The sequence below is a fragment of the Vibrio hyugaensis genome (assembly GCF_002906655.1).
GTDB classification, from domain to species: domain Bacteria; phylum Pseudomonadota; class Gammaproteobacteria; order Enterobacterales; family Vibrionaceae; genus Vibrio; species Vibrio hyugaensis.
The window spans coordinates 692057-749727 of record NZ_CP025795.1 but is presented as its reverse complement, the minus strand read 5'-3'; the positions used below and the strand labels follow the sequence as shown (position 1 = coordinate 749727).

The window sequence follows — 57671 nt, the reverse complement described above, 5'->3', positions numbered from 1 at the left end:
GTCTGGGCTGACGTGCGCCATAAACTCCACACGGATCGTTCTGCTGATATCCGCTTGCATTCCTGTTGGCTGAATCGCTGCTACTTCACTGGTTTTACCGTTAATGCCCAGTGCATCGCACATGATGTCGTAGAGTGGTACTAGGGCAAAACCGAAGCCGAACATCATTGCTGTCGCTAACAGCAACTTGATAGTGAGTTTCTTATTGGATGACTTACCTTGCATCTCGCTCACCTCACCCTTCTCTTAATCGACTTTTGGCGGTGTTGTGAACGTGTGGTGTGGAGCTGGACTTGGCACTGTCCACTCTAGACCTTCCGCCCTCTCCCATGGCTTGGCTGGTGCTTTTTCACCGCCACGGATGCATTTAATTACTAGCCACAGGAAGATCAGTTGGGAGAGACCAAAGGCAAAACCACCTATCGATACGATTTGGTTTATGTCAGCAAACTGGATGGCGTAATCGGGAATACGTCGTGGCATCCCAGCTAAGCCCAAGAAATGCATCGGGAAGAACAGTACGTTAACCGAAATAATTGAACACCAGAAATGCCACAGACTCAGCTTGTGGTCATACATATTGCCTGTCCACTTAGGGAGCCAGTAATACGCCGCCGCCATAATCGAGAACACCGCTCCGGATACCAAGACATAATGGAAGTGTGCGACAACAAAGTAAGTGTCATGGTATTGGAAGTCCGCAGGCACAATTGCCAACATCAAGCCTGAGAAACCACCTATCGTAAACAGCACGATAAAGGCAATAGCAAACAGCATGGGCGTCTCAAACGTCATTGATCCCCGCCACATGGTCGCCACCCAGTTAAATACTTTCACCCCGGTTGGCACCGCAATTAACATGGTGCAGTACATAAAGAAGAGTTCCGCGAATACCGGCATCCCCGTGGTAAACATATGGTGCGCCCACACTAGGAAAGAAAGCAATGCGATACTACAGGTCGCGTAAACCATCGAATGGTAACCGAACAACTTCTTGCCACTAAACGCCGGAATGATTGCTGAGACAATACCAAACGAAGGCAATATCATGATGTACACCTCTGGGTGACCGAAGAACCAGAAAATGTGTTGGAACATCACCGGGTCACCGCCACCAGCGGCATCAAAGAAGCTGGTACCGAAGTATTTGTCGGTCAAAACCATGGTCACCGCACCGGCTAGTACGGGCATCACCGCGATCAACAAGAACGCAGTGATTAACCAAGTCCAAACAAACATTGGCAGCTTGAACCAAGTCATACCCGGTGCTCGCATGTTCACAATGGTCACGATGACATTGATGGCCCCCATGATGGAACTGATACCCATGATATGGACTGAGAAAACAAACAACGCCGTACTGTCAGGGCCGTAGGTTGTAGAAAGTGGAGCGTAGAAAGTCCATCCAAAATCAGGACCACCACCCGGTAAGAACAAAGAGCCGATCAAAATAAGGAAAGCAAAAGGCAAGATCCAAAAACTCAAGTTGTTCATTCGTGGTAACGCCATATCCGGTGCGCCAATCATCATTGGAATCATCCAGTTAGCTAAGCCTGTAAACGCAGGCATGACGGCACCAAATACCATCACCAAACCATGCACGGTCGTCATTTGGTTGAAGAACTGAGGATCAACCAATTGCAAACCCGGTTGGAATAACTCAGCGCGAATGATCATCGCCATCGCGCCGCCCGTGAGGAACATGGCAAAGCTAAACCACAAATACAGCGTACCGATGTCTTTATGACTGGTGGAATAAAGCCAACGTGCTAGCCCTCTCGGTGCATGATGGTCGTGGTCGTCTTCAATCGCAATGGTGGTGTTTGCGGTAGTTTGCGCTTCTGCAGGAGCAGACTTCACCGCTTTTTCAATTGGCTTACTCATATTTCCTCCTTAGCACTTTCTTGTGCCTTAAAGGCGTTAACATCGGATGCTTGAACGGCATCGCCGGTGTCATTTCCCCAAGCATTGCGTTGATAGGTGATAACCGCAGCGATCTCTTGATCGCTAAGTTGGTTAGCAAAAGCTTGCATTGCGGTACCCGCTCGTCCGTTCACTAGTACGTCAATGTGAGCAATGATCGGACCTTTGGCGATCTCGCTGCCTTTAATCGCAGGGAACGCGCCCGGAATGCCTTCACCATTCGCTTGGTGACACACGGCACAGCGCGCGGTGTAAATGGACTCACCTTGTCCCATCAAGTCTTCTATTGAAACGTCTTGCGTCAATGCCTCTTGCGCAGCTGCTTTCTGCAGAGCAATTTCTTGTTTCTTGTCTGTCATCCACTGATCGAAATCATCTTCCGCCATCGCGTGTACGACAACTGGCATAAACCCATGTGCTCGACCACAAAGTTCTGCGCACTGACCACGATAAACACCCGGCTCATCAATCTTGGTCCACGCTTCATTGATAAAGCCGGGTATGGTGTCTTTCTTCACCGCAAAGTCTGGCACCCACCATGAGTGAATGACATCATCAGACGTCATTAAGAAACGAACTTTTCGGTTGATAGGCAGCACAAGCGGGTTATCCACTTCAAGTAAGTAGTGCGCCCCTTTCGCTTCGATGCCATCAATTTCTTTCTGACTGGTGGCAAGAAGGCTGAAGAATTCGACGTCCTCGCCAAAGTAGCTGTAGTGCCACTTCCATTGTGAGCCGGTGATCTTAATAGTGAGGTCAGATTGGCTGGTGTCTTCCATGGCCACCAACGTTTTGGTCGCCGGAATCGCCATAGCAATGAGTATAATGACGGGGATGATGGTCCAGATAATCTCCACTTTGGTGCTTTCATGGAAATTCGCCGCAACTGCCCCTTTTGACTTGCGGTGTCGGAAGATGGAATAGAACATCACACCAAACACCACGAAGGCGATGGCACAACAAATATAGAAGATCAGCATATGTAATTCATACACTTGCTCACTGATCCCTGTAACACCTCTCGTCATGTTGTAATCGTTTTGCTCTGACCAACTGTACGAAGAAAATGTGATAAAAATCACATTCGTTAATAAGGCTAGAGTAGTCGCTAATCTTTTCAAAAGATCTCTCCTCTGCTCAGCCGCTGCGCTTGCGCGAGCTTCCTTGTTTCCCGATGCAAATATCGAACAAATTTACAAAAAATCACAAAAACTACGATTTCAATGCACTTTGTTATATTTATGTTAAAAGGCTAGTTATAGTTCAATAGTTCTTCAAGAAATAAAATGTGAATAAATTCTGTACAGAGAGAAAAATAAATTCGGTTTATCGATTGCTCTCTTTGAAATGTAATTGAGAACCATTTACATTGATAAAAAGAAAACATTGGGACACTTTCCTGATAAAAGTGTCTAAACAAGTAGGCTCCCCCTGCTAAGGAAAGATGAATATGACAACACAAATTACTCAATGGCTAGCACGAGATCCTGATCCAAAAACTCGTAAAGAGCTTCAGCACCTAGTCGATGCGAATAACGAACAAGAATTGACAGATCGATTTAGCTCACGCTTAGCATTTGGTACCGCAGGTCTACGCGGTAAAGTTGGTGCAGGTCCAAATCGCATGAACCGTTTAGTGATTCAAGAAACGGCAACGGGTCTAGGTCACTACCTGATTGAACAGGTTAAAGACGCATCGTCTCGAGGCGTTGTTATTGGCTACGACGGTCGCCCTGATTCTAAACAGTTCGCACACGATACTGCTTCCGTACTTACTGCTTTGGGCATCAAGGTTTACCTGACCTATAAAGTAGCGGCGACACCAATTGTTGCTTTTGGCGTTCGTGAATTAAATGCAGCTGCGGCTGTTGTTGTCACAGCGAGCCACAACCCACCGGAATACAACGGCTTTAAGGTGTACTGGGAAAATGGCGCACAAATCATTCCACCGCACGATTCAGGTATTGCTGCAAAAATCGATGAAGCAACAACAAAACCGCTTCCTCTGATATCTCTGGACGATGCGAAGCAAAAAAGCTTATTGGTTTGGCTCGAAGACGAGTACTACCAAACATACCGCAAAACAATGAACGACAATGCCCTGCTAACACCGGACAGCAACACAGATATCTCGATTGTTTATACAGCAATGCACGGTGTCGGTGCGGACATGGCAGAAACGTTGCTCGCAGACGCTGGCTTTAAAAAAGTGGCAAGCGTTCCAGAGCAGCGCGAACCGGACGGCACGTTCCCTACCGTAAACTTCCCGAACCCTGAAGAAGCAGGCGCAATGGACATGGTGATGGCGCTAGGTAAATCTGTCGATGCTGACATTGCTTGCGCGAACGATCCTGATGCAGACCGTTTTGCGGTGGCTGTAAAACGTCCAGATGGCGAATACCAGATGCTAACGGGTGACCAAGTGGGTTCATTGTTTGGTGATTACTTACTGCAAGCTCAACCAAACGCACTCGTTGGTAATACCATTGTGTCTTCTCGCCTATTGAGCAGCATTGCTAAAGCACACGGCGCAGAATACTACCAAACGTTAACTGGTTTTAAATGGCTAACCAATGTAGCAATGACACAAGAGACGGAAGCGAACCCATTCCTATTCGCTTACGAAGAAGCACTAGGCTACACCGTAGGTAATAAGGTATGGGATAAAGATGGTTTGTCAGCACTGGTCGCTTTCTCTCAATTGACAGGTAAATTGAAAGCGCAAGGCAAAACGCTGTGGGATAAGTTAGAAGAGCTATACCGCCAACACGGTTTCTACTTCAACGCGCAACGCAGTATTGCCCTTGACCCTAAATCACCACCTATCGGTGACAAGCTTCGTGCAAATCCACCGAAAGAGATTGCGGGTAAACGTATCGAAGTGATCGAAGATCTTAAGTCGTCACTTCGCTTTGTGACCGATGGCCCAACAGAAGCGATTAACTTACCAGCAAGTGACGTATTGGTTTACCACCTAGAAGATAAGTCACGTGTGATTGTTCGTCCTTCAGGTACTGAGCCTAAGTTGAAGTGTTACTACGAAGTGATCAGTGACTTCCCTGCAGAGATGAATTACGCGCAAGCTAACCAAGCGGCAGAGGCGAAGATGAATGCCCTGATTGAAGCGCATCAACAAAGCTTGTAATGCAATTTTGAAGCATCGGTTTTGTAAGAACGGCAAATAGCGAAAGAGGCGCATCGAGCGCCTCTTTTTCCGTTCTATTGACTACGTGTCAAACAATCTGTTTTTGCAGGAAGTGCTTATCGATGCCTGCTGCTGGGTAACCTGAATACTGTCCTACTTTTTCAAATCCCAATTTCAAGTAAAAATCGAGCGCTTGGAAGCTATAAGTATCAAGGTACAAATGCGTTACCCCATGTAGCTTTACTTGCTCTTCCAGTAGACCAATAAGCTTGCTTCCTAATCCAGAAGTACGTGCCTCTGCATCAACCCAAAGGTATTCAACAAACACAGTATTGTTGAACATTTCCCCCGTGAGTCCACCGACAACATTGCCTCCATCATCGCGAGCAAAACAGCCAATGGCATTAACCTCGCCTTCTGGTAGATGCATACGGTTATAAGCCTTAATGCCATCACGGATAAAGTCTAAATCGTTTTGCTCTGGGTTTAGTTTAAACTCAAGTTTCATTACTGCCACTCCTTGGAAATCGGCCCATCCTAATGCAAAAAAGCCAGCGAGTGCTGGCTTTTGTTCAAAAATCTGATTGTTCTGGCAAATTACATCGCGAAGCTACTTAGCATCCACACCGCAAGGATAACGAACACCAAGCCCATCAATTTGCCTTGGTACATACGGAATTTATCGTTTTCCAATAGCCCTTTACCCAATGTACCCGCCAGTGCAACCAGCAAGATGTTGAATAGCAAACCTAAAACGTTTAGCAGCAAACCAAGCGCGAGCATTTGCTCACCCGACGATGCGGTAATGTTGCTAGAGACAAACTGAGGCAAAAACATCACGAAGAACACCAAGGCTTTCGGGTTCAGCAGGTTACTCATCAAAGCACGTTGATAGTAAGTCGATGCCATTTTGTTTTTCTGGTCAAGCTCTGGTGCAGCAGAAACATCCGCTCTTAAACAGTCCCAGCCCATTTTTAGCAAGTACGCACCACCGAGTAGATGAAGCACTTTTAACGCGATTGGGCTCATCGCAATCAAGGTTGATACACCCATTGCTGCCAATAGGGTTAAGATCACACCAGATGTCGCGTTACCCAAGCTCGCAAACAAACCAACTTTCTTACCATAGCTCATGCTAGAGCTGGCAATCAGCAACATGTCAGGTCCAGGTAATAGAAGAAGTGCAACAACAGCAGTGAGATAAACAGGGAGTACAGATAAATCGATCATGGTGGAACTGGCTTTCAAAAACAGGCGGCGGATCTTATACCAATGAATAGATAACAACCAGACCAAATGTCTAACCAAGGAGTAAAATTCAGAAAATAGAAAAGGTTTAATGTTCAATTTAAAAACAATTAACCTTTTTGGTGTTTATTTTTAATACCGATAGCAATTTTGTACAAAAATACGCAGGATGGATCCGGTAGACTCCAAATGATGTGGTGCCACTATTTACGCTTGAGCAATTCGGAACGAGATGAAAGAAAAGAATAAGGAAATCGCGACTTTTAAGATTGCTCAAGAGCTGGGTGGCTTGGAGCTGCTCGACGCAAAGTACGAAAAACAGAACTTCTCTCGCCATAGCCATGAAGGCTACACCATTGGCGTGATTGAAAAAGGCGCACAACAATTCTTTCGTACTGGTGGAAATCACATTGCACCGCAAGACAGTATCATTCTTGTAAACGCCGACGAGGTGCATAATGGTCACTCAGCGTCAGAAGGAGGCTGGGAATACAAAGCCATGTATCCCGTCCCTGAGCAGTTTCAAACTCTGGGGGAAGAGCTTGGTGCACCCAATGTAGCTCAGCCCTATTTCCCCCAACCCGTTGTTTACGATCCAGAACTCGCAAACCAACTGCGATTGGTGTTCGATACTCTAGAGAAGTCCGATAACCGCTTACTAAGAGAGGCGCTTGTCTACGGTACGTTGGTAAAACTTGCCAGCAAGCACAGTACACATCGAGCCCCGCTTCAAGACGCGACCAAAGCGCAAAAGCAAGTGTATCTGGTCAAAGAGTTTCTTGAAGACTTTCCTCAAGCCGATGTCTCTTTAGAAGAACTTGCGAAATTAGCGGGATTAAGCCCTTTTCACTTGTTGCGTGAGTTTCAAAAACAGTTTGGCTTCCCACCGCACGCGTTTCAGATTCAACAGAGACTAAGAATGGCGAAAAAGCTGCTCAAGCTGGGGCAAAAGATTTCCGATGTTGCTCAAGAATGTGGCTTTCACGATCAAAGCCATTTGCATCGTCATTTTAAAAAAGCCATGGGCGTAACGCCTGGGCAGTACATCAAGCATTGTTAGCAATTTTGTACAAGGCAGCATGCTGAGGTCAGCCTACCTTAACAGCATGTTTTTCTATTCAAGTTGAAGTTATGGATACTACTTTGCCAACTCATCAAGACTCAAAATCCTCGCTCTTTTTACAAGGCACCATCGCAATGATGCCATTGAGCATCGCCGTATTACCCTGGGGGTTACTTGCGGGCTCATTTGCCGTTGATACTGGCTTACACCCTTTGGAAGGTCAGGCGCTTTCCGCCATTCTGTTTGCAGGCTCCGCACAGCTTGTTGCCATGGGGATGATTAAAGCGGGTGCTGGCTTAACTACTATGTTGCTGACTACCTTTTTCATTACCTCTCGCCATTTTCTCTACAGCGTTTCAATGCGCAGTAAGATTTCGCCTTTACCACTAAAGTGGCGTCTTTCACTTGGCTTCTTACTCACTGACGAGCTGTTTGCCATCGTCGGACACCAATCCGATAAACAATTTGATCGATGGTACGCCCTTGGCGCTGGATTAAGCTTCTACTTATTTTGGAACTTCGCAACACTTGCTGGCATCGTCGCTGGCAGTTTGATACCTGAATTGAATGAGCTCGGATTGGAATTTGCGGTTGCTGCCACCTTTATCGCGATTGTGGTGCCAACGATAAAAAGCGTTCCTGTGTTATGTAGTGTGTTGGTGGCATTAGTTAGCTCAGTGGCGATGAACTATTACCAAGTGGAAGGAAGCTTGATATTCGCGAGTATTCTCGCCATGTTGACGGGCTATTTTGTTGAACAATTTACGACGAAAACACCAAGCCTTGAGAGTACACCGGAGGAGCGACAATGATCTTTTTGTCTATCTTAGCCATGACAGCCTTGGTATTCACTAGCCGTTATCTGTTTCTAGAACCGAAATTGCCGCTTAAATTAGGGGTAAGAACTCAGAAAGTCTTGAGCTACGCAAGCCCAGCAGTGCTCACCGCAATCTGGACTCCAATTGTATTTATACCAGAGGGTGAACTGAGCGTCAGTTGGCAAAACCCATTTCTATTGGCTGCCCTATTAGCCGCTGCAATTGCATACCTCACCAAGAATGTATTGCTCACCACCATTGTGAGTATGGTGGCGTTTTTACTGCTTCGAATTTGGTTGTAAGCTCGTGACTAAGCAGCCAACCATTCAATCTCTAATAAGGTGATGTCTCCACACTTCAAACGCCCAAGGAAGACATCGCCTTGATGCACTTCTCCCACGCCCTTTGGTGTGCCTGTCATCACAATATCGCCATCTTCTAGCGTTGTGTAACTCTTGAGTTCATCAAGAATGGTCATTGGCGGGTAAAGCATCTGATTAACGTGCCCTTTTTGCACATGAACACAGTTAATCAAAAGCTCTAAATGGAGATCGTCTATAACAACGCCTTGAAGAGAACGGAAACGACTGAATACCGCAGAACCATCGAATGCTTTGGCACGTTCCCAAGGTAGCCCTTTTTCTTTGAGGGTAGATTGCAAACCACGTTTGGTCAGATCCAAACCAAGCCCTACCGCAGTGTATTGACCATTTTTGATCAAAAAACAGATTTCTGCTTCGTAATGTAAAGGCTCTTGATGGAATGAGGTGAGTTTGGTTGAGACAGAAGTCGCTGGCTTGTTAAACACGACCATCTGCTCTGGCATCGCGTTATTGAGCTCTTGAATGTGCTCAACGTAGTTGCGCCCAACGCACAGAACTTTGCCAACTTCGACTTTCTTCTCTTCAACCTGAATGACGCTCATTGCTCTTCCCTGCAAAACAAAACACATATCATAATCGAACTGATTGTATTGCTAACACTAGTTCCCAGTCTCAGATGTTAAAAACAAGACATTCAGCCCGTTTTACATAGGCTTTCATCAAGTTGAAACACAAACACTTATCCAACACCAAATACGAAAAAAGCCAGCACGAAGCTGGCTTTTATAGTAACTAGGACAGGTTACTATTATAGGTAGTAACGAGCACCAAGTGCCCATTTGTCGTCTGTATCACGACCGTCTGCATCGTTTAGGTCGAACTGGTAACCAGCGTAACCAACAAACTTAGGAGTGAAGTTGTATTCAGCTTGAACAGCCATCTCTTCACGTGCAGTTTCAGTCTTAGAGTTGTTGAATGCTTTACCTTCAACCATCTCGTAGTTAATGCTTAGGTTCAGGCTGCTTGGAAGAGCGTAAGCTAGTAGCGCTTCGTACGCATCACTTTCAACTAGACGTTGGTTACCGTCAAAGTTCATGTTCTCGTTTGAACCGTAAACTGCCGCTACGTAAAGGCCTTGGCCGTATGAACCGTAAGATGCAGATACTAAGTGAGATTCAGCAGACTCTGTACGAAGACCATCTTTGATGTCACCGCCGTTGTATGTGTAACCGATTTTCGCGCCCATGATTGCGTAAGAAAGTGCAACTTGCATGCGATCATCGTACTCAGAACCGTCAGTTTTAGCACCTTGCCAACCTAGACCGAAGTTGATTGCACCAGCTTCACCTAGCTCGATAGCGTTGCGGTAAGAAAGCATTTTATCTGCACGACCAGTACCTAGGTTACCGTGGTCATCGTAGATAAAGTCGTTCGCAAACGCGATTGGCATATCAGCAACACCAGCAACATCGTAGTAAGGAGCCCATTGAGTACCACCCACTGCACGACCGTATACATCGTGAGTTAGGCCTAGGTAACCAAGACGAGTAGTGAACGTTTCTTCACCGCCGTCTAGGTAGTTAAGAGCCCACTCACCGCGAGCATCAGCTGTAAAGCCGTTGCCTAGGTCTTGAGTTGCAGTGAAGTTGATACGTGGAGAGTTAGTACCTACTTCTGTGTCGCCTTGCTCAGAACCATTTACGTTAACTGAAACGTGACCACCGATAGAGAAAGTAGTGCCATCGTTGTTGTAAAGCTCCACCGCTACTGCTTGTGTACCGAATGTTGCTGCTGCGATCGCTGCTGCTAGGAATTTTTTGTTCATTATAAAATCCATGTATTTATTCATTAGTTTATAAGTCAGTTTTATACAAAAGTGGATTGGGGCATCTCTTCCACCAATGTTGCGTCACTTTTGCTTAACAACTGCTGCACACTGTATTTCAGAAGTTCCCAAGAACAGAGTGAAAAGATGTAATAAAAAAGAAAAATGGCAAACGTTTACCCAAAAGCAGCCTACAAACTAAGAAAACAAAACCTAAAACTTGAAACACTTTGTTACACTTATAACGAGTAACCAATCTAAAGCATTGAAAAACAGCAATTAAAATCATAACCAACAATACGTTTTGTTACATTTCAAAAAGAAAAATATGATTAGGAACTTTTTTAAAAACGCATTGTCAATTTAGTAATACAGAAATATCAAAAAAAATAAAAAGCCTCTTCATCTTACCCTCATGAATAAGAGCGCATTCATTCATTTGAAATAAAAATGCAATAGAATCATAACTTAACAGAAATCTATCTTTCATTTTCGCGGTTTACCTTAAGCGTCATCGACACAAATCGAGCAAGAAAGCTCATTGATTACAACTAGGGTAATAAGAAAATGAAAAAGGCAGCACTAACTACTGCAGTTCTTACAGCATTGGTATCATCACCATCTTTCGCAGCAACAGTTTACAAAGACGACGGCACTGAATTAAAAGTTGGCGGTCGTGTTGAATTTCGTGGTGACTTCATCGGTTCAGACGGCGCTGAAATTGATGGTTCTATGGAAGATGCGTCTCGTGCTCGTCTAAACCTAAAAGGTAAGACCGATATCGGTAACGGTCTTTCAGCTTTTGGTGTTTACGAAGCTGAGCAAAAAACAGGTAAAAGCGAATTCAAAAACCGCTACATGTATGCAGGTGTAAGCGCTGATGCAGGTGACTTCTCTGTTGGTCGTCAAGACATGGCTGCGGTAATCATCTCTGACATGACGGATATCACCGAATTCTCAGGTGTTCAGCAGGTTATTGATTCATCTTCTGACAAGCAAGACAGCGTTTTTGCTTACCGTGGCGAGTTTGACGCTCTACAAGTTCAAGCCACTTACCAAGCTAACTCTGGTGACAGCCAAGATAAATACGGCATCTCTGGTCTTTACTCTCTACCAATGGGTCTAGACCTAGGTCTTGCATACTCAGGTGGTGATGTAGATAAAGATAACTCAGAAGATCAAATTCTTGGTGGTATAGCTTACTCTCTTGAGAACCTTTACCTTGCAGGTACTTACTCTCAAGGCGCAATTGATGACTCTGAAGACTTTACCGCTTACGAAATCGCAGCAAGCTACAAGCTAGCAAGCAAGTTCACTGTCGTTGGTCTTTACACATATCAAGAGAACGATCCAAATGGCGCTGCAAAATACGACGCTGTTGATGGTTTTGAGCTAGTTGGTTACTACAAACTTAACAGCAACTTCCGTACTTATCTTTCTTACTACATGAACCAACTTGATGAGGAGAAGAGTGCGGAAGGTAAAGTGACTGAAGGTGAAGACACACTACGTCTGGGCGTACGTTACGACTTCTAATAAAAACTTGTCCTAATAGCGAGTCTTTTGGCCGGCACTTTTGTGTCGGCCGTTTTTGTTTGAATTAAAGAATACCAAACACCCTGCCCTCTTTTAATGCACCGAATCCCGAAGTTAGTGCATTTTCTCTAGCCTTTCCAAGGCAATTCCCTTTCAGCCCTTTAAAATCAATTAATTAAAAGTTGGCACACTAGCTGCATTAGTTAAAACGAGCAAATGCATGGCAGCGTTTGTGCTTCTCGTTCTTTGTACCTACTTCAGTAGGCACGTCCTTTAAATTGGTAATGTCGCCTCCCTCTGGGAGGCATTTTTTTATTGGCTACCCCAAGATTAGGACGTATGATCCGGACATTATTAAAAATCGGAAATATCCAATTGAACCATCATCCTGTTCAAGGGGCATCTTGGATGCTTACTGCGGGTTTGGCATTCGCTATCGTCAATAGCTTTGCTCAAATCGCAAGTATTCACTTTGGTGTGTCATCCACTACATTCGCACTATTCCAGTATGCTATAGCCTTCTTCGCTATTTTGCCTTACTTACGTACTTTAGGTATTCGCCAATCACTTCGTACTAATCACTTTGGGTGGCATGCGCTGCGTATTTTCCTTGCCGTTATTGGTATCCAACTTTGGTTGTGGGCACTCGCTTACCCTGTACCGATTTGGCAAGGCATTGCACTATTGATGACTTCCCCACTCTTTGCCACCATTGGTTCAGGTCTGATACTAAAAGAAAAAGTTGGTATGGCGCGCTGGGTTGCTACCGTGACAGGGTTTATTGGTGCGATGATCATCTTAGAACCTTGGTCTGACTCCTTTACATGGGCAACACTGTTACCCGTTGGCGCAGCGTTTTTCTGGGCGTCTTACTCATTGATGGTGAAAAAATTGTCAGTCAACGATCCACCGTCAACAATGGTGGTTTATCTATTGCTACTCATTACCCCGTTCAACATCATGCTCGCCGTACCGACATTCGTCATGCCGGAGGGTTGGAGTGTATGGGGTATTCTGATTGCAGCCGGTGCCTTAACCGCTTTAGCACAGTGGGCAGTAGTAAAAGCCTATGCAGTTGCTGACGCGTCTTTTGTTCAACCTTTTGATCACGCGAAGTTGCCACTTAATGTATTTGCCGGTTGGCTGGTATTCAACTGGGTTCCGCCAGGCAGATTATGGCTTGGCGCTGCCATTATTATCGGTTCAATTGCATTCATTACTCACTGGGAAGCAAAAAAAAGAAAGTAAATTGAAAGAATTTCTTTGGTTTTGAGTTCTATATTTTCAGGAAAGGAAATGAGGATAATCGTATGACACAGCCAATCAAAATTACACTTTATCGTTGGGCAGGCAGTTGGGGACCATTCAAAGTCAATATTCCATGCGGGGAATGTACCCTAACTAAAGACATTCTTGCGGATACTTTTGAAAACGAATTAGCTGAAGTTCCTGTTGAGCTGGAAGTAAAAGATTGGTTGTCTCACTGGTGGGAGCCACTAAAACTTGGCGCATGGCACGCCCCTATCCTAGTCGTTGAAGGTAAAGTAGTTAGCCAAGGGGAAGCGTTAAACCGAGGTGTTCTTGTACAGTCTGTTATCGCAGAATGGACCAAGCAAGACCAGCTTAAAGGCAATATCGTTTATGGCAAGGCAACGTGCCCTTACTGTGTTAAAGCCAAGAAGTTACTGGATGAGACTGGTATAGAATACACCTACCACGATGTAGTCAAAGACAGCGCAGCGCTTTACCGAATGATTCCTGAAGTGAAAGCCATCATTGGAGAGAAAACACCTGTAACGGTTCCTCAAATTTGGTTAGATGGTGAGTACATAGGAGGGGCGGACAACTTGGAAAAGTGGTTAGCAGCAAAAGGGTTAGATAAAGTACCTGATAACGTCGTCGAGATCCCTAGTCAAAGCGCATAACATCGCTCATAAGAAAAACGTTACGTACAAGAAAGCAAAAAGCCCTGATATCACATCAGGGCTTTTCGTATTAATTCGCTAGCTTTTTCATCACTCGAGCAAACATTGAAGGTTTCTTCTTCTTTGTTTTGCCGTAAAGCGCTTTGTGCATCGCGTCTTTTGCGATCATCTGGCCAATGTAAACGCCACCAAGTTCGTAACCCATGACCTTCTCCTAAGAAGTAATTGACTGGTTTATGTTGTAATTTTACACCGAAAACCAGCAAAAACAAGACGTAAATCACAAAGTATATGTAATTTACTTACAAGAAGTTTTATCCTAGCGAATTAGAACCGTGATTAACGTTTCGGTTGTTGGTACGTTTTACCTGCCGCTTTGTACGTATCTTTTGGTTTGATTTCAAAGAAGGTCTCAAAGAACCATGCCGCAAACTTGATCAGGTGATCGCCTTCGTTCATAACGTGTTCAACGAATTCTTTCTCTTCACCAGACTCATCCGTTTGAACGGAAATGTGGTAAATACGTTTTTCGCCTTCAACTTCAGCAAGACCAAATTGACCAGTTAATGATTCAGCAGCGAGTGCCACTTCCTCTTCTTCTGACGCTTTCAATAATTCTAGCGCTTGAGGTAGGTTTTCTTTCTGACCGATTTCTTTCAGTAGAGCTTCAAATTCGTTCTGTTGCATGGTTTCACCTAACGATTAGCGGGTGTTTTGCTCGCATGACTCTTTTGAGTCAACATTAAGCGAGCGTAATTTGCTGCGCATTTTAGAAAGGAGCTCGTAAGCTTGCAAGCATATTCAGCGTAAGCTCTCTGGCTGCACTAAATCGTTAGTAGGCGTCCTAATCTGACCCAGTGCTAAAATCACGCAGCTTAGCCCTGCAATCAACACATAGAAGACACCCAATTGATGCTGGCTGGTCACCCAATATTCTACTAAGTACCCACCAAACAAACCTGCAAGACACATTTGTATCGATCCTGACAGCGCAGAAACGGCTCCGGCTTGTTGCTTGTGTGGTGATAGCAACAAACTGATCGAAACTGGGAATGACATCCCTTGCGCGAAACTCAAGCAGGTAAATGCAATGAATAGTGACGTTACCGTAAATGGCAAGACCAACAGCATAGCCCCAGATACCGCAACGACAATAAAACTCATCAACAGAATCTGCTGTTCTTTGTAGCGTGAATTGATGAAGTTAAGCACCAAGCTCCCCATCAATAAACCAGCGGAAGGGACAATCATCAATGTGCCATAATCTGCGGCGGTCAAACCAAGCTCTTGCTGCATCAAGAATGGATATAACGACAAAGTCACCAAAGCAGAAAGGTAACTGAGCCAGTTATAACTCGCACTACCAATCACCTGCTTGTTGGTTAGTAGAGTGAGATAATTTCGCGCGACTCGTTTAGGCTCAAAACGACGTTTCGGATAAGGTAAGGTCTCCGGCAACACAATAAAGCCCAGAGTAAAAATCGCAACAAGATAAAACAGGACAAAAACAAAAACCGCTTGCCAACTTAAGTGATAGGCAATCCAGCCGCCAAATAAAGGGGCGACAATCGGCATCACTGACGCAGTCACCGAAATATAAGAGAGCGCCTTAGTCAATTGCGAACCATCATAACTGTCTCGCAATACAGAGCGACCAAGAACAGAAGCACTGCCCGCGCCTAAGCCTTGTAATAAGCGTCCTGCTTCTAACGCAGCAATATGCTCTGCAAACGCAATACAGATAACCGTACCAACCAGATACACGCTTTGACCGAGAATGAACACTGGTCTGCGCCCTATTGAATCGGATAGCGGCCCATAAAAAAGCTGAGATACGCCAAAGCCCACGAGAAATAACGTGACGAGATTTTGAATCGCGTGTTGCGGTAGATTAAGATCATGACCAATCAGTGGTAAAGATGGAAGATAAATGCTGACGCCCACTTGACCGGTCGCGATGATCATCATCGCCAATAATAATGGTGTTTTACGCAACATATCCTCCTTACATCATGACAGTTTCACGACAGACAGTGTATATTAGTTACTCAAAGGTGATAATAAACCAAAATGGAAAGGCATTATTTCCACCGAGGATAGAATAAAATGGATTGGATTCAGAGTGTAAATAGCTATATTCGTGTGGTGGAAGAAGGAAGCTTCAACGCAGCAGCCAGAAAACTCAACACCACCAGCTCAGCCATCAGCAAACGCATCCAATGGCTAGAAGATAAAATTGGCGTACAATTGCTTAAGCGAACGACGCGTTCCATTAGCCAAACGGAAGCTGGTGCGCTGTTCTACGAGCGAGCCAAAGTACAGCTAGACTCTTGGCAGTCTGTTTTAGACGAAACACGCTCGGTAAATCAATCTCCAGCAGGCTTACTTAAGATCGGTGCAACACTTGCGGTTGGTTCTAAGTTCCTTGTCCATTATCTTGATGATTTTCTAGAAAAATACCCAGACATTAAACTTCAACTCATCACCACATTGCCCGGTCAAATTCCAGAGTTGAGCTTGGACTTGTTCATCAGCAGAGAATTGGAACACCTCAATTCTCTAAGTTTTAAAGCGAGCCCACTGTTCGAGCACAAAGCACAATTCTACGCAGCGCCGAGTTACCTAGAGAAACACGGAACGCCACAAACGATTGAAGAACTGGCGAAACATAACATGTTGATCTGGGGTGAGAAACCAACCAGAGAACTCAAAACAAACCGCGGCAAGCGGATCAGCCTCTCAGGCAACTTCGCCACAACCAATCCTGAAGCGCTTTTCCATGGCGCAAAACGAGGCATGGGGATATTACTGTCCAACAATGTCATGATTAAAGAAGAACTCAAATCAGGTGCATTGGTACCTATTCTTCCAGACGTTACCGCAGATGAAGCAACGGTTTACGCTTATTATCCAAAGTTAGATTACCAGCACACGCGTACTCAACTGTTTTTGGATTACCTAAAAACACGCCTTGCTGAAGAGAAAAGAGACTAGCCTTCTTGTGCTTTAAGTACTAGAGACTCGGGCCTGTTGATCTTTCGTGGTTAAATTTTGTTCGGATGGGGGCGCCTAGCTCGAACCCTTTGGGCAGCGTTTGTTGGTCATTTCTACTGCGTTATCGACTTTTTATGTAGGCTACTACACATCAAAACCTCTGCCTTGTATAAATACCCAACAATTCGCTGCAAAAATCAGCTCGAAAGGTCAACAGGCCCTAACTACTTCCACCCACTGTTACTACCACTTTGATGAGAGCCTATTCATACCTACCTCACCTAATGGTTGAAAAATACCTTCCTGAGCATTCAGAGTTTGAAAAATCGTGGGAAGTAAACAATAGTTAACTTGATGCATATCGATTAAATAAGAGATGGTCGTGTAATAAAACTATCAAAAGCACGATACGTATTAATGACAACGTCGGGTGAAGTGTTCAATGGGTCGTGAACAAATTAGTATCCAAGTGCTTGATGAAATTCTGAAGTTGAATGGCAATGCCTTACTCAACAGAGTAACGCTAGATCTTCATCAGCAATTTCAAAGTCACTGTACATGTGTGGTGGAGATCGCGCACCTCCAACACTGCGCGGTTACTCTCTCTCATTCGAGCAGCGGAACCATTACAGACAACATGAGCTATGGACTCGCCGGGACGCCTTGTGAAAAAGTCGCACAAGACATTGGTGAGGTCATCTTCTATCAAGAAGAGGTCTATCGCCTCTATCCCGAAGATCAGATGTTTCAAGATGCAGGGATCCAAGCCTACATAGGGTTGCCGTTAAAGACGCATGCCGGCGAAGTACTGGGGATTTTGCTTTCGACTTTTCCTCGCGCGGTTGGAGAAAAAGAAGCGAAAGATATCATTGAGAATCACCGTTTTTTTTCCAACGTGATTATTCACAGTCTACGTGAAAAATGGATAAGCGAACGGTCAGACAAGCTACTAAACCAACTGAGTTATGAAGTTTCGCACGATAACCTAACGGGGTTACTTAATCGAAGTTGCCTAGCCGATACCCTTGAAACCTTAACTCAACTCGCTAGCCGCCCTTTTAGCCTTGCCTATTTAGACATTGATAATTTCAAGTCCATCAACGACATTAACGGCAATTACATTGGTGACCAGATCATCAAATTCACGGCCAATGCCATACAACAGAGCCTCACCTCACCAAACAATGCTTTCCGTGTTGCTGGAGATGAGTTTGCTTTCATTACTTACGATGAAGATCCTGTTGCGGTGTGCCAAGAAATTTTGGACAAGATAGAAGCTGGCTATATCGATAAATCAAACCGAATTTCTTTCACTGTCAGCATTGGTATTGCTCGCGCACCCGTTCATATGCTCAATAGCGACGATTTAATTCTGAATGCGAGCCTCGCCCTGAAAGATTGTAAAAAGCACCGAGATACTCGCATACAACACTACGATACTCACTTGAGTGCTTTGTACCACCGCCAAACACAATTAATAGAAGCATTACGAGGCCAATTGCGCTTAAGTATCGATGAAAACGAAGAACTCTATGTCGTCGTTCAGCCTATTGTCGATATCACCAATGACCGTTGGGATTATTTTGAAATATTGGCACGTTGGAACAGCAGCACTTATGGCAGTGTCTCTCCTGTCGAGTTTATCGAAGCTGCTGAACAATCGGGTTTGATCATTGAATTGGGAGAGCGCATTGTTGAATTAGCCTGCCGAGCGAAACAAAATCTGGAAAGAGAATTAGGATACACAGTGAAGCTGTCGGTCAATTGTTCTGCACATGAACTGGTCGATTCCAACCGCTATATAAACTACCTAACAAGAATTTTGGAGAAATATGATCATCAAGCTTCAGACTTTGTTATAGAGCTCACAGAGACAGTGCTGTTATCGCAAAGTGGCAGAGAACAGATGGTATTGAACTCACTCCGCTACCTGGGGTTCAAGGTTGCATTGGATGACTTCGGTACTGGCTATTCGAGTTTGAACTACATCCACAACTACCCGATTGATAGCATCAAGATCGACGCAACATTTGTGCGCAACATGCTAACCAATACGACATCCGAGCAAGTGGTTTTGCTGATTGCCCAGTTAGCGCAATTGCTTGAAGTCGACTTAATTGCAGAGGGAGTGGAAGACGACCGAGCATTGCAAAAACTAATTGAGATGGGGTGTCATCACATTCAAGGGTATTTTTATTCAAGGCCGCATAGTGTCGAAGAACTCGTTTCAATCATCAATGAAAAGCAAGCCAAGAGCGCATAAAAAAGACCAAACAATGTTTGGTCTTTTTTATTCAATTAAAGAACAGCTTTCTCTTTGTCTTTAAGCAGCTTATCCATTTCATTACGGTTTGCTACAAAAGAGGCCATTTCTTTCTTAGGTACTGAACTTGCCATCGGGATCTTCGCGCGCATCGCGTTCACCGGACGACCGTATTCAATCAACTCATAGTGGAGGTGTGGGCCAGTCACACGACCCGTTTTACCGGATAGACCAATACGTTGGCCACGAGAAACTTTCTGACCTTTCTTGACTAAGATCTTACTCAAGTGAAGGTAGCGAGTTTTGTATTTGCTGCCGTGCTCGATCACCACATAATTGCCCGCATATGGGTGTTTACGTGTCATGATCACCGTACCATCACCCGTCGCTTCTACAGGAGTACCAATCGGCACAGCCCAGTCAGTACCATTGTGAGGAGCTACACGCCCCGTTACTGGGTGTAGCCGGTTCGGGTTAAAGCCCGAGCTAATACGCCAATTTCGGCTAACAGGGTAGCGTTGGAAGGCACGCTGTAGGCTTTCACCTTTTGCGTTATAGAATTGACCATCAGTATGAAGGTAAGCCGTCACTTCACGGCCACGATTGTAGATCTTAATCGCTTCAATTTCGTTTTTACCCGTCGATACACCATCAATCGTCTGAGAACGACGCACGACTTCAAAACGATCGCCTGCACGCAAGTCTTTGCCGAAATTCACTTGCTCTTTAAGTAAGTTCACAACTTGGCTAATTTCAGCCGAACTTAAGCCCAAACGATGTGCAGAAGAAGAGAAGCTGCCACGAATCACACCGACGAGAGGCTCTTGGTGCCATACACCTGGGATAGAGATATCTGAGAAATCGTAGCTGCCGTCATCATTACGGTGGTAAACCACTTTGTCTGCGATGGAGAATTGCAGCTCCATCTTATCTAATTCACCTGTCGATTCATCAAGCCAAAAACGCAGCGTATTGCCTGGTTTCAGCGTATCAAGGGCAAGGAAGTTTAAATCCGTTTCCATCACTTTCATCAGCGAACTGTAGCCAAGACCCAATTGGCTGAAAATGGTGCTCAGGTTGTCACCTGCTTGGATTTGATATTCAAAATTGGGTGGCGTGACAACGACGGCTGTCTTCGCATCAAGAATTTTTTCAACAACCTGCGACTCTGGCAGGTTTAAGGCGATGGTTTTGGTAAGGGAAGACTCTTTGAGAGAGTTGGAAACACCAATCGCAACTAATACTGGCAAGGAGTACAACAGTAGCGCTTTACGACTTGTCAGATTCGGCAACCGTCTTGTTGTAATTTCATTTGTAGACACGGGAATTACTATCTCCTTTATAACAAGGCTCATAGCTTATGCATTCCCGCATAAGAAATCACTAGGTAATTACGAGATCTAGCGCAGAAAACACTTATTTTTTACAGAAGACAAAAAAATTCAGTACTGTTGCATATGTAGGTCATTACCTACACGCTTGAGCGTCTTCGATATCAATTGTTCTGGTTGTTCTGCCATCGCTTGATCCTCACCATGTTCTAAGTAAGATAGCGATATCTGTTTGTCATCTATCCATTCAAGCTGCGACATTTGAATTCGATCGCCAACAAACACGCTATTAAGTAACACCACACGACTTGGCACGGGATCAAACTTAAACAAACCAAGGTAGTAAAATGCGCCTGAACCTTGTGTCGTCACTATCACTGGAGCGGCAATCCAAGTGGTATCCTCAATGTCTCGCTTGGCAATAAATTCAGTTGGTACCAGTACAGATCCTTTTGTTCCGCCCGCATCGTACTCCCCTTTTAAGTAGCCATGCTCTTTATCCCACTCTTGTAAGAAAGTCACCGCCCCCTGTTCTGGGACTTGGACGGTCCATGGGTTTCGTGACTGAATGCCCAATACTTCTTCGACAATGGGATTGGATTGGGCCTGCGCTTGAGGAAACTTCGCCATGATTTCGTCATCAGAAAGACTAAAACGATAAATACCAGCGATAATCACTGCTGCAAGCAAAACGATCGGGATAAGTAGAATGAGGGGAATAGGTAGGATTCTTTTACGAGCCATGAAGACTTCCTTGTGTTCTTGTTCTCTAATTATGCACGGAGTATATACCAAATCAGATGTCATCACCGCATCCACCACTGAGGTGTCGAACCTCAAGTGTTTCAAAATTAAACTAAACTGTACTCAAGTGACGTCAAACCAAGATCTTATCATTGAGCCAGTATCGTGAAGTGAGATGGTTGAATGATGAGCAACCGATTGGGAAGAACGATGACAAAAATCACCCACACCTGTGAATGCGCCTGTGGTTTAGTTCAACTGCGCTGCACCGCAGAACCTATTCGCACTTCTGTCTACCATTGCTTCGAGTGCCAAAAACGCACGGGAAGTGTGTTCGGCGTTCAAGCTCGATTCAACAAAGACCAAGTCATCCTTGATGGTAACGTCACCAGTTACATTCGAATTGCTGATTCAGGCAATCAAGTTCAATACGAGTTCTGCCCTGCGTGCGGCACGACCATGCGTTTACAATTGTTGGACGCACCCGATTACGCCGTGATTCCTATGGGATTGTTTAATGACAAAGAATTCCCTGAACCGACCGTTTCTATTTATGAGCAAAGAAAACACGGTTGGGTCAGTTTTGAATGCCCCATGGAACACATAATCTAAGCTGTTATTCTCTACTCGCTCTTTATTTATTTGAATCGGCTCAATAATAGTTGAGACTTTATTGAGAATGATCAACCAAGTAGTAGCGGAAGTACTTTCGTTCCGTGCCATGAGCGCTATAATCTGCTCCTAACATTTGGTGAGGTTTTATTGTGATTTCCAGACTTCCTCGTTGGGTGGAATATGGCGCATTTTTACTTGCTCTTTTAGCAGGTTGTGTCAATGCCGTGGGTCTCCTTGGCTTTCAACATCAAGCGATAACGCATCTTTCCGGAACCGTAACTCAGCTAGGGAACAGCTTATTAACCGATGCAGACAGCACTATCCATCTGCTCTTCATCGTATTCAGCTTTTTGATTGGTTCTGCGTTTAGTGGATTCTTTATCGAAAGCAGCGCACTTAAGCTAGGCCGTCGCTACGGCGTGGCACTCTGTATTGAAGGTAGCTTGTTGCTTCTCAGCTTGGGCTTTCTGGTTCAAGGTAATGTCTATGGCCAGTACCTTGCTTCTGCTGCATGTGGATTGCAGAACGCTATGATCACCACTTTTAGTGGCGCGGTTGTGCGTACCACTCATATGACCGGCATTATTACCGATCTTGGTATCATGATTGGGGAAAGCTTACGTGGTCGCCAATTTGACCGTCGTAAAGCCAAGCTGTTTATCTTTATATTCTTTGGCTTTTTATTGGGTGGTACTGCCGGAGCCACGTTGTTTAATGCGTTTGAACTCTATGCATTAGCATTCCCTGCGATTTTGGCCTTCATCATCGCATTTGCATATTGGGGTTATCTTTTCCTCATTAGTCGCAATCAAACCACCTAACGCAATTATGACGGTTTAAGCATTTGTCTTGAACCGTCCTCTTTATACACCCTCTTCATCTTTGCTTTATCTAAAGAACTTCACTTTCAAGTAGCACTCAGAGTTTTATCCTATAAACCCCTACATAAAGTAATACTACTAACAGAAAACGTTGCATATGCCTTGAGATCCGAATCACATTTACTACGCTTTTTATTGTTCTAGTCACACTGTACCACTTAACAGTCTGCGCCGAGCAGCTCACGTGCTACAATTTTCCAACATGATCAACAAATTCATATACAAGATTCTATGTTTGGCACTTTTAACCGAAAAAACGGCTGAATAACTAGATGTATTTAATGAATAGTATTGCAATGGATGCAGTTTGCGGGTAACCTCCGCACACTGTGATTAAATACGGATGTTTAGTGAATATTTATGTCATGGGATATGGCAAGTATTGACTAGTAGTAACACGAGACAAATATGCATAACAACACCAATGCTGCTGAAGCGCCTAAGGGCAATTTCTGGATGTTCTTCATCCCATCCCTGATTGGTCTTCTACTCTTCATGGCACCTATCTCTTACGATGGTGGTCTAACAATTCCTGTTGCGGTAATGGCAAAAGTCATTCCTGCTGTTCTTGGCGATACATTAATCGCTATCGTTACCGCTATTATTGCTTTCATGGCTGTCGCTTCTGTCCTTTGCAAAATTTTCAAGCCAGCGGCAGTTTTGCGTAACGGTTTCTTAAATGGTTTGTTCAACCCATCACCTCTATGGTTGCTTGTTCGCCTAATTGGTGGTGCTGCGGTTTTGATGACATTCTTCCAAGTAGGTCCTAAAGCGATCTGGGAAGAAAACACCGGTGGTCTTGTTCTGACTGGTCTATTGCCGACGCTATTTGCTGTATTCATTTTTGCAGGTCTACTATTGCCGCTACTTTTGAACTTCGGTCTGCTTGAACTATTCGGTGCACTACTGAGTAAAGTAATGCGTCCTGTGTTTAACCTTCCAGGTCGTAGCGCAATTGACTGTATGGCGTCTTGGTTAGGTGACGGCAGTGTTGGTATCCTTTTAACCAGCAAGCAATACGAAAATAACTTCTACACCCAACGTGAAGCGGCGGTAGTCGGTACCACCTTCTCTGCGGTATCCATCACGTTCAGTTTGGTTGTACTTGCTCAAGTTCAACTAGAGCATCTATTCCTTCCTTTCTACGGTGCAATCTGTTTGGCCGGTGTTATCGCAGCGATCATTATTCCTCGCTTACCACCACTAAGCCTCAAGAAAGACCGTTACATGGATGGCAGTAAGCCCAAGAAAGACGCGGATGCAGTACCTGCCGGTCACACAACGTTCTCTTGGGGTATGGACTTAGCACTGAAACGTGCAGGCCAAGTGAAATCAGTACAGTCAGTGTTTAAAGAAGGCGTACACAACGCGATCGACATGGTATTTGGCGTACTACCTGTTGTAATGGGCCTTGGTACCGTGGCGTTGGTGATTGCAGAGTACACATCAGTATTCGAAATCCTAGGTCAGCCATTTATCCCTTACCTAGAGCTACTACAAGTTCCAGAAGCCGCTGCAGCCTCTCAAACTATCGTAGTTGGTTTTGCTGACATGTTTATACCAGCAATCCTTGCGGCTTCTATCGACAACGAAATGACGCGCTTTGTGATTGCGGCAATGTCGGTAACTCAGCTTATCTACATGTCAGAAGTCGGTGCACTACTACTAGGCAGTAAGATCCCAGTAAACATTGTAGAGCTGTTTATCATCTTCATTCTACGTACTCTGATTACACTCCCAGTCATTGCTGGTGTTGCTCATTTGATTTTCTAAAATCGCAATTTTTAATAAAGGCTCCGCATCGTCGGAGCCTTTTTTGTATTAGTAACTTCATTTTGTTATTTCCGTTCCAATTTATTACCACCTTTCTGATAACCGCCTCTTTAGAAACATCTCATTTTCAATAAAAAACTTATAAATATTACTTTAAATTCATCGATTTAAATTAGCTAAATACGTCTAGTCAGACTTGTTTCTGCAAGGCTCAATGATACTATTTGTATGTTTTTAACAGTTTGATGACGAAGTCTTGCAAAGAAGATCAATCTCACAACTTTTGAACACAATCAGGTAATTGTTAAGAAATTAAACAAATCACCTTTAGGTTTTTGACATATCAGTCGATAAGGAAAATAACAAACACAATTGTGTGTTCACATCTGCGTAATTCATCCAAGTAAAAGAGGTGAAAGCAGAGTAAACCAGCCGGGAGACTCGAGAGGGAAAACTATGAAGTTCAGACATAAGGTTGTTACCGCCTCTTCAATTTTATTGCTTGTTACAGTGGCATTGCTGTCGACACAGCAAGTTATTACTATCCGTTCACATATTCAGGATCACATTGATACCAGTGTTAATGAGATCTTATCTGGTGTGGGGAACACCGTAGAATCAGAAATGAACGCCAAGAAAGAACTCGCTCAATCCATAACCGAGATTCTAGAAATAAATCCTACCATCCATAACTACGTGCAAGAAGTGCTTGAAAAGCCAATGCCAAAGTCCAGTTTCCTGGCGATTGGTTACGCGTACGATAACAACGGCTTCTTGATCGAAAATGATGATGGTTGGGAAGCTAGCGCCGATTACGACCCTCGTGTCCGTCCTTGGTTTGTATCGGCAAAAGCACAAGGTAAATTGATCGTCACTGATCCATATGTTGACGTATCCTCGAAGAAAGTGATCATTTCTATCGGTACGCCAGTTCATGAAGCTGGCCAATTCCTTGCGGCCATGTTCTACGACATGGAGTTAACAACTCTTTCCGACTTAGTGAACCAAGTTAATCTGTTTGACGCTGGTTACTTGTTCTTAGTCACCGCTGATGGCACAACCATCGCTCACCCAGAAGCGAAATACAATGGTGAGAAGCTATCAAGCTATCTGCCTCAAGTTGACATCACATCTGGAGCTCAACACATTGAGATGGACGGCGACAAGTACATGGTCAGCCTGACTCATATCCCTAGTGAGAACTGGTATGTGGGTGCCGTAGTCGATGAGAGCATTGCTTATGCTGCGGTTGCTACATTACGTAATAGTGCCATCATCTATTCTCTGATTGCTGTGATTGCTTCTATTATTGCGCTAACCATTCTTATACGTACATTGATGCGCCCACTTGATGAGCTAAACAGCGCAATCCAAGCTGTCGCTTCAGGCAAAGGTGATTTGACTCAGCGTCTGGATACCAACACAGACCAAGAGTTCTCTGAGTTAGCGAAGGGCTTCAATACCTTTATGGAGAACTTGCAGCATCAAATCGTTGAGTCGAAGAGTATTTCTGATCAGATCCTAAGTGGTACGCAAATTACCGCAGAAGGCGCTCGTGACTCTGCTTCTGCGATTCAGACTCAGCTTCAAGAACTTGAACAATTAGCAACAGCGATGCACGAGATGTCTGTGACGGCAACAGAAGTGGCGAACAACGCGCAAGGCGCAGCAAGTGCGGCGAAAGAAGCAGACGACGCAACCGTACAAGGTTCTTCTGTCGTGAACGAATCAACCGAAACGATCAACCTGCTTTCAGACAGCATCGATCAAGCGGTTGAAGAAGTACAAGGACTTGAATCAGCAACAGCAAATATTGAAACCATCTTGAAGGTGATCAACGATATTGCTGACCAAACTAACCTACTTGCACTTAACGCTGCAATAGAAGCCGCACGTGCCGGCGAATCTGGCCGAGGCTTCGCCGTAGTAGCAGATGAAGTCCGCACATTGGCGCAGCGAACTCAAGAATCAACCACAGAAATCCGCAGCATGATTGAACAACTTCAATCTGGTGCATCATCAGTGGCAAGTGCTATGCAACAAAGCAAGAGCAGCGCAGTAGAAGCGGTGGAGAAAGCCGAATTCGCCAATGGTGCACTGCAACGTATTCGTGATGCAATTCAACGTATCTCTGATATGAACCTGCAAATTGCGTCAGCGGCAGAAGAACAGAGCCTAGTTGCAGAAGAGATCAACAACAACACAGTCAACATTAAAGATCTTTCGACCCAAGTTGCTGACTCCGCAAATCGCACCAACGATGCGATGCAAGCACAGCATGAAGATGTTCGTAAACAAGACGAGATCCTTAACCGCTTTACGGTATAACCTCTCTTTATACTCACTTAAAACAAAACAGCGAGCCTATGTGCTCGCTGTTTTTTATCGGTTACAAAACCACATGAACATAACGATCTTTAGAACGCTTGTAATAATGATCATCCACTTTCAGGTAAGTAAAATTGCCAATCTGAATATAAGTACTACGTGGCGGGATATGTCTGTAATGGTAATAGTGATGCTTTGGTCGCTTGTGCTTTACCACTATCACTTTTTTATGTTTATGTTTATGTTTATGTTTATGTTTATGTTTGTGATCATGGTGATGGCCATGCTGACCATGCTTATGTTTTGGATGCGCAACGGCTTCAGCACTGAACACGCCTAAAGAAAGTACCATTCCAGCAATCGTGAGAGAAAGTCGCTTAGACACTCTGTTCCCCTTTACTTTATAACCTAACGGTCATCATAAGGAGAGTCGACGCCATAGTTGTCAGTCTTAAGCGAGACTATTTCACCTTTTGGTCAAATATCAGCGTGATTTATCAAGCAATCGTCAGAGCCATAAGCAATGCTGATATTGCACTTACAAACACGCACAAAAAAGCCGCTTGCTCAATCAGACAAACGGCTTTAACAATTACTTTCGTTCAGCTAAATGCTCAACGTAAAACGAGCAAGGTTACACGGCCTGAGCGAACAGCAAGAAACAACCGAATAGGAAGATTACGCTCATGCCCATCGTGCCACCACCAGCTTCGTACACGTTGTTGTCTTCTACTGGTACACGACGCACTTTCATTGTCATCGACAGAGGAACAAACACCGCTAGGAACACAAGGATAATACCTGCGTAACTTAGGATCGCTAGGAAGTGTTCTGGAGCAAATACTGCGCCAAGCAGTGGCAAAATGAACGTCGTCACGAATACCACTGGCTTACTTGCTTTGAGTAGGTCAGCGTTTTGGTCGTAAAGCGCCATTGCCACACCTAAGAAAGACGTCAGTAGTGCCAAACCCGTGAACATAGAAAGAATGAACTCAAGGCCTTTGTACTGTTGGCCAAGTACAGAGATCAACTCAGATACGTTAGAGAATTGAACCAGCTCATGCGGAGGCAAGTTACCCACTACCGCGAACAACCATAATAGGTAACACACGAGAGGGATAGTTGAGCCGACAATGATCATATTGCGAAGTTGTGTCTTACTCGCCTCTTTGTTGTATGTCACCAAAGAAGGGATAACCACCATAAAGCCGAAACTGGTAAACAGAACAGAGCTTTGTTTGATAAGTGCCATCTTATCAGCGTTTACAACTTCACTTAGCCCTTCAAACGACACGTTTGGCGCAAGAGAGAATAGCGTTAGAACGAGTGCGATGATCATACCGATGAACAAACCACGGTTAAGCTTATCAACAACGCCAGTACCAGCAGACACAATCAGACCAACAAGAACAGTAAAGCCAACTTGGCTAGAAATAGTTGAAACTGGAATGCCCATTGACGCTGTGACTTTCTGTACAAGGTCACCAGCGCCAATGATATAAGCCATTAACAAGCAAACAAGTAAGGCGTAAAGAAGACCATTCGTGACAAACTGACCGCCTTTACCTAGTGTTTCACGAGCGATAGCGTTCATGCTCACGCCACCACCGACTTTACAGCTTGCTTCCAATAGAAGAAGCGCCGCATAGGTGGTACCCGCCCAGATGAACAGCATAAGAAGCGTACCCCAAAGGAGGCCGAATTGAGCAAGCACCATTGGTATAGCAAGCATACCTGCGCCAAGAGCAGTACCTGCAACGATCAGGGAGCTGCCAACAAGTTTTAAGTTCACGGTTAATACCTCTAAATTTAATCCGTTTTATTCATGACTTATCGCGAGTTTGGTTAGAAACGCGATCTACGAAAATGCCCGGCTCTTACGCAACTGAAATTCAGAGCGCAAAAAACCACGACTCAAGCAGGTTCGACTCTGCAAAAGCGTTTATGTCTAAGGAGAAGCATTTCCGGGCAGAGTTTTGATTCACGGAACGTCTCATTTTGGGTTCGAAGCAAAATCAGCACATCCTTTTCGTCAATCCCATTCTCTACTGAATGGATTTGGTTCGGGAGGATTGTAAGGCATAAATAGGACAATTGAAAAGCAAAAGCGCCATCTTATAGCCGTATATTTTAACGACTCTGATGACTTGCAAAATATATGTTGCATTTTTAACCGATGGTTAGACTTTTATCGCTATAAAGAATAAAAAGCGAGTTGAGGCTCACAATTTTGAGGGTGTACATAAAAGTGTACATTATGTGGAAGGGCATTAGAAACCCAGAACATAGCCTAGATCCGCCAATGTCGTTATTATTCGCTTCATACCGACACATTTCGGTTCACATACCTCTAAACACTGATTTACGGTTCGAAGATTTTGGTAAATGAGTGTTCTAAATGCTGGGAGTGGTTCCCCAGCATTTACATCCTCTCTAAAAATAATCCCTGTTACTCTTAACTCATGCTGTTATTTCGTTTACCTGTCGCTTAGCGAAAAAAATCAAAGTTCTTTGTCCAACGCATCAATAATATACGTCATCGCAGCTAAACCCATATCCGCAATTAGACGCTCCATAAGACTCATTTTTTCATAAGACTTATTCAGTTCAGCTTCATCAATGTCGCTACGATGTAGATACAACTCTTTGTACATCATCAAACGTTTCTGTGCCTCTCTTGTCAGCCAACCTAAATCCAATCTAGTCTCTCGACATCGAGCACGAATCTCATCAAGTAGTTGCCCTAAAATGCGTTGCATTTTGCGAATGCTAATTTCGCCATCGACCGATTTATAAAACTGATATTTTTCCATTTTATGAAACTAACTGATATCCCGGCATTTTTTGTGGAATGCCATTCTTATCCCAATCAAAGCTTGGGTAAATAAGGGCTGGTTAAACTGGTCCGTTTATTGCGTGCTTAAGGACAAAACTGTCCTATAAGGAGAGAACATGCAAGTTGACCCGCTGATAGAAGTTCTGATCAGGCGACGTAAAATGAAAGGCGTATCGCGTGAACAAATGGCAAAAGTCGCAGGGATGAGTGCGAAAACTTACCAAAGGATTGAGCGAGGAGAATCGGATCTTAAACTTTCTCAATATCGATCCATTTTACGTGCACTGAATTTGACCGATCTTGATATCGCCTTAGATGAGCGAGGAATAGATAACATTGCAGCAGAAGATGTGTTGTCTGCGGCAAGATTGTTATCTCCAGAAGCACAATCGATGCTAACCAAACTGATTTTCTTGGTGCTAGAGCAAAAAGCCAACGAGAACAAAAAGTAGATCCCTAGACTCCTAACTCAAACAAAGTTATGGTGAGCTAAACTTAAAAAATTAGCGCTTCGATACTCCTAACCTATGGAGGGCGTCTTATGAGAAGCACCTGGGTCATTACAGTAACCACTATTTGTCTGCTTGGGACAGCAAGCTTGTCTGCACAACCGCAAGTGAAACCCGCAGTAAAGCCGATCACGCAGCCAGGAAACAAACATGATTTACGCCCAGTAAATCGCCCTCATAGGCCAAGTAAACCACCTCATTATCATCGGCCGCCCTACTACCGGCCACCTTATTATCATCGGCCACCGTATGTTGCGAGACCACCACATAATCATTCGTCGTTTATCTTTGTAAGACCCGGATATTGGTATCCACCGTATCGTGGGCGTTACTACTACTATCACAGCGATTTGGTGGGCATTGCGACCTTCGCGATTTTTTCCGGCATTACCTACGCCATTGTTCAAGACTCTTACTATCGTAGAAATGGGGACAGATATGACTATGTCCGTTATCCGCCAAGTGGTAACTACACCATAGTGAATGGCAATAGCGTAACCACGTCGTCCTCGACCGCTTCAAACTACGCACCACCTTCAGGTCAGATTGTGTCCTCTTCGCCAAGTTCGAGTTCTGCACATGTAGCCCAAGTAGCTCCAGCTCCAGAACCAAGCCCATACAAACTCGGTGAGATCGTGAATTCGCTGCCACACACAAAAGAAACGGTTGTCGTTGATGGGCAAAGCTACTTTAAGTACAACAACACTTGGTTTGCACCACTCAGAGAAGAACGTAAGTTTGTCGTGGTGGAGTCGCCTTTATAGCACTGTGCACTGCCTATAAAACAAGCAAACCCGCGTATGGCGAGTTTTGTTGCAGAGATGAGTGCAAATAACCTATCAAAGAATTGAATCGGCTCTTAAGCTTTCTCAATATCGCTCCATTGACGTGCACTGAATTTGACCGCTCTTGATACCGCCTTAGATGTACGAGGAGTAGATAGCATTGGAACCGAAGGTGTGCTGTCTGCGGTCAGATTGCAGTCCCCAGAAACGCATCGTTCCTAACCAAACTGATCTTCTTGGTGTTAAATAAACAAGCGAGTAAGGGGTAAGTCAAAGCGGAGTCGCTTTCCATTGAAAATCAAAGGCTAGGCATAATAAAACATTGTAAATAGGAAGTCTTATGTAATTAAAATGAGACGACTAACTCAATAAGTACCTTCAACTGCTAATTACATTAGCATCATCTAGACAATTAGATCAAAGATGCTAACTTTTGTTATAGAGTGCTTTAGCCAACATAGCTTCCAGCCCAAAAAATAACGATAAGGAGCAAGCAACAATGCAAGACTTTATGAGTTTTCTAAACGAAAAAATTTTAAAACAGATGCCTCGTTCAGAATTGATGATAAAGCTACAGCTAAAGTACGATGAGTTTGCGGGGCTCGATGCCATCACCTTAAGTCGTTGGAGTAATGGGGTAACAAAGCCCTCTTTGTATCGACAGCTTCTAATTGCTCACTGTGTAGGTTGTTTAGATGAGTACTTCGAGCGGTGTGATGTACCCAAAGTTCCAAAGATCAACGAGGTTCAATTTAGACAGTATACGTCACAGTTTGATTCCTCCTACCACCAAATCAAGACACAATCGATTGATTCAAAAGTCAAATACCTCAAAAGTACAAACAAAACGACAAGACATCTTTATGAATACACATTTAACATTCCGTCTATAACAGAGGTCGTTGAACATTTAGACAAACAAAACATTACATTCGACGTAGAGACCTTCTATATCGAGAGCTCTGAAGATATTGAATCTTGCGTATACTTTCATGAGTACTGTGAGGGAATAATCGAGAAGTTTGGTGTAGAAGAAAAAATTAATGAATTAAATATCGATATAGATAATCTGCTCTTCTTTGGTTTAACGTATTTTAGATCCTCTGTTCATTGCGAAGTCCTGCTAGGATTAGCGTTGAATCGTTTGATTCACTCTTATTTTAATATTCCAGATACTCTGCTTGTTGCCAGAGGGGCTACCAGCATGCGCTTTTTAGAAGAGCTCGGCGCCAACTTGGTTCATTCCCGTCAACAAGTTAAAGGTCTGGGCAACATGTACATTTATCATATCAATACCCAAAAGCTTTGTAGCAACCCAAAACTTCTAAGCTTAGCGGTACAATATCATCCAGTATATGCCCATTACTTCCAAGAAGATAAGCCGCGAGAATTAAATCTTGACGAACGACTCTATGAACAACTCAAGCAACCAATAACAAAGTAAACTTTTAGAACGACTTAATTACAGGTCTATTACAGAACACAGCTAAGCTTAGTATAAAGTCACGAACTCAAGTATTCTTGGTTTGCCTCTTAGCAACATATCAATAGGCACAATTTGAACTTCCGCATCTATTCATACATTTTCATAAATACGTAATGATCTAACTTGATCACATTACGACTATTGACTCGTTATTTATCGTAATTAAATTCAAACTTCATTTTCCGTAAATTTGTCATCAGTGAGTTTCAAATATGGATAGTCATCACACTTGTTTGCTAAAAGAAATCGAAACGTTGCTTACTTTCACCTAATAGCAGATACAAACAACTCGCCAAACGACGGGTATTGATTAACCTGAACTCAGGTTGATTAATCTGCCGACCACACTGACCGAATATCTGGCCACCCCCAGTTGGTGAGCGCCACGTCTTCTAGAACGCCTTGAAAGCGCAACGTTTGCGTGTGGTGGAACATTGGGGCAATCCAGTATTCACTAACGAGTGTTGAGGCAATAGGCTCCAACGCTTTAAGATAGCCTTCTAATTCAGTGTAGCCCCGTACTTTCTCTAATTGGTCGTCCAACCAAGTCGAGTTCTCTTCGCCCAAGGTGTGATGCAATACGGTATTAGTGAAAAAATTGCTAAAAGCAGACGCATGACGGTTGTCATCCAAGTTGATGTTAGTGACCACCAACGTCTCATCCAAAATGCCATTTTTTGCCTTTTCACTCAGCTCTCGGTAGGAGTACATAACAATACAAACTTTGCTTCCTGTTCCTTCTAAACGGTTGGCAATCGCACGAGCACATCGACGCAGCGCCGTGTAGTTGTAACCTGCGATGGTGATATTTTTTGGCAGCTTACTCTCATAACCAAACGGTCTTAGCACAGGCTTCCACGTTGGCAACATGTTGTAAGCCGGCACACTTCCAAACACAATTTTTTCTTTGCGCATGACATCAGCAAGTTGCTCTGGTTGAATCAGCTCAGCAATGTAGCGACGCTGCGCTTGAGACAAGGGATGCTTGGCATGCTGGTTAAAAAGCGTAAACAAACAGCCGTCCTCTGTGCGACTGTGTTGACTCGCCGGAGCGACCTCTGCATCTTGGGTCGACATATAGTGCCCGCACATGCTGTCGGCAAGCTCATCGTCCGCTTTCTCCACCTGCTTTGGCGGTGTGTTCGCGGCTAGGGATGGGTTCTCCATTTTCTCATCATTGACAATCCAGATCGTCACCACATCGGTCAGTACTCGACAGGTGTAATAGCTGTCAAACGCTTGTAGCTTCAATCGATGAGCACTGTGTTCAATCACAGAGAATGGCCCACTACCAACAACCAAATTGTTGTTCGCGACATTAACTTGGCTAACGGGTTGAATGCCGTATTTTACGCCGGAAATAAGCCCTGCAAAGCCTAGATCCGGCTTGCTCAAAGTAAACACGACTTTGAGAGGATTTGGCGCAGTAATGTTAGCGACGTGCGCAAGTTCTTTCTGGTAATACTCCAGCGAGCTAAGTTTAGCAAAAAGGGATACGACCGTATCGGCATCAATTGGCGTACCATTATGGAATGTCAGCCCCGGGCGAAGGTAAAACGTCCATTCATAACTTTTCTCGTCGTAGCGCCAATGGTGGGCAAGCTCTGGTTTCACCACACCGTTGTAATCACTCGACACTAAACAACAATAGATTTGACGCAGGAAGAAACGCTCACTGCTACGATGAAGTTGATGAGGAACAATACGCTCAAACATACGCTTATAGGTAAGCTGGATATTGAGCCGCCCTTCTTGAACAGACGCGCCAGAGGTGGTTTTCAGCAAACGTCCAAATGCCGCTTCATCTTCATCGAGGATCGCCAGCGCTTTCTCGTATTTACCTAGTTTGATACGTTCCAGAGCAAGACTCTCTTTCAATGCACTCAACTCGATGTTCAACAACAGAGTAGAACGTTGGTTTCGGCCCGCTTTTGGAAGCCAGCTTAACCACGCTTGATCCTGCATTTGCGATAATAAGCTGCGAGCATGACGAGGAGAAGTGAACAGCAAGTCAGAGACTTCCTGTAATGTGGTTTTGACTTCACCACCAATCCCAAAGGGAGTAAGTCGTTGGTAGTAACGAAACAAGTTGAGATCAGACACCGAGCGCCCTCAATAAGTGGGTATAGCTTTATTTTACTCAACTTCAGTAATAGAAAATAAGAAAACTTCCAATCACTTTGTTCCCCTTTTATTCCCCCCAAGAGTAAAAATCGGTGAGTTAGCGCACCTTCTGGGTCTTATTAGGAATAAACCCCAGAAATTCACTCTCTTTTTCAGCTCCCCTTTTCTTTGCATACTGCCCCTGTCAGCAACAAGGAGGAAACACTATGCGATTCCAAATTCGATCAGCAAAAGACATGCCTACGATGGCAACCTATTTTCGAGAACGCGTCGCTTATTCAGACAACAAGCTTGAAGTTATGGCTCTGGTAACAATGAACGACTTCTTCAACTGGTAAACGAACCTTAAGCAGAACTTAGCTCCTGATACTACACCCCCACTTCGTTGTATCTTTAAGTTCTGCTTTTCTTTTTCATCAAGCCAATGACCTAACTTTGCAATTAAACCCCGCAATTTATTCATACTTGCCTTTCGTTTTTTACTTAGTTTCGATTCTATAGTTGCATCCTGAGCTCTGCAGGCGTAAACTTTATCGCAATTCGACGATTAACTATTAAGGCCAGCGAATGAGTGATAAATGCAACGACACTTGCGAAGTTGCTTTTCAGACAACGCAACAACAACTCGAGAAAGAACAAACTCTGGCAGCGCAAGCGAAAGCTCTGTCACACCCAGCACGTTTGCGCATTCTGCATATCCTGCACACTCTCGATACCATGGGCGGTTGTTTGAACAGTGATTTGGTTTCTGAGCTAGGTCTTGCACAATCGACGGTTTCTGAACATTTGCGTATCTTAAAGCAAGCTGGTTTTATCAGCGCAGAGCCTAACCCGCCTAAGGTGTGTTACCGCATTCAACGCGACGCATTTGATAAGTTCAATCTGGGATTTTCTAACCTTTTTAATTAATTATCCTTGCGCACTTGTAAGGTGCGCCGGGGTAAACTATACCTTTAAGTATCGCCTTTCGACGATAAACGAATAAGAGAACACTATGACAACTCAAGTTTTAGATAGTGCCGGCAACAAAATGAGCTTCCTCGACCGTTACCTTACGGTTTGGATCTTTGTCGCTATGGCTATTGGTGTGGGTATTGGCGCTGCTTTCCCACAAGTTGCAGAATGGAACGAATCTATGTCTGTAGGCAGTACTAACGTGCCGCTAGCGATCGGTTTGATTTTGATGATGTACCCACCGCTAGCAAAAGTGAACTACAACTTATTAGGCACCGTCACTAAAGACAAAAAAGCAATTACGCTGTCATTGGTGATGAACTGGATTGTCGGCCCTATTTTGATGTTCATCCTTGCATTGACTTTCCTAGGTGATCATCCGGGTTACATGGTCGGTATCATTCTGATCGGTCTTGCTCGTTGTATTGCGATGGTGCTTGTATGGAACGATATCGGTGGCGGTAACAAAGAATACGGCGCAGCCCTAGTTGCACTAAACAGTGCTTTCCAAATCGTGACTTACAGTGTAATGGCATGGTTGTTCATCACTGTGTTGCCACCAGTCTTTGGTTACGAAGGTTTCGTGGTAGATATCTCGATGATGGACATCGCGGAAAGTGTACTGATTTACCTTGGTATCCCATTCCTAGCGGGCTTCCTAAGCCGTAAATGGCTGGTCGCTGCGAAAGGTGAACAATGGTACAACGAAGTGTTCATCCCACGCATTTCACCAATTACGCTTATCGCCCTGCTTGCGACCATCGTACTGATGTTCAGCTTAAAAGGTGAAATGATTCTTGAACTGCCAATGGATGTATTCCGTGTAGCAATTCCGCTGGCAATTTACTTCGTATTGATGTTCTTTGTAAGCTTCTTCGTTGGTAAGAAAATGGGCATCGACTACGACAAAAATGCGTCGATTGCTTTCACTGCAACAGGCAACAACTTTGAATTGGCAATTGCGGTTTCTATCGCGGTGTTTGGCCTAAACTCAGACCAAGCTTTTGCTGGTGTGATTGGTCCTCTAATCGAGGTTCCTGTCTTGATTGCTCTGGTTAATGTCGCTCTGAAAATGAAACAGAAATACTACAAATAATATATTATTTTAGTCACTTATAAGCGCCTCTCGTCATCACGAAAGGCGCTTTTTTATTGTTCTAGGCATCACTGAATCAACAAAATCCGATTTGCTAACACAAAGTTTTGAACAATGTTTTAAATTGATTGTTCATAGAGGAGCGTGAGTAATGAATATAGAGTACAAAAAACTGAAGTGGCATGCTGTTCTCAAGCTTTCACAACAGACGATTAAATACCTAGAAGAAGAGAACAATACTAATTTCAGCGATATAGATAAGGTCCGAGCGAACGTTCATGCAGCAGAACTCTTGCAACAACTGCTGTCTGATCTAGCTATTGTGGATTCCAAGTCTGGGACAACGATAAACTCAGTGAAGCGTGCATAGTTTCCACAGCATCAATTAACTAACGACGACCGTTTTAATGTAATCACTCGGAGTTAGTCCGAACTTGCCTTTAAAGCGTTGGCTAAAACGCCCTTCTGATTGATACCCGCACAGTTGTGCCAACATCGCAACGTTATAATGTCCGTTTTGCATCAAATACAGAGCATGATTTAGACGTACTTCCGCCAACACTTCTCGATACTGAGTGCCTTCTTGCTTGAGCTTACGAATCATAGTCGCACGGCTCATAGCAAAACGCCCTGCTACAACCTCCAAGGTGTGTTCTTCTCCCGGAGAATGAGCTAGATAACGACTTAGCTTTTGGCTGAATGTGGTGTTCGCATTGACAAATAGGTGATGCAATACACCGCGCTCAGCAAGCTGTTGATACAGGCCCATCACCCAAAACGTTTGGGTCTCCTTACTCATGCTTTGTTGGTCAAACGAAAACAAAGCATTCAAGGTGTCTTGCAATGCTTTATCCGCCGCTAACGTAGGCACCTCTTCGCTTTCTCCAATACTAATGCTTAGGTCAAGCATCGCTTCTGTCGGTAAGCAATGAAAGCTGAACATTCTGGAGAGAAACTTACCTTTTTGCGGTAAGTTCTCAAAACTCAGAGATGCAGAAGCCTCACAAAGTAGCAGCTCAGAATGCGACAGATCCAACGCCGATTCCTTCCAGAAAAGACGCTTACTACCAGTGATGATTTGAATGATGCTTGGGGAATGAATCCTCACATTACGCAACTTCTGCAACTGCTCTGCACGAAATATCGTGACTTGGTATTGGTGACTCATCAACTCCCCTCGCTCTTTATTCTAAGACGTCTTAACGTGTGTATGTCGCCGTAAGTTTCGCTTTGTCTAATGCCATACTGTTGAGTGTAAAGCCCACCACAGCAGCTGGCGTGTTTTCATCAAGGTTCAATTTATCCGTTGGCAATGCCCAAACCGTAAATTGGTAGCGGTGCATGCCGTCTGCTTCCGGTGGGCAAACGCCACCAAAACCAACCGTTCCGTAGTCAATACGCGACTCTTTACCGCCCAATTTTTCAATGTTCACTGCGCGTGGTAGTTCGCTTACTGAAGCTGGAATGTTGAACGCAACCCAGTGCCAGAAACCACTACCTGTTGGCGCGTCCGGATCGTACGCAGTAATTGCAAAGCTCTTTGTACCTGCGGGCGCATCCTTCCACATCAACTGTGGTGACTGGTTGCCACCATTACAACCCCAGCTGTTGTATTCGAAAGTCTTCGCCATAGGATGACCTTCTTGGATGTCTTTACTGGTTAACTCAAATGCTTGCACTGAACCAACCGCCAATAAGCTCATTGCTAATACTGATGTCGTGATTACTTTCATGATGATGCTCCTATTTCTTAAGTTCGGCATAAGTGTATGCCTCAAAAGAAACAACAACCTTTCATTAAGTATCAATTGGACTCATTTTAAGCCAAGAAGTGACACTTTGCGTAACATTTCCAAATTCGTGCTTATCTACGTCTTATTTGGTGTATACCCAAGTGACTTCAAGATGCAGGATTCAGAGCGTTGTCATTGACTCGAGTTCAAGGAAAACAACGCAGCGTAATAGCCAGCTCTTTCCAAGTTGTTTGACGCAGCAATCGGGGCAATGACACGCTCCCAAAGGGCGAGTTGATTTGGCTTGTATACTTTGTTGTCGATTCTTGATTTAGATCCACTAGACCTTTAAATCGCCGCCGCGTCTACAAACCAATTCATTCTCGCTGAACCTAGCATCTCGAGGTTACTTGGGTATATGCTCATTAGCCCAAAAGCAAACAAGGAAGCGTAAATGGAACTGGATATCTACGTGGTGGACGCCTTCACCGATACGCAATTCAAAGGCAACTCTGCAGCGGTCGTACCGCTAGAGGAATGGCTTGCTCCAGAGTTGATGCAAAATATCGCGGCAGAAAACAACTTGTCGGAAACGGCTTTTCTAAAATCCATTGGCGCAAACCGATATGAGATTCGTTGGTTATCTCCGATTACCGAAATCGATTTCTGTGGACACGCAACGCTAGCCTCGTCGTTAGTGCTGTTTGATGAGCTTGGCATTAGTGGCACCATTGAATTTCATACTCTGGAAGTAGGAACACTCACCGTAGAGAAGAATGCGCAAGGCAAGATTGAAATGACGTTCCCTGCTCGTCCTCCAAAAGCCGTTTCTGATATTCCCTCGGCGTTGATTGAAGGCTTAAGCTGCCATGTGGAACGCGTACTGCTTAGCCCTCAAGCTTATTTCGTGGTGGTCGACAGCCAACAGGAGGTACTTGAGGTTCAGTACCGTTCCGAGCACCTCAAAACACTTGCTCCTTACGATGTGGTCGTTACTGCGAAAGGCGATCAACAAGACTTTGTATCGCGTTACTTTTGGCCTGCAAATGGTGGCGACGAAGACCCCGTAACCGGCTCGATTCACGCTGGATTAGCACCATTCTGGGCAGAAGAATTAGGCAAAACATCCCTGGTTGCTTATCAAGCTTCTCTGCGCGGAGGCATTTTGCACTGTGAGGTAAACGGCGAACAAGTAAAAGTATCTGGTGACGGCGTGCTTTACATGAAAGGTAAGATTTTTGTGTAGACCTTTAGCTTGTCTTTAGCATTAGCCCAATAGAACAAAGCCCAGCGTGATTGAATAATATAGCGCTGGGCTTGAGGATAACACTGGGCTTGATGGTTTGAGTAGAGTGATGTCGAACTACTGGAACTTCTCACCCGCAGCAGCAACAAAAGCCATTTCTACCAACAGTTCAGGATTTGCCAATTCAACTTTGACGCAAGCACGGCTTGGTGCACAGCCCTCAGGGAACCACGCATCCCATACTTCGTTGAGGGCATCGAAGTTAGCAAAATCTGTCACGTAAATCGTCACAGATAGAATGCGCGATTTATCGCTATCAACACTGGCTAGCATTTGCTCGGCTTGGTCGAAGATCTGCTGTACTTGCCCTTTCATATCCGCAGTAGTGTCAGCTTCTGCCACCTCAACAAAGTTGGCGATGCCATTAAATACCGTTACATCTGACCAACGTTTGCATGGATTAATACGATGAATTGTCATGTTATTTCTCTTAATTACGGCTTCTCAACCAAACACACAGGCGCACCGATGTCGCACGAATATCCGGTTGGAGTGATAGCGCCAGTTTCCGGATTCCTATGGAAGCTAGCGACATTATGTGAATGTTGATTGGCAACGAGCATCCACTGCCCGTCACGGGATAAAACAAAATCTCTTGGAAACGCGCCACCACAATCGGACGCGGCAATTTGAACCGGAATATCACTCGTTACATCAAATGTACTGATCAGATTGTGCGCACGGCATGAGACATAGACAAAGCGCTCATCCACGGAGAGACGAATAGCAGACGCCGCTTCTTTGTTCTCTTCATCGGCTAGCAGCTTCACTTGCTGAGTCAGATTCCATTGCCCGCTTTGCTTGTGAAGTACCGCTAGCGTTTCGGACAGTTCGCAAACAACGTAGGCGACAGACTCATCACGATTGAAGACCAAATGACGAGGCCCAGAACCAGCAGGCATAGCGATGCTTTGAGAAAGTGAAAACTTAACTGTCTCACCATCATTGTCGTAGTCATAGAAATGAACACTGTCTGTGCCTAAATCGACCACAGCCAATTGCGCGGAATGTTTTAGAAAAGTGACTTGATGCGCATGAGGTGAAGTTTGACGGTCAATATTCGGTCCATTGCCTTCCACATACAATTCTGCAATGGATTTCAAAGGCTTACCTTGCTCATCAAGTTGGTAAACACTCACATTGCCGGAACCGTAGTTTGCAACAGCGAGTAAAGGTTCTTTAATGTCGATATGGCAAGGGTAGTCACCTTCTATTGGCAGTGCATAGCTGCCTGTTTTTTCAGCAAATATCAGCTCTGCACCTTCCAAGCGATCGACTTCATTAAAGGTATATAAACCCTCTCCTTTGAGCGCAAGGTAAGAAGGGTTACGAACCGTTTTTACCGCTTCTGGAACATGTTCATTGGTGAGCGTTAATGCGCCAGTAGCAGTATCGAGAGAAACACACGCAATGCCCTGACTTTGGCTTGGTGAATCGGTATAGGTGCCTACATAAAAATGTAAGTGACCATTTACTATCATGGGAAACCTTTAGGAGATAAAAGAGTGCTTAACCGATAAGATGCCGCCTGCGTTACCAGACGGCAATCCCTTTTAGTTATCAATCGGTTAAAGTGTGAAGCAACTGCTCGGTTGGTACTACGATGGCGACAATCGTTTCATCAAAAATAATCGCATTTTCATTGATGATGCGTTGATACGCTTTAGCGTCAGATTGACCAATACCACTGCCCTGCTTGGCGAGCTCAATCAGGGTTAAACCTAAATCGGCAACTTTGATTGCTGCTTCTGCAACTCGCACCGTTTCTACTGACGCAACGTTGGCCGCGAAAATAGGTTTGGCTTGCTGCGCCGCCAACTTAACTCTTTGATAATGCATCGCTAACGCATCCAACGCTGCTGTATCACCTTGAGCATAAGCCGCGACTAAATCTTTCATCTCATACACTGCTAGGCTTTCTACTGGCAGTGCATCCGCAAAGCGGTTTAATCGCTCATACTGATTGTATAAATCACCTTCGTTTGGCGTAGAGATCCATTTCTCCCAATGACGGGCGTAGTATTGAGCTGGTTCGATGTACTTCGCTAATGTTTGTAGCGGTGTTTCGTCCGCACCATTAGCAAGACGTTTTAGCATCATATTGGCATCGGCATGATGACGCAGGCCAAGCGAAATCTCAGACCATGTATCCATCACCTTCATGCGCTTGTACATGCTGCGCTCATCGGTCAGTTCTTGACTCGACCATAGACGCTCAGCAATCGCGTAGCTTCTCGGCCATAAACGTTGCTCAATGGTCGTTGAATCGAGGTTTTCGCCCCAGATGGTGATTTCTCCACCTAAGATTAACTGCTGTTCTTTCTCGGTCAGCTCAGCCGGATAGCCACCATTCGGCTCAGGAATGACACTCCCTGCCATGTCACTGCTCGCGACCAATTCTCCAGTCGCAGGCCAACGCACATTGCCTATCAATTGGTAACTGGTGCCTTTCAGCTTGCCGTCTGCAAAGTCATAGTTGAATTCGGTGTAAGACATAAAGTTATCGAAGTGACCTCTAAATTTCACACCCGGCACGTACTCGATGATGAACACCTCTTCGCGGGACTTACCGTTGTAATCGGTAAGCGCACGATAGCTGCCATCTTTCGCTTCAATAATGGTTAGATTACCTGTACGTGGACCACCCTTATTGCGTGGTTTCACCCAGTCATAAGTCGCGAATTTCTCACCTTGATGAAGTTGGTCATCAACCGTGATTCCTTTCGGCATTGGGTCATTGCGATAGTGGTAACTGGTTGGTTGGGGCTGGTCTAAGTAATAGCCCGTAGAAAGAATGCCTTGGTAGCCCTCTTTTGCTGCTCGACCGATACTGTCGTGCCCTTGCCAGCTTTGAATCACAATCGAGGTTGGAAGGTCTTTGTGCCAGATTTCATCCCAGCCAGTCATCTTCTTGCCACGTGCTTCCAGCATCTGTTCAACCTTGGTGTTCAGATACGATTGCAGACCACGCTCTCCATCCAGATTGTTGTCTTTGATGAATTGCTGAATCTTCGGGTTATCTTTCCACTGTTGGTAATTTGGTTCATCGCCGCCGATATGAAAGTATTCATCTGGGAAGAGCTCAACCACTTCGTCAAACACGCTCGCCAGCATCTTGTAGAGTTCAGGGTTGGTAGGGTCCATTAACGGCTCAAACACACCCCAGCCACGTTGATGCGGATAAGATTGCTCACCCATGCCAGACATTAATTCAGGGTATGCGTGCGCCACTGCCGAAGCATGTCCAGGCAGAGAGATTTCAGGGATAACTCGAATGCCAAGGTTGCGCGCATAATTCACCACATGGCGGATTTCATCTTTGGTGTAGTAATCACCATCTGCTGTGTCTTGCCACAGCTTTTGGTAATTATCGAGCTGGATACGGATCGCTTGGTCATCCCAAATATGCCAATGGAAGACGTTCATTTTTGCTGATGCCATCGCATCGAGTTGACGAAGAATCACGTCGAGCTCAATGAAGTGACGAGAAGTATCATAAGAAACACCACGCCAAGGAAAACGCGGCTCATCTTGAATCGATACCGCAGGCACAAAGTATCCACTAGCGTCCGTAGTCACTAACTGCAAGAAGGTTTCTAAACCATGGAAAGCACCGTAAGGGCGTTCGGAGCGAATGATGATCTGACCATTACGCGATTCAAGTTGATACGATTCATCACTGTTGATGTCTTGCACCTCTGACTTAGGCGCATTACGAATATCAATCACCAAGGTCGCGTCTTTTTCCGACTCAGCATGCCAGTTCAACATTGGTAAGCCAGTTTGACGATATAGACGGTCCATGGTGCGCTTTGCGTTGAACTGCACGCGCGGTGAATCGTAGCCTTTGATGTAAATGCTGAAGGATTTATCCAGTGTGATTTTACCCTGCCCCAACTCTACATTTTGTGGGTAAGGCATTAGGTTAAGATCGGTGTTGGGAGTCATCGCCATCGCTACCGTTGGAATTGTGATTAAGCCTGAAATGAGTAGTGCTAATGTACCTTTGTTCATCCGCGCCATCCTGTCGTTACTAGGGTCTGTTGATCTTTCGCGGTTAAATTTTGTTCGGATGGGGACGCCTAGTCAAAATCGTTTTAGGCGAGGCAAGGAGTGTGTCGCCTAGTCATTCTAAGCAAATACTCCTTAACAAAGCATAAAACGATTTTAGTCGGGGGCGCCTAGCCGAACCCTCCGGGCAGCGTTTGTTGGTCATTTCTACTGCGTTATCGACTTCTCATGTAGGCTAGCTACACAGCAAAGTCTCTGCCTTGTATAAATATCCAACAATTCGCTGCAAAAATCAGCTCGAAAGGTCAACAGACCCTATAATTGTTCAACCCAAGTCACGCTATTTCATGGGGTCTCGCGACTTGGGTAAAAGAGCTCTGTTTGATTTACGCAACCAGCTCTACTGCTTCACGAACCAGCTTGCCAATTTCATCCCACTGCTCGTTTTCAATTAAGCTCGGTGCCACCATCCAAGTGCCACCGCAACAAACCACACGGTCGATGGCTAGGTAATCATTGACGTTGCTCTTACCGATACCGCCTGTCGGCATCAGACTCACATCAACGTATGGAGCCAGTAGCGACTTCACCATCGCGATACCACCGCTCGCTTCTGCCGGGAAGAATTTGAGGAAGTTCAAACCCAGCTCAAGTGCTTGTTCAACCTGACTTGGGTTGTTCACACCCGGTACGATTGGCATGTTGATTTCTTGGCAGCGACGCACGGTGTTTGGGTTCAAACCCGGCGCGACAATAAACTCTGCACCCGCGTCTTTCGCTTGGGTAATCTGCTCTGGCGTCAGTACGGTGCCAGCACCGATGCACATTTGCGGATAAGCATCGCGCATGGCTTTAATCGCCTCGGCAGCGGCTTCTGTTCGAAACGTCACTTCTGCGACTGGCAGACCGTTTTCTACTAACACTTTCGCCAATGGAATCGCGTGCTCAACCTTGTTGATTTGAATAACAGGAATAACTTTGAATTGCTGAAGTTGCTTAATCATTGCTTGGGACATAATACGTTCTCGGAAATTATCGAATTAGATGAGTCATGACGTCGTTTGGAATGATCGCGCCAGGATATTGAATAACGGTTACCGCTAGTGCGTGACCGAGTTGGGCAGATTGCTCGCAACTTTGTCCGGTCAATCGTCCTGCAAGGTAACCAGCAGCAAACGAATCGCCGGCGGCACAGGTGTCGACCACTTTGGCAACCTTCTCGGCAGCTACGTAAGCACTTTGCTTGTCGTCACCTTGCGACCAAACCAGTTTGCAAGGCTCGCAGCCATGTTTAATCACGATTTCTTGGCAACCAAAGCGAAGGCAACGCTGCTCGGCACTTTCCTCTTCACCCCACACCAAGACATCATCGTCTTCTGTGATAAGCGCAATGTCGACTAAAGGCAAAATTTGGCTGTACCAATGTTTCGCCTCTTGTGCAGACCAAAGTTGAGGACGGAAGTTATTATCGAAGATAACCTTGCCTCCATCTTGTGAGAACTGACTTAACGCCTTTTTAAGCCTTACTTTGCTATCGTCATTTAGAATCGCAATGCTGATGCCACTTAGGTAGAGATAATCCAGCTCTCGGTTTGCAATCGCGGCTTCTAATTTGTTGAGCGAAGAGGTAGAGAAGTAACTTTTAGCGGCTGCGCTGTCACGCCAGTATAGAAAGCTGCGTTCACCTTCTTGGTCGGTCTGCACCATGTACAAACCCGGTAGTTGAGCTGGGAAGATCTCGACAAGATCAGTAGCAATGCCTTCTTGTTGCCAGTTTTCCAGAAGTTCTTGAGAAAGTACGTCCTCCCCTAGACCGGTCGCGTAGGACACTTGGACAGGCTGCTGAGCAGTGAGCCGAGAAAGGTAAAGTGCGGTATTGAGCGTGTCGCCACCAAAGCCTTTGCGAATTGGGTCTCCGCTCAGTTCAATCATGCATTCGCCAAAGAAAGCAATTTTAGTCTGGGATGAATCGGTCATCGTTCACCTACTTTGGATAAATTTAGAATGGTGGCTCGGGGGAACCACCAGTTTGTTAGGAGCTTATGAGCGAGTTTCTGTTCGAGCCGGAAACTCTATGCTGTTAAGCGTTTTGATTTGCCGCCGTTGCGCGGTTTTGCAGAGAAGCGTCTTCTTCCAGAACGCCTTTGTCAGACAGTTCCATTTCCATCAGAGCACGCTCATCATCTAGGATTGCTCGCGCCATTTCTGGTGAAACTTGGTTAGCTGGAGTCACTAGGCTCACTGCCACACCAGCAGTTAGGGCAAACAAGCAAGACGGAATCACTGGGTTGCCCCAGAAAGCGGTTAGGTCTGGGCTCATCATTACTGCAAATGAAGCGATAGACGCACCTGCCAATGTTGCCAATGCACCTTGCCAGTTGTAACGCTTCCAGAAGCGACCCAACATACCGCACACGAACATGCCAGACATAACCGTCGAGATCATCTTAGTGATGTAGCCGATGATGTCGTTAGAAGTTAGAGCGAACAGCAATGCACAACCGATCACTACAACCAAAGCCAAGCGAGAGTAATTCAACATGGATTCTTTGTTTGGCACGCGACCTGTGAACATGACATAAACGTCACGCAGTAAGATAGACACGCCCGCAATCGCATCGGAACTCGCACTCGACATGGTTGCCGATAGACCTGCAATCAGAACGATAAGACCAACGCCTACTGGCAATACTGTTGCCGCGATGTATGGGAAAGCAAAGTTCGCGTTGTTCAGTTCAGGGTCAATCGCATGCGCCGCCATACCAATGACTGCAGGGATGATGGAGAAGAACAAGTACAGCACACCAGAAGCCACAAACGAACGGCGGATGGTTGACACATCTTTGCCTGAATAGATACGTTGGCGAAATGAAGGCGTTGCAAGTACACCCACACCAATCACGACGGCAAGAGAAACCGCTGGAATTAGACCAAGCTTATCAATCGCAAGGAAGCTCACCGCTTCTGGGTCCATGGCTGAGTACAGGTTATCCAAGCCGCCAATGTGTTGCACAGACAGTACCGCCATTAGGATGAAACCAACGAATAAGATGATAGCTTGAATGGTATCCGTCCAAACCACCGCGGTGTAGCCGCCAATAACCACGTAAATGGTAAACGCTGCTGCGATGATCATCTTCGCAGTGCTCAGCTCAATATCAGCAATCCACGCTAGGTACATACCACCACCAAGGATGTGTGCGCCCAACCAGCCGATAGAAGCGATAAAGATAAGCAGACCAACCACGTTCTTTACGATGCGGTTTGCACCTACGTAGTATGCGAGTTCTTCACTCATGGTCATAAAGTTGAGTTTACGAACAGGCGCAAACCACAGTGCCAATAGCAAGATACCAATTGCGCCGCCAATGCCATAAAGCGCGCCAGCCCAACCGTTTGAGTAACCAAAGCCAACCGCGCCCATACTAGAGCCCGTGCCAACCATAGTTGCTACCGTGGTACCTAATACGAGGAACAGAGGTAAGCCTCGACCACCGAGTAGAAAGTCTTCACCTGATTTTTGATTGCGAGAGACAAACCATCCCAACCAAATTAAAAATAAGACATACGCACCGAAGCCGGTAAGAAAAAGTGTACTGTTCATTGAACACCTCTCATATCAAAATCCATCTTTCAGATTGATATAATTCCAGCAGCAAGTATTAGATTTTATTCCAGAAATTATCTAATTTTATTTTTATAGCTTTTGCTAAATATATTAGGCACTACTGCTTTATGAAATTATATTTATGTAGGGAGTGAGAGTGCCAAAACGATAATAACAGGAAAGTAATTGTTTCCGGCACTCTATTTTATTTAATTAGGTAAAGTGTGATTTCTATCGGCGATCTTCGCGGTAGCAAGTCACATCGACTTCGACTTTCACGTCCACCACCAGATCACACACCATGCAAATACGTGCAGGTGGGTGATCGCCAAAGAACTCTCTGAACACTTTATTGAACGATTGGAAGTAACGAGAATCCGTTAGTACCACTTTTACGTGTACCACGTCAGCTAACGTGTAACCTGCTTCTCCCATGATATCGACACAGTTTTGAATCGCTAGGCGAGACTGGTCAACGATACCGCCTTCTACCACTTCGCCGTCAGTCATTGGTGTTTGACCCGATACGTATAAGAAGCCGCCCGCTTCTGTTGCACGTGCAAATGGTAAATGTTGACCGCCAGTACCTACGCCGCCTTCTACACCATAACGTTTAATTGACATAATATTCTCCAGTGATAATGATTAATCTATAAAATTAATTTATTTAATAAGTTATTGATGGGTATTATTTCTATAAATAAATACACCATTTCTATTTTTGGTGACTTTATCTTTTAAATAAGATAGTTCGCCATTTACAAATACAGATTCAATACCTTGCGCAACAGAAATTGGATTTTCGAACGTTGCAGTATCTTTAATTGTATTTGGGTTAAATAAAACCAAGTCTGCGTAAGCGCCTGTTTTTATTTCCCCACGATCTTTCAATTGGTAGCGTGTTGCTGACATCCCCGTCATCTTGTGAATCGCTTCTGCCAATGGGAAAAGCTGTTCTTCACGGCAGTAATGCCCCAAGACTTTCGGGAATGTGCCCCACAAACGTGGATGTGGATGCGGGTCATTTGGTAATCCATCCGAGCCCACCATGGTCAACTTATACTTAAGGACACGTTTGACGTCGTTTTCATCCATGCAGTGATAAACCGCACCCGCAGGTTGCAACGCTTTTGCTGCTTCCATAAGAGGCAGTTGCATCTCGTCAGCAATGTCTTTCAGCATCTTGCCAGCGTGTTCAGGTTTACTTTCAGACCAAGTGATGAAGATGTCGATTTCATCCGTCACCTGTTTTAAATCCAGCGTTGAAGAACTGGCAGAATATGGATAGCAATCGCAAGACACGTCTTGATGCTCAGAAACCTTATCCATCAAATCCAGCACTTCTACCGTGCGTCCCCAGTTGCCTGCACCTGCACATTTCAGATGAGAAATCACCACTGGCACTTTGGCATACTGCCCAGTTTCAAAGGCTTCTTCCATTGCGCTGATGATTTCTTCAAACTCGGTGCGCATGTGTGTGGTGTAGATACCACCGTGATGACCGAGAATTTCCGCTAGGCGCATCACTTCATCCGCGTTGGCTTGCTTGGCACTCGCATAAGCAAGACCCGAGCTCAAACCCAATGCGCCCTCTTCCATCGCTTGTGCCAGTGTTTGGCGCATTTGCTCGATTTCTTCATCGGTTGCCGTGCGCAGTAAGTCGTCCATCACGTTGTTACGTAAAGTGGTGTGACCGACTAACGCTGCAACGTTGACCGCAGGGTTCGCCGCTTGTACCGCCTTCGCATACTCCGCAAAAGTTGGGTATTTGAAATCTTCCTGCTTGCCCAATAGATTCATTGGGTCTGGCGGAGTATCACTGAGTACCGCAGGGCTCGCGCTAATTCCGCAATTGCCTACGATTACCGTCGTCACGCCTTGGCTGATCTTTGGCAAGCAGTCAGGGTAACGAATCACATTGGTGTCATCGTGCGTGTGCACATCAATAAATCCCGGAGCCAACGCAAGACCCTGACCGTTGATAACCTTCTTTGCAGAAAGCTCGTCTAGCTGCCCTACTTGCTCAATACGATCTTGACGAATCGCAACATCAGCAATGAATGGTGCTGCACCCGTACCGTCAAATACCTCTACGCTTTTGATAATGGTATCGAACAACATACTTCACTCTCTTCGTCCGTCGTTAACATGATTCCATCTTAATAATTCTTGAAATTTAAACAGTGAAGAAACACACAAAAAACTCAAGTTTGTTTGATACTTTCTAACATATTATTTATAGTAGTTAGCAACAAACACTTAATATCAATCACTTAGACCATGTTAGAAGTAGGTACGCCATGAAAGACAATCGCCAAAAGTGTGATAAAAACTATCATAATGAGTGTGTTACCACGCCAGGTTACGGAGAAAAGGCTCAACCTGTTGCGTGCAATTCGGATGGGTTACACAGTTTGATCCATGAAGAGATCACCTTGCCCGCTGCGGTAATCAAATCTTCTTCATTGAAGAACAACCTCGATTGGATGCAGCGTTTTGCCAATCAGCACAAAGTGAAGCTGTCGCCGCACGGTAAAACCACCATGACTCCCGCTTTCTTTCAGCAGCAATTAGAAAACGGCGCTTGGGGTATTACCGTCGCAACGCCAGCCCAAGCAGAAATTGCGGCACTCGGCGGAGCGAAAAACATCATCATGGCGAACCAACTAGTGGGGCGCGCGAACATGACTATCATTGCCAACTTGATTGAAACACACGGGATCAACTTCTACTGCTGTGTGGACTCGAGCCGAAACGTCAAAGCGCTCGAACGTGCGTTCGCTGAACATCAATTGCCGCTTAATGTATTGATTGAGTTTGGTGTCGAAGGCGGTCGCTGTGGATGCCGAAATCAACAAGATGTGGTTGAGCTCGCCACACTCATCCACCAGCAACCTCACCTCACGCTAAAAGGTATCGAGGTTTACGAAGGTGTCATTCATGGTGACAATGCTGAGCAGGACATCCGTGACTTCCTCAACACCACATTAGAAATCGCGGCTCAACTACAAAACGACAACTTGATTGAGTCTAAACCTCTTGTTACTGGCGCAGGCTCTGCTTGGTATGACGTGGTTTCTGAATGCTTCGCCAACCTAGAAGATTTTGATGCCGTCATTCGCCCAGGTTGCTACGCGATTCATGACACAGGCATTTACCTAGACGCACAAAACAAAGTCATGCAGCGCGCTGAAAATAACCAAGGTGCAGCGTGTGATTTAGGTGGTGACTTGGAATCGGCACTAGAGCTTTGGGCTTATGTCATTTCTCGCCCCGAGCCAACCAAGCTAGTTGCCGGCTTTGGCAAACGTGACGTGGCGTTTGATGCCGGGTTACCAATCCCCGAGCGCGCTTACCGCGATGGTGAGTCAATCTCTATTGAAAGTGCGGTAACGACCGCGGTGATGGATCAGCATGCGTTCATCGAAGTAGACGCAAACAGCGACCTTCAAGTGGGTGATATGATTGCCTTCTCAACCTCTCATCCATGTTTAACGTTTGATAAGTGGCGTGCCGTGGCGGTTTGTGATGATGAGTATCAAGTCACTCATTGGGTGAAAACCCGTTTCTGATGATGAGCTTAGTGAGGCTTTTCGTTATACTGCATGCCAAACCAGTGGAGGCGGCACAATCGTCTCCATGCAAAAGATAGGAACACAGCTTGAGTTTAGAAGTCGATATTATCTCTCAAATCACTGAACGTTTCAGTGCGCTGCGCGATGCCGAAAAGAAGGTCGCGAAGTTGATCATGGACGACATTCAAACTGCCGCTAACGCCAGCATTACTGAACTGGCAGAAAGCGCAGAAGTGAGTGAAGCCACCATCACCCGTTTTGCTAAAGCTGTTGGCTGCAAAAACGTGCGTGATATGAAGATCAAACTGGCACAAACCTTAACGGTTGGACAACGATTCATCCTTGAACCACCTGATCAAAGTGGCTACCAAGGCATCTATGAGTCGATCAAGCAATCCCTTGATGTAAACCGTAGTTTGATTGTTGAAGAAGATATCGACACTGCCGTGAACTGGCTGCACAACGCAAGACAAGTGATCTGTATTGGCATGGGTGGCGGCTCGACCATTGCAGCACAGGAGATGCAGCACCGTTTGTTCCGTCTGGGCTACCCTGTTGTGGCGTACAACGATGGCTTGTTATCGCGCATGATTGCGGCGACTGCAGACGCGAACGATGTGCTAGTGATGATCTCAGCCACTGGCTATACCCCTGCCATCATAGAAACCGCACAATTAGCTAAGCAATACGGCGTAAAAGTCATTGTGATTACTCCGAAAGACACGCCTTTGACTGAGCAAGCCGATTTGGTTCTGCCTATTGAGCACCAAGAGACGGACTTCATCTATAAACCATCGGCTTCTCGTTACGCGATGTTGGCTTTGGTTGATGTACTTTCGATGGCATTAGCCGTTAATCATAAGCGACGCTCGCGCGATAAACTTCGCCGACTCAAAGTTGCCCTCGATTCTTATCGCGGCGGTTTGGAAAGACAGCCTCTCGGTGATTAAACCGACGTGGTCTAGGTACCTAAAATCTCGCTCATAAAACTCAAACAATTAAGCCCGATGTTCAGCATCGGGCTTTTATTTTACCGAAATAATACTTCAATTCGGTACGATGTCTTGTTTTAATATTTAGGAAAACTTGCTAACACATAAATAACGAAATTCATCAATAAGAAAATTCTGATTGAATGTAAGGTTATCAAGATTAATACCAATTCGTACTCGAAATAATTTATAAGTTAATTAATTATTTTCCTCATCAATATTGATTAACTATTAACTTATTTTCAAACGAAATATGAACATTAAGTTTCCATTTTATTTTCGTTTCCGATAAAACTATTTGAGACTTTCATCACACTAAATTTCAAATCTCAGGAATAGACTCCGATCCTTTCAAGCCCCCCAATTTGCAGTGAATCTATGAAACTTTCTAACCTAAGTATTAAAAGTAAAATCAGTGCGTTGATACTTGTTATCTCCGCTGCCGTCATTGCGTTATCTTTCTTCTTTACCTCTCAAATAAAACTTATTGATGGCAAGATGACTGAATTTTCTGACACCACAGTGCCAAGTATTTTATTGGTAAAAAATATTGAAATCGAAATTGGCACCTTAAGAAAAGACGAATTCTCTTTGCTGACTAATGTAAACCATGCTGAATTTAACACTTGGCTTAAAGGTTTGGATGAATCAGAAAATAAAATCGACAACTATATTGAGCAATACGGTAAATCACTTTGGGATCAGCGCGACCGTGATGCTTATAATGAAGTATCGAGTGCGTGGTCAAAATACCGTAACTTCAACGACAAATATTCAGAGTTATTAACCACGAAACGCATTGATGAAGCCAACGCCATGCTGCTGGATGGTTTTTCAACGTTCCAAACACTTTCTAGCTCGATTAAAGATCTGGTTGAGTTAAACCAAACCTTCATTAAAGAAGACATAAACAGCACTCACGATGTAGTTGCAGACGCCATCACTTATAGCATTATCGCGATTGTTGCTTTATTGGCATTGAGCTTCGTGCTCGGCTTATTCCTTACAAAACAAATCTGTTCCCCACTACAATACGTGGTTGAAATGGCCTCTAAGATTGCTTCCGGCGACCTTACCTACAAACTTCCGCGCAATAAAATTGGTAACGACGAGCTCGGTTTATTGGCAGACGCATGTGAAGATATGCAAGCCAAGCTATTGAGTCTGGTCGACAGCATCTCTTCCACTACCGCTCAGGTGAGCACCGCTACCGAGGAAGTGAGCGCAATTTCAGAACAAACCTCTTCAGGTATGGATGAGCAGCAGCAACAACTTAACCTGATTGCGACTGCCATGAACGAAATGCAAGCAACGGTGCATGATGTTGCAAGCAACACAGAAGCCGCTTCAGAAACTGCAAACAGTGCCTCTCAAGAAGCCAAAGAAGGCTTAGAAGTGGTTCAAGAGTGTATTGAGCAGATCAACGAAGCCTCGGTCGCGATTCAATCGGTTGGCACCATGGTAAGCGAGCTAGAGCAAGACGCATCGAACATCAGCGTGGTGGTTGACGTAATTCAAGACATCGCAGAGCAAACTAACCTGCTTGCTCTCAATGCCGCAATCGAAGCTGCCCGAGCGGGTGAACAAGGCCGTGGATTTGCGGTTGTGGCTGATGAAGTTCGTACGCTAGCGAGTCGCACACAAGCATCGACAGAAGAGATCATTGCCATCATCAGTAAGCTTCAGAACTGCTCGAAAACCGCGGTATCGGCTACAAACAACAGCAGCGATTTGATTCAAGTGTGTGTTGAGCAAGCTCAGCGAGCGGGCACGACGATTGGTCACATCGAACAAAGCGCTGACAACATTGCTGAGAAGAGCATCCAAATCGCGAGTGCGTGCAGTGAGCAAAGCTCTGTGACTGAAGAGCTCCACCGCAATGTTGAGCACATCAACCAGTTCTCTAGCGAAGTCGCAACAGGCTCTCGTCAAACCGCGATTGCGTGCCGAGACTTAAGTGAACTGGCGGTTGGTCTACAAGAAATCGTCAGTCAGTTTAAAACGGCTTAAACAGCCATTAAAGGTTGCGTTAACTTTGTCCTAGCGCGCTCTGTAAAGCCCGATGCTCAACCATCGGGCTTTGCTTTATCTCGCCGTTTCTTTACGCGTGCACAGTAAACCTGATCCTTGTCTCGATTCTTTAATTTATCTTTCCTAATCCCACCATCATCACGGTAACCCACTATATTTGAATGAGAATATTCTTAGAGACGCATTCAAAGGTGAGGCTAGTTTCAATAATTAATCAATTGATGAATATTGAAGGAATTTACTTCCTAGCCGGACAAAACTGACTCACGTTACACTGAATGCAGTCCCACACTCTTCTATAGCTTGATACGAATTCGAGCTCACCTTCTTAGAGGAAGCGTCGCATGATGAAGCGAATCATTCTTGGCACCCTAGCCCTGACTCTTTTAACTGCCTGTTCCAAAGATGACGGACAGCAAGCCCTTGGTACATTAGAACGTGACCGCGTAACCTTTACTGCTACCTCTAGCGAGATAATTCGTGCCCTACCCATCAAGGAAGGCAGCCAAGTCACCGAAGGAGAAGTGCTGGTTCAGCTCGATACAAAGAACCAAGAAGCCGTTTTAGCTCACGCCGTAGCCGAACAAGCCAAGGCTGACGCCTATCTTTTGAAATTGACCAATGGTGAGCGACCGGAAGACATTGCCGCAGCGCAAGCTCGCGTTGCCAGAGCGGAGGCTCAATTGGTTGAAGCGCAAAAGAACTATCAACGTAAAGCAGAGTTAGTTCGCAAAAAAACTCATCAGCCAATCAGAAAAAGATACTGCTTTAGCAGCCAGAGATTCTGCCCGTGCAGAGCTAGACTCCTCACAAGAAGAGTTCAGCAAACTGACTGCTGGCTCTCGCCCTGAAGATATTGAACAAGCGAAAGCCGCACTCATGGCAGCAAAAGCTGATGTGGCACTGCAAGAACAAAAACTGGCAGAACTCACCATCACTGCCACGCGTGACGGCTTACTCGACAACCTACCGTTTAACCTTGGCGAGCGCGTTCCTGTGAATGGCGTGGTTGCTGTGATTCAAGCCAGTCGCGTCCCATACGCTCGCGTTTATGTTCCTGCCAACTACCGAGTCGACTTTGTGCCGGGTAAAACGGTTAACGTGCATGTAGATGGCGTTGAGCAACCTTATAGTGGCACGGTTCGTTGGGTTGCTACTGAGCCTTCATTCACACCTTATTTCGCGCTTACCGAGGAAGAACGCTCGCGTTTGATGTACCTAGCAGAAGTCGACCTTCAAGACTCAGCACAATCCTTGCCTTCAGGTATTCCAGCGCAAGTGGATTTGGTGGAGTAAGCCAATGACCGAATACGCGATTCAAGCTGAAAATGTAGTGAAGAAGTTTGGTGACTTCACCGCCATCAACAACATCACGCTCAATGTGCCCAAAGGCAGTATTTATGGTTTTCTTGGCCCTAACGGCTGCGGTAAATCGACAACCATTCGAGTGTTGACTGGCTTGCTTAGTCCAAGCGAGGGCAATGTAGATGTGCTCGGGTTAGAGATCCCAAAACAATCTGAGCTTCTGCGTCTCAAGATAGGCTACATGACGCAAAAGTTCTCCCTCTATGATGACCTGACGGTTCAAGAGAATCTTGAGTTTATTGGACAAATCTTTGGAATGGAAACCAAGGCCCTAAAAGCTCGCATCGAAGAACAACTATCAACCTACGGTCTCGACCAACTGCGTAAACAGCGCGTCGGCGGAATGAGTGGTGGCCAGAAACAACGCTTGTCTCTCGCCGCAGCCACCATGCACAAACCAGAACTGTTGTTTCTTGATGAACCAACATCTGCGGTTGACCCAGAGAACCGACGCGATTTCTGGGAGCAATTGTTTGATCTCTCTGACCAAGGCACCACGATTTTGGTCACTACGCACTACATGGACGAAGCGGAACGTTGCCATCGTCTGGCGATTATGGAAGCGGGGGAAATCCGCGCCGATGGTGAGCCAGAAGAGCTCATGGCGCAATTGGGCGTTAACATCGTCGAAGTCAAAGCGGATAACTTACGAGAGCTCAAAGAGAAAGTCATTCAGCGTGAAGAAGTCCGTTCTGCCGCACAACTAGGCATTCGCTTGCGCATTTTGATCCACCAGCACATCGAACAACCGATCGAATGGTTAACCCAAACCTTTCCTGAGCTTAAGGGCTGCGAGATGAACATTGCTCGTCCTAGCTTGGAAGATGTTTTTGTCAGCGTGACGGGAGAAGGTCGCCAATGATGAAATCTATCGCCCGTATGAAAGCGGTAGTGATCAAAGAGATCCGTCAGCTCTCGCGTGACCGCATTACCTTTGGCATGGTCGTGATGATCCCGCTGATTCAGCTTTTACTGTTCGGCTTTGCCATTAATACCGATATTCGCAATATTCCCGTTGGCGTCGTCGATCAAAGTGGCAGTACCGCCGGGCGTGTGATCACCGAGTCCGTCAAAGTCACGCAAGTGGTCGATGTGGTTGAAACTTTCGCTACCGCTTCAGAAGCCGAGCAAGCCATTCAAGACGGTTTGGTGCGTGCGGCTTTGATTCTGCCTAGCGACTTAACCCAACGTATGGTGCAAGGCCGAGAACTTGGGCAGTGGATTGTGGATGGTTCAGACACCATGATCAGCTCTGCGATTTTGTCACTGCAAACCATGCCGTTAACGGATTTTGATTTTAAGATACGACCAGCCCCAACCAAGACCTTTGAAGTCGCCCTGTATTACAACCCCAGTCGGCGCTCGGCGGTGAACATTGTCCCCGGTTTATTGGGCGTAATTCTGACCATGACGATGATCTTGTTCACCAGTGCAGCCATTGTTCGAGAACGGGAACGTGGCAATTTAGAGTTACTGATTACCACACCAATTCACTCCATCGAACTCATGGTGGCAAAGATCATTCCATATATCTTTGTTGGTTTGATTCAAGTCTTCATCATTCTAGGCTTAGGACATTGGATATTTGGTGTGCCGATAAACGGTGCCATCAGTCAGATATTGTTTGGCACGCTGTTATTTATCGCCGCGAGTTTAACCTTAGGTTTGGTGATATCCACCATCGCTACAACCCAGCTTCAAGCGATGCAGATGACGGTATTTATTCTTTTGCCGTCGATTCTTCTGTCCGGATTTATGTTCCCTTATGAAGGAATGCCCGTCGCCGCACAATGGATATCCGAAGCCCTACCAGCCACTCACTTTATGCGCATTATTCGTGGTGTGGTGTTGCGTGGTGCAGATTTGATGGAACTATGGCGAGATACGACTTGGTTGCTTGGCTTCACGGTCGTCGGATTGGTCATCGCCTCATTGCGCTTTAAGAAATCTCTCGATTAACACTTGTAATACAAGAAACAATAACGCCTCCACATTCGGAGGCGTTATTGATCAAAGCTAGTAGAACGTCAGTAGTACTCACCGAGTGAACAATCGTGCAAATCGGAGATAATGTAGTTTCTCAACGAGTTGATTTTAAAATTAAAAACCACTTGTTTGCATACGTTCCTACTACGGTCACTGTAAGTAATATAGCCTTCACCATAAGCACGTTTGCCACTGGTTGAAGTGATGTCGGCATCCAGCTCTAAATGTGCTTTATGTGCTTCGACACGTTCCATCATTTGTGGAACATCAAGCCATTCTTCACGATTGGCCATTTGGATCAGCATCGATTCCGCCTGTGTTTCTAGCTTTTGCGGATAAACGTAGAGACGGTTATAGGCAAAGTAGACGGTCATCAAAAGAATAATTAACACTGCTGAGGTAGTTCTTGTCATGCAAGTTGCCTCTTATCGTTATGAATTTCTGCTTTTCTCTATTACTTCAGTATAGAAAGCGGATGAAGTTTAGGTTAAAAATTCACACAAATAACAAGCGACGGTCAGAGTCAGTCAATTCCATGAC

General features: G+C 45.1%; 53 protein-coding genes and 1 pseudogene (1 of these 54 cut by a window edge). 27 read left to right on the top strand and 27 right to left on the bottom strand.

Features of this window, described 5'->3' with window-relative positions; genetic code table 11:
* The 3 genes in view from C1S74_RS20605 to coxB are tightly spaced (at most 21 nt apart) and all read right to left on the bottom strand, a layout consistent with a single transcriptional unit that may run on beyond the window.
* Positions 1–225, bottom strand: partial view of a cytochrome c oxidase assembly protein gene (locus tag C1S74_RS20605; protein ID WP_045397476.1) — the 5' portion only. It extends 381 nt beyond the left edge of the window; only the first 225 of its 606 coding nucleotides appear in the window; the start codon lies at positions 223–225; the stop codon falls past the left edge of the window.
* 21 nt (positions 226–246) lie between these two features.
* The gene (ctaD, locus tag C1S74_RS20600) at positions 247–1884 is read right to left on the bottom strand and encodes a cytochrome c oxidase subunit I (protein WP_045397474.1); all 1638 of its coding nucleotides are present in this window, start codon (positions 1882–1884) and stop codon (positions 247–249) included.
* Complete coding sequence (gene coxB, locus C1S74_RS20595) at positions 1881–3044, bottom strand: cytochrome c oxidase subunit II (RefSeq protein ID WP_045397471.1); 1164 nt, start codon at positions 3042–3044, stop codon at positions 1881–1883. The genes ctaD and coxB overlap by 4 nt, the downstream gene beginning before the upstream one ends.
* A 329-nt stretch (positions 3045–3373) precedes the next feature.
* Here coxB and C1S74_RS20590 point away from each other — a divergent pair, with 329 nt between their 5' ends.
* Positions 3374–5068, top strand: coding sequence for a phospho-sugar mutase (locus C1S74_RS20590; protein ID WP_045397468.1), 1695 nt, complete (start codon positions 3374–3376; stop codon positions 5066–5068).
* Between the two features lie 88 nt (positions 5069–5156).
* Here C1S74_RS20590 and C1S74_RS20585 read toward each other — a convergent pair whose 3' ends face one another.
* Complete coding sequence (locus C1S74_RS20585) at positions 5157–5576, bottom strand: GNAT family N-acetyltransferase (protein WP_045397466.1); 420 nt, start codon at positions 5574–5576, stop codon at positions 5157–5159.
* An 89-nt stretch (positions 5577–5665) separates the two neighbouring features.
* Complete coding sequence (locus tag C1S74_RS20580; RefSeq protein WP_020194801.1) at positions 5666–6298, bottom strand: LysE family translocator; 633 nt, start codon at positions 6296–6298, stop codon at positions 5666–5668.
* Positions 6299–6548: 250 nt separating this feature from the next.
* Here C1S74_RS20580 and C1S74_RS20575 point away from each other — a divergent pair, with 250 nt between their 5' ends.
* The 3 genes from C1S74_RS20575 to C1S74_RS20565 all read left to right on the top strand — a co-directional run bounded on the left by C1S74_RS20575 (position 6549) and on the right by C1S74_RS20565 (position 8499).
* Positions 6549–7376, top strand: coding sequence for an AraC family transcriptional regulator (locus C1S74_RS20575; RefSeq protein ID WP_045397462.1), 828 nt, complete (start codon positions 6549–6551; stop codon positions 7374–7376).
* Positions 7377–7447: 71 nt separating this feature from the next.
* Positions 7448–8191, top strand: a complete 744-nt coding sequence (locus C1S74_RS20570; RefSeq protein WP_045397459.1) for an AzlC family ABC transporter permease — start codon at positions 7448–7450, stop codon at positions 8189–8191.
* A complete protein-coding gene (locus C1S74_RS20565) occupies positions 8188–8499 on the top strand; it encodes an AzlD domain-containing protein (RefSeq protein WP_045397456.1) in 312 nt (103 codons plus the stop codon). Before C1S74_RS20570 ends, C1S74_RS20565 begins: the two co-directional genes overlap by 4 nt.
* 8 nt (positions 8500–8507) lie before the next feature.
* On the opposite strand, the gene C1S74_RS20560 is transcribed toward C1S74_RS20565, so the two are convergent.
* Together C1S74_RS20560 and C1S74_RS20555 are read right to left on the bottom strand one after the other, a co-directional pair.
* On the bottom strand, positions 8508–9122 hold the full coding sequence (locus C1S74_RS20560) for a fumarylacetoacetate hydrolase family protein (RefSeq protein WP_045397454.1): 615 nt from the start codon (positions 9120–9122) through the stop codon (positions 8508–8510).
* A gap of 206 nt (positions 9123–9328) precedes the next feature.
* Complete coding sequence (locus tag C1S74_RS20555) at positions 9329–10345, bottom strand: porin (protein WP_045397452.1); 1017 nt, start codon at positions 10343–10345, stop codon at positions 9329–9331.
* 567 nt (positions 10346–10912) lie between these two features.
* Here C1S74_RS20555 and C1S74_RS20550 point away from each other — a divergent pair.
* From C1S74_RS20550 to C1S74_RS20540, 3 genes are all read left to right on the top strand, one after another.
* Positions 10913–11881 carry a porin gene (locus C1S74_RS20550; RefSeq protein WP_045397451.1) on the top strand — a complete coding sequence of 323 codons (969 nt, stop codon included), beginning with the start codon at positions 10913–10915 and terminating at the stop codon, positions 11879–11881.
* A 408-nt stretch (positions 11882–12289) separates the two neighbouring features.
* A complete protein-coding gene (locus tag C1S74_RS20545; RefSeq protein ID WP_045397448.1) occupies positions 12290–13129 on the top strand; it encodes a DMT family transporter in 840 nt (279 codons plus the stop codon).
* Between the two features lie 62 nt (positions 13130–13191).
* On the top strand, positions 13192–13806 hold the full coding sequence (locus C1S74_RS20540) for a glutaredoxin domain-containing protein (protein WP_045397446.1): 615 nt from the start codon (positions 13192–13194) through the stop codon (positions 13804–13806).
* A 70-nt stretch (positions 13807–13876) separates the two neighbouring features.
* On the opposite strand, the gene C1S74_RS27015 is transcribed toward C1S74_RS20540, so the two are convergent.
* From C1S74_RS27015 to C1S74_RS20525, 3 genes are all read right to left on the bottom strand, one after another.
* A complete protein-coding gene (locus tag C1S74_RS27015; RefSeq protein WP_095760458.1) occupies positions 13877–14011 on the bottom strand; it encodes a hypothetical protein in 135 nt (44 codons plus the stop codon).
* 134 nt (positions 14012–14145) lie between these two features.
* On the bottom strand, positions 14146–14493 hold the full coding sequence (locus tag C1S74_RS20530; protein WP_045397445.1) for a hypothetical protein: 348 nt from the start codon (positions 14491–14493) through the stop codon (positions 14146–14148).
* Between the two features lie 114 nt (positions 14494–14607).
* The gene (locus tag C1S74_RS20525; RefSeq protein WP_045397661.1) at positions 14608–15801 is read right to left on the bottom strand and encodes a multidrug effflux MFS transporter; all 1194 of its coding nucleotides are present in this window, start codon (positions 15799–15801) and stop codon (positions 14608–14610) included.
* Positions 15802–15912: 111 nt separating this feature from the next.
* On the opposite strand from C1S74_RS20525, the gene C1S74_RS20520 reads away from it, so the two are divergent.
* Both C1S74_RS20520 and C1S74_RS20515 read left to right on the top strand, forming a co-directional pair.
* Entirely contained in the window at positions 15913–16800 is an 888-nt protein-coding gene (locus tag C1S74_RS20520) for a LysR family transcriptional regulator (protein ID WP_045397443.1), read from the top strand.
* Between the two features lie 442 nt (positions 16801–17242).
* Positions 17243–19063, top strand: a complete 1821-nt coding sequence (locus C1S74_RS20515; protein WP_045397440.1) for a putative bifunctional diguanylate cyclase/phosphodiesterase — start codon at positions 17243–17245, stop codon at positions 19061–19063.
* Between the two features lie 35 nt (positions 19064–19098).
* Here the strand turns inward: C1S74_RS20515 and shyA are convergent, their stop codons facing one another.
* Positions 19099–20385, bottom strand: a complete 1287-nt coding sequence (shyA, locus tag C1S74_RS20510; protein WP_045397439.1) for a peptidoglycan DD-endopeptidase ShyA — start codon at positions 20383–20385, stop codon at positions 19099–19101.
* 120 nt (positions 20386–20505) lie between these two features.
* Positions 20506–21138 (bottom strand): hypothetical protein, encoded by a 633-nt coding sequence (locus tag C1S74_RS20505; RefSeq protein WP_045397436.1) that lies wholly within the window; start codon positions 21136–21138, stop codon positions 20506–20508.
* 210 nt (positions 21139–21348) lie between these two features.
* On the opposite strand from C1S74_RS20505, the gene C1S74_RS20500 reads away from it, so the two are divergent.
* From C1S74_RS20500 to C1S74_RS20480, 4 genes are all read left to right on the top strand, one after another.
* Complete coding sequence (locus tag C1S74_RS20500; RefSeq protein WP_045397435.1) at positions 21349–21750, top strand: GFA family protein; 402 nt, start codon at positions 21349–21351, stop codon at positions 21748–21750.
* 152 nt (positions 21751–21902) lie between these two features.
* Positions 21903–22574, top strand: a complete 672-nt coding sequence (locus C1S74_RS20495) for a YoaK family protein (protein WP_045397432.1) — start codon at positions 21903–21905, stop codon at positions 22572–22574.
* Positions 22575–23042: 468 nt separating this feature from the next.
* Positions 23043–24407 (top strand): YjiH family protein, encoded by a 1365-nt coding sequence (locus C1S74_RS20485; protein WP_045397431.1) that lies wholly within the window; start codon positions 23043–23045, stop codon positions 24405–24407.
* Positions 24408–24863: 456 nt separating this feature from the next.
* A complete protein-coding gene (locus C1S74_RS20480; RefSeq protein WP_045397429.1) occupies positions 24864–26735 on the top strand; it encodes a methyl-accepting chemotaxis protein in 1872 nt (623 codons plus the stop codon).
* A gap of 61 nt (positions 26736–26796) precedes the next feature.
* Here the strand turns inward: C1S74_RS20480 and C1S74_RS20475 are convergent, their stop codons facing one another.
* The 3 genes from C1S74_RS20475 to C1S74_RS20465 form a co-directional block, all read right to left on the bottom strand.
* Positions 26797–27120, bottom strand: a complete 324-nt coding sequence (locus tag C1S74_RS20475) for a VPA0510 family protein (protein WP_045397426.1) — start codon at positions 27118–27120, stop codon at positions 26797–26799.
* Between the two features lie 249 nt (positions 27121–27369).
* Complete coding sequence (locus tag C1S74_RS20470) at positions 27370–28527, bottom strand: amino acid permease (protein WP_045397423.1); 1158 nt, start codon at positions 28525–28527, stop codon at positions 27370–27372.
* Positions 28528–29236: 709 nt separating this feature from the next.
* Positions 29237–29548 carry a hypothetical protein gene (locus C1S74_RS20465; RefSeq protein ID WP_045397420.1) on the bottom strand — a complete coding sequence of 104 codons (312 nt, stop codon included), beginning with the start codon at positions 29546–29548 and terminating at the stop codon, positions 29237–29239.
* 139 nt (positions 29549–29687) lie between these two features.
* Between C1S74_RS20465 and C1S74_RS20460 the strand changes: the two genes are divergently transcribed.
* From C1S74_RS20460 to C1S74_RS20445, 3 genes are all read left to right on the top strand, one after another.
* Complete coding sequence (locus tag C1S74_RS20460; protein ID WP_045397418.1) at positions 29688–30023, top strand: helix-turn-helix domain-containing protein; 336 nt, start codon at positions 29688–29690, stop codon at positions 30021–30023.
* Positions 30024–30112: 89 nt separating this feature from the next.
* Positions 30113–30844, top strand: coding sequence for a hypothetical protein (locus C1S74_RS20455; RefSeq protein WP_045397415.1), 732 nt, complete (start codon positions 30113–30115; stop codon positions 30842–30844).
* A 520-nt stretch (positions 30845–31364) separates the two neighbouring features.
* The gene (locus C1S74_RS20445) at positions 31365–32309 is read left to right on the top strand and encodes a hypothetical protein (RefSeq protein ID WP_045397412.1); all 945 of its coding nucleotides are present in this window, start codon (positions 31365–31367) and stop codon (positions 32307–32309) included.
* Between the two features lie 372 nt (positions 32310–32681).
* Here C1S74_RS20445 and C1S74_RS20440 read toward each other — a convergent pair whose 3' ends face one another.
* Positions 32682–34454 carry an SgrR family transcriptional regulator gene (locus tag C1S74_RS20440; protein ID WP_045397409.1) on the bottom strand — a complete coding sequence of 591 codons (1773 nt, stop codon included), beginning with the start codon at positions 34452–34454 and terminating at the stop codon, positions 32682–32684.
* 227 nt (positions 34455–34681) lie between these two features.
* Here C1S74_RS20440 and C1S74_RS27010 point away from each other — a divergent pair, with 227 nt between their 5' ends.
* The 4 genes from C1S74_RS27010 to C1S74_RS20425 all read left to right on the top strand — a co-directional run bounded on the left by C1S74_RS27010 (position 34682) and on the right by C1S74_RS20425 (position 36895).
* Positions 34682–34813 carry a hypothetical protein gene (locus tag C1S74_RS27010; RefSeq protein ID WP_258075232.1) on the top strand — a complete coding sequence of 44 codons (132 nt, stop codon included), beginning with the start codon at positions 34682–34684 and terminating at the stop codon, positions 34811–34813.
* Between the two features lie 229 nt (positions 34814–35042).
* Positions 35043–35384, top strand: coding sequence for an ArsR/SmtB family transcription factor (locus C1S74_RS20435; protein ID WP_045397406.1), 342 nt, complete (start codon positions 35043–35045; stop codon positions 35382–35384).
* 85 nt (positions 35385–35469) lie between these two features.
* A complete protein-coding gene (arsB, locus tag C1S74_RS20430) occupies positions 35470–36525 on the top strand; it encodes an ACR3 family arsenite efflux transporter (protein WP_045397404.1) in 1056 nt (351 codons plus the stop codon).
* 151 nt (positions 36526–36676) lie between these two features.
* A complete protein-coding gene (locus tag C1S74_RS20425; RefSeq protein WP_045397401.1) occupies positions 36677–36895 on the top strand; it encodes a hypothetical protein in 219 nt (72 codons plus the stop codon).
* A gap of 15 nt (positions 36896–36910) precedes the next feature.
* Here the strand turns inward: C1S74_RS20425 and C1S74_RS20420 are convergent, their stop codons facing one another.
* Together C1S74_RS20420 and C1S74_RS20415 are read right to left on the bottom strand one after the other, a co-directional pair.
* Entirely contained in the window at positions 36911–37693 is a 783-nt protein-coding gene (locus C1S74_RS20420; RefSeq protein WP_045397398.1) for a helix-turn-helix transcriptional regulator, read from the bottom strand.
* Between the two features lie 31 nt (positions 37694–37724).
* Complete coding sequence (locus tag C1S74_RS20415; RefSeq protein ID WP_045397395.1) at positions 37725–38258, bottom strand: YbhB/YbcL family Raf kinase inhibitor-like protein; 534 nt, start codon at positions 38256–38258, stop codon at positions 37725–37727.
* 454 nt (positions 38259–38712) lie between these two features.
* Between C1S74_RS20415 and C1S74_RS20410 the strand changes: the two genes are divergently transcribed.
* On the top strand, positions 38713–39504 hold the full coding sequence (locus C1S74_RS20410; protein WP_045397392.1) for a PhzF family phenazine biosynthesis protein: 792 nt from the start codon (positions 38713–38715) through the stop codon (positions 39502–39504).
* A gap of 117 nt (positions 39505–39621) precedes the next feature.
* Here the strand turns inward: C1S74_RS20410 and C1S74_RS20405 are convergent, their stop codons facing one another.
* The 8 genes from C1S74_RS20405 to C1S74_RS20370 form a co-directional block, all read right to left on the bottom strand.
* Positions 39622–39984 carry a RidA family protein gene (locus C1S74_RS20405; protein WP_005534602.1) on the bottom strand — a complete coding sequence of 121 codons (363 nt, stop codon included), beginning with the start codon at positions 39982–39984 and terminating at the stop codon, positions 39622–39624.
* Between the two features lie 14 nt (positions 39985–39998).
* A complete protein-coding gene (locus C1S74_RS20400) occupies positions 39999–41045 on the bottom strand; it encodes a lactonase family protein (protein WP_045397391.1) in 1047 nt (348 codons plus the stop codon).
* Between the two features lie 79 nt (positions 41046–41124).
* Entirely contained in the window at positions 41125–43578 is a 2454-nt protein-coding gene (locus C1S74_RS20395) for a beta-N-acetylhexosaminidase (protein WP_045397389.1), read from the bottom strand.
* A 383-nt stretch (positions 43579–43961) separates the two neighbouring features.
* Entirely contained in the window at positions 43962–44591 is a 630-nt protein-coding gene (locus tag C1S74_RS20390) for a bifunctional 4-hydroxy-2-oxoglutarate aldolase/2-dehydro-3-deoxy-phosphogluconate aldolase (RefSeq protein WP_045397387.1), read from the bottom strand.
* Between the two features lie 16 nt (positions 44592–44607).
* The gene (locus tag C1S74_RS20385) at positions 44608–45552 is read right to left on the bottom strand and encodes a sugar kinase (protein WP_045397384.1); all 945 of its coding nucleotides are present in this window, start codon (positions 45550–45552) and stop codon (positions 44608–44610) included.
* Positions 45553–45655: 103 nt separating this feature from the next.
* On the bottom strand, positions 45656–47179 hold the full coding sequence (locus C1S74_RS20380; protein WP_038895509.1) for a sodium:solute symporter family protein: 1524 nt from the start codon (positions 47177–47179) through the stop codon (positions 45656–45658).
* A 234-nt stretch (positions 47180–47413) separates the two neighbouring features.
* On the bottom strand, positions 47414–47806 hold the full coding sequence (locus C1S74_RS20375; RefSeq protein ID WP_045397382.1) for a RidA family protein: 393 nt from the start codon (positions 47804–47806) through the stop codon (positions 47414–47416).
* A gap of 51 nt (positions 47807–47857) precedes the next feature.
* The gene (locus C1S74_RS20370) at positions 47858–49303 is read right to left on the bottom strand and encodes an N-acyl-D-amino-acid deacylase family protein (RefSeq protein ID WP_045397379.1); all 1446 of its coding nucleotides are present in this window, start codon (positions 49301–49303) and stop codon (positions 47858–47860) included.
* 179 nt (positions 49304–49482) lie between these two features.
* Between C1S74_RS20370 and C1S74_RS20365 the strand changes: the two genes are divergently transcribed.
* The 6 genes and pseudogenes from C1S74_RS20365 (at position 49483) to C1S74_RS20340 (ending at position 57104) form a co-directional block, all read left to right on the top strand.
* The gene (locus tag C1S74_RS20365; protein ID WP_045397377.1) at positions 49483–50754 is read left to right on the top strand and encodes an amino acid deaminase; all 1272 of its coding nucleotides are present in this window, start codon (positions 49483–49485) and stop codon (positions 50752–50754) included.
* Positions 50755–50843: 89 nt separating this feature from the next.
* Positions 50844–51707 carry a MurR/RpiR family transcriptional regulator gene (locus tag C1S74_RS20360; protein WP_005425077.1) on the top strand — a complete coding sequence of 288 codons (864 nt, stop codon included), beginning with the start codon at positions 50844–50846 and terminating at the stop codon, positions 51705–51707.
* 420 nt (positions 51708–52127) lie between these two features.
* Positions 52128–53759 carry a methyl-accepting chemotaxis protein gene (locus C1S74_RS20355; RefSeq protein ID WP_045397374.1) on the top strand — a complete coding sequence of 544 codons (1632 nt, stop codon included), beginning with the start codon at positions 52128–52130 and terminating at the stop codon, positions 53757–53759.
* Between the two features lie 365 nt (positions 53760–54124).
* A pseudogene (locus tag C1S74_RS20350) lies at positions 54125–55076 on the top strand (HlyD family secretion protein).
* A 4-nt stretch (positions 55077–55080) separates the two neighbouring features.
* Positions 55081–56007 carry an ABC transporter ATP-binding protein gene (locus tag C1S74_RS20345; protein WP_045397373.1) on the top strand — a complete coding sequence of 309 codons (927 nt, stop codon included), beginning with the start codon at positions 55081–55083 and terminating at the stop codon, positions 56005–56007.
* A complete protein-coding gene (locus tag C1S74_RS20340) occupies positions 56007–57104 on the top strand; it encodes an ABC transporter permease (protein ID WP_045397659.1) in 1098 nt (365 codons plus the stop codon). The genes C1S74_RS20345 and C1S74_RS20340 overlap by 1 nt, the downstream gene beginning before the upstream one ends.
* Before the next feature lie 68 nt (positions 57105–57172).
* On the opposite strand, the gene C1S74_RS20335 is transcribed toward C1S74_RS20340, so the two are convergent.
* Positions 57173–57544: a hypothetical protein gene (locus C1S74_RS20335; protein WP_181136809.1), complete on the bottom strand. Its 372-nt coding sequence runs from the start codon at positions 57542–57544 to the stop codon at positions 57173–57175.
* Between the last annotated feature and the right edge of the window lie 127 nt (positions 57545–57671).

Coding starts and splice junctions, on each gene's coding strand:
- C1S74_RS20480 (WP_045397429.1), top strand. CDS start 24,864: ATGAAGTTCAGACATAAGGTTGTTACCGCCTCTTCAATTTTATTGCTT.
- C1S74_RS20505 (WP_045397436.1), bottom strand. CDS start 21,138: ATGGCTCGTAAAAGAATCCTACCTATTCCCCTCATTCTACTTATCCCG.
- C1S74_RS20530 (WP_045397445.1), bottom strand. CDS start 14,493: ATGCAACAGAACGAATTTGAAGCTCTACTGAAAGAAATCGGTCAGAAA.
- C1S74_RS20380 (WP_038895509.1), bottom strand. CDS start 47,179: ATGAACAGTACACTTTTTCTTACCGGCTTCGGTGCGTATGTCTTATTT.
- C1S74_RS20585 (WP_045397466.1), bottom strand. CDS start 5,576: ATGAAACTTGAGTTTAAACTAAACCCAGAGCAAAACGATTTAGACTTT.
- C1S74_RS20515 (WP_045397440.1), top strand. CDS start 17,243: ATGGGTCGTGAACAAATTAGTATCCAAGTGCTTGATGAAATTCTGAAG.
- C1S74_RS20465 (WP_045397420.1), bottom strand. CDS start 29,548: ATGGAAAAATATCAGTTTTATAAATCGGTCGATGGCGAAATTAGCATT.
- C1S74_RS20555 (WP_045397452.1), bottom strand. CDS start 10,345: ATGAACAAAAAATTCCTAGCAGCAGCGATCGCAGCAGCAACATTCGGT.
- arsB (WP_045397404.1), top strand. CDS start 35,470: ATGACAACTCAAGTTTTAGATAGTGCCGGCAACAAAATGAGCTTCCTC.
- C1S74_RS20570 (WP_045397459.1), top strand. CDS start 7,448: ATGGATACTACTTTGCCAACTCATCAAGACTCAAAATCCTCGCTCTTT.
- C1S74_RS20485 (WP_045397431.1), top strand. CDS start 23,043: ATGCATAACAACACCAATGCTGCTGAAGCGCCTAAGGGCAATTTCTGG.
- C1S74_RS20540 (WP_045397446.1), top strand. CDS start 13,192: ATGACACAGCCAATCAAAATTACACTTTATCGTTGGGCAGGCAGTTGG.
- C1S74_RS20435 (WP_045397406.1), top strand. CDS start 35,043: ATGAGTGATAAATGCAACGACACTTGCGAAGTTGCTTTTCAGACAACG.
- C1S74_RS20445 (WP_045397412.1), top strand. CDS start 31,365: ATGCAAGACTTTATGAGTTTTCTAAACGAAAAAATTTTAAAACAGATG.
- C1S74_RS20335 (WP_181136809.1), bottom strand. CDS start 57,544: ATGACAAGAACTACCTCAGCAGTGTTAATTATTCTTTTGATGACCGTC.
- C1S74_RS20345 (WP_045397373.1), top strand. CDS start 55,081: ATGACCGAATACGCGATTCAAGCTGAAAATGTAGTGAAGAAGTTTGGT.
- C1S74_RS27015 (WP_095760458.1), bottom strand. CDS start 14,011: ATGGGTTACGAACTTGGTGGCGTTTACATTGGCCAGATGATCGCAAAA.
- C1S74_RS27010 (WP_258075232.1), top strand. CDS start 34,682: ATGCGATTCCAAATTCGATCAGCAAAAGACATGCCTACGATGGCAACC.
- C1S74_RS20375 (WP_045397382.1), bottom strand. CDS start 47,806: ATGTCAATTAAACGTTATGGTGTAGAAGGCGGCGTAGGTACTGGCGGT.
- C1S74_RS20545 (WP_045397448.1), top strand. CDS start 12,290: ATGCTTACTGCGGGTTTGGCATTCGCTATCGTCAATAGCTTTGCTCAA.
- C1S74_RS20415 (WP_045397395.1), bottom strand. CDS start 38,258: ATGAAAGTAATCACGACATCAGTATTAGCAATGAGCTTATTGGCGGTT.
- C1S74_RS20455 (WP_045397415.1), top strand. CDS start 30,113: ATGAGAAGCACCTGGGTCATTACAGTAACCACTATTTGTCTGCTTGGG.
- C1S74_RS20405 (WP_005534602.1), bottom strand. CDS start 39,984: ATGACAATTCATCGTATTAATCCATGCAAACGTTGGTCAGATGTAACG.
- C1S74_RS20425 (WP_045397401.1), top strand. CDS start 36,677: ATGAATATAGAGTACAAAAAACTGAAGTGGCATGCTGTTCTCAAGCTT.
- ctaD (WP_045397474.1), bottom strand. CDS start 1,884: ATGAGTAAGCCAATTGAAAAAGCGGTGAAGTCTGCTCCTGCAGAAGCG.
- C1S74_RS20460 (WP_045397418.1), top strand. CDS start 29,688: ATGCAAGTTGACCCGCTGATAGAAGTTCTGATCAGGCGACGTAAAATG.
- C1S74_RS20400 (WP_045397391.1), bottom strand. CDS start 41,045: ATGATAGTAAATGGTCACTTACATTTTTATGTAGGCACCTATACCGAT.
- C1S74_RS20395 (WP_045397389.1), bottom strand. CDS start 43,578: ATGAACAAAGGTACATTAGCACTACTCATTTCAGGCTTAATCACAATT.
- C1S74_RS20355 (WP_045397374.1), top strand. CDS start 52,128: ATGAAACTTTCTAACCTAAGTATTAAAAGTAAAATCAGTGCGTTGATA.
- C1S74_RS20385 (WP_045397384.1), bottom strand. CDS start 45,552: ATGACCGATTCATCCCAGACTAAAATTGCTTTCTTTGGCGAATGCATG.
- C1S74_RS20590 (WP_045397468.1), top strand. CDS start 3,374: ATGACAACACAAATTACTCAATGGCTAGCACGAGATCCTGATCCAAAA.
- C1S74_RS20390 (WP_045397387.1), bottom strand. CDS start 44,591: ATGTCCCAAGCAATGATTAAGCAACTTCAGCAATTCAAAGTTATTCCT.
- C1S74_RS20560 (WP_045397454.1), bottom strand. CDS start 9,122: ATGAGCGTCATTCAGGTTGAAGAGAAGAAAGTCGAAGTTGGCAAAGTT.
- C1S74_RS20520 (WP_045397443.1), top strand. CDS start 15,913: ATGGATTGGATTCAGAGTGTAAATAGCTATATTCGTGTGGTGGAAGAA.
- C1S74_RS20420 (WP_045397398.1), bottom strand. CDS start 37,693: ATGAGTCACCAATACCAAGTCACGATATTTCGTGCAGAGCAGTTGCAG.
- C1S74_RS20410 (WP_045397392.1), top strand. CDS start 38,713: ATGGAACTGGATATCTACGTGGTGGACGCCTTCACCGATACGCAATTC.
- C1S74_RS20500 (WP_045397435.1), top strand. CDS start 21,349: ATGACAAAAATCACCCACACCTGTGAATGCGCCTGTGGTTTAGTTCAA.
- C1S74_RS20365 (WP_045397377.1), top strand. CDS start 49,483: ATGAAAGACAATCGCCAAAAGTGTGATAAAAACTATCATAATGAGTGT.
- C1S74_RS20565 (WP_045397456.1), top strand. CDS start 8,188: ATGATCTTTTTGTCTATCTTAGCCATGACAGCCTTGGTATTCACTAGC.
- C1S74_RS20575 (WP_045397462.1), top strand. CDS start 6,549: ATGAAAGAAAAGAATAAGGAAATCGCGACTTTTAAGATTGCTCAAGAG.
- C1S74_RS20580 (WP_020194801.1), bottom strand. CDS start 6,298: ATGATCGATTTATCTGTACTCCCTGTTTATCTCACTGCTGTTGTTGCA.
- C1S74_RS20370 (WP_045397379.1), bottom strand. CDS start 49,303: ATGTTGTTCGATACCATTATCAAAAGCGTAGAGGTATTTGACGGTACG.
- C1S74_RS20550 (WP_045397451.1), top strand. CDS start 10,913: ATGAAAAAGGCAGCACTAACTACTGCAGTTCTTACAGCATTGGTATCA.
- C1S74_RS20340 (WP_045397659.1), top strand. CDS start 56,007: ATGAAATCTATCGCCCGTATGAAAGCGGTAGTGATCAAAGAGATCCGT.